This is a genomic window from Kitasatospora sp. NPDC022785, assembly GCF_055561295.1.
The window spans coordinates 230,687-285,950 of the sequence record NZ_JBVHHB010000006.1 but is presented as its reverse complement, the minus strand read 5'-3'; the positions used below and the strand labels follow the sequence as shown (position 1 = coordinate 285,950).

General features: G+C 73.4%; 51 protein-coding genes (2 of these 51 cut by a window edge). 29 read left to right on the top strand and 22 right to left on the bottom strand.

What is annotated here, in order from left to right:
* On the bottom strand, nt 1–159 hold the 5' end (the start) of the coding sequence (locus ACZ3YO_RS13010; RefSeq protein WP_465549668.1) for an anthrone oxygenase family protein. The gene continues 342 nt to the left of window position 1, outside the view; the window shows 159 of its 501 coding nt (coding positions 1–159); the start codon lies at nt 157–159; its stop codon lies beyond the left edge, outside the window.
* A 199-nt stretch (nt 160–358) separates the two neighbouring features.
* Here ACZ3YO_RS13010 and ACZ3YO_RS13005 point away from each other — a divergent pair, with 199 nt between their 5' ends.
* The 3 genes from ACZ3YO_RS13005 to ACZ3YO_RS12995 all read left to right on the top strand — a co-directional run bounded on the left by ACZ3YO_RS13005 (nt 359) and on the right by ACZ3YO_RS12995 (nt 5,705).
* A complete protein-coding gene (locus ACZ3YO_RS13005; RefSeq protein WP_465568662.1) occupies nt 359–1,366 on the top strand; it encodes an AraC family transcriptional regulator in 1,008 nt (335 codons plus the stop codon).
* A 399-nt stretch (nt 1,367–1,765) separates the two neighbouring features.
* On the top strand, nt 1,766–4,552 hold the full coding sequence (locus ACZ3YO_RS13000) for an MXAN_6230/SCO0854 family RING domain-containing protein (RefSeq protein ID WP_465568659.1): 2,787 nt from the start codon (nt 1,766–1,768) through the stop codon (nt 4,550–4,552).
* A 445-nt stretch (nt 4,553–4,997) separates the two neighbouring features.
* On the top strand, nt 4,998–5,705 hold the full coding sequence (locus tag ACZ3YO_RS12995; protein ID WP_465568656.1) for an MOSC domain-containing protein: 708 nt from the start codon (nt 4,998–5,000) through the stop codon (nt 5,703–5,705).
* Between the two features lie 87 nt (nt 5,706–5,792).
* Here the strand turns inward: ACZ3YO_RS12995 and ACZ3YO_RS12990 are convergent, their stop codons facing one another.
* Entirely contained in the window at nt 5,793–6,989 is a 1,197-nt protein-coding gene (locus ACZ3YO_RS12990; protein WP_465568653.1) for an MFS transporter, read from the bottom strand.
* A 451-nt stretch (nt 6,990–7,440) separates the two neighbouring features.
* Between ACZ3YO_RS12990 and ACZ3YO_RS12985 the strand changes: the two genes are divergently transcribed.
* The gene (locus ACZ3YO_RS12985; RefSeq protein WP_465568650.1) at nt 7,441–8,742 is read left to right on the top strand and encodes a hypothetical protein; all 1,302 of its coding nucleotides are present in this window, start codon (nt 7,441–7,443) and stop codon (nt 8,740–8,742) included.
* 119 nt (nt 8,743–8,861) lie between these two features.
* Here the strand turns inward: ACZ3YO_RS12985 and ACZ3YO_RS12980 are convergent, their stop codons facing one another.
* Nucleotides 8,862–10,148: an MFS transporter gene (locus tag ACZ3YO_RS12980; RefSeq protein WP_465568648.1), complete on the bottom strand. Its 1,287-nt coding sequence runs from the start codon at nt 10,146–10,148 to the stop codon at nt 8,862–8,864.
* Between the two features lie 133 nt (nt 10,149–10,281).
* On the opposite strand from ACZ3YO_RS12980, the gene ACZ3YO_RS12975 reads away from it, so the two are divergent.
* The 4 genes from ACZ3YO_RS12975 (at nt 10,282) to ACZ3YO_RS12960 (ending at nt 13,806) form a co-directional block, all read left to right on the top strand.
* On the top strand, nt 10,282–11,217 hold the full coding sequence (locus tag ACZ3YO_RS12975) for a LysR family transcriptional regulator (RefSeq protein ID WP_465568645.1): 936 nt from the start codon (nt 10,282–10,284) through the stop codon (nt 11,215–11,217).
* Nucleotides 11,218–11,488: 271 nt separating this feature from the next.
* Nucleotides 11,489–12,049 carry a carboxymuconolactone decarboxylase family protein gene (locus tag ACZ3YO_RS12970; protein WP_465568642.1) on the top strand — a complete coding sequence of 187 codons (561 nt, stop codon included), beginning with the start codon at nt 11,489–11,491 and terminating at the stop codon, nt 12,047–12,049.
* Nucleotides 12,046–12,897 carry an RNA polymerase sigma-70 factor gene (locus tag ACZ3YO_RS12965; RefSeq protein ID WP_465568640.1) on the top strand — a complete coding sequence of 284 codons (852 nt, stop codon included), beginning with the start codon at nt 12,046–12,048 and terminating at the stop codon, nt 12,895–12,897. The genes ACZ3YO_RS12970 and ACZ3YO_RS12965 overlap by 4 nt, the downstream gene beginning before the upstream one ends.
* 228 nt (nt 12,898–13,125) lie before the next feature.
* Nucleotides 13,126–13,806 (top strand): hypothetical protein, encoded by a 681-nt coding sequence (locus ACZ3YO_RS12960; protein ID WP_465568637.1) that lies wholly within the window; start codon nt 13,126–13,128, stop codon nt 13,804–13,806.
* Nucleotides 13,807–13,984: 178 nt separating this feature from the next.
* Here the strand turns inward: ACZ3YO_RS12960 and ACZ3YO_RS12955 are convergent, their stop codons facing one another.
* The gene (locus ACZ3YO_RS12955; RefSeq protein ID WP_465568634.1) at nt 13,985–14,257 is read right to left on the bottom strand and encodes a hypothetical protein; all 273 of its coding nucleotides are present in this window, start codon (nt 14,255–14,257) and stop codon (nt 13,985–13,987) included.
* Between the two features lie 121 nt (nt 14,258–14,378).
* Between ACZ3YO_RS12955 and ACZ3YO_RS12950 the strand changes: the two genes are divergently transcribed.
* The 3 genes from ACZ3YO_RS12950 to ACZ3YO_RS12940 all read left to right on the top strand — a co-directional run bounded on the left by ACZ3YO_RS12950 (nt 14,379) and on the right by ACZ3YO_RS12940 (nt 17,584).
* Nucleotides 14,379–15,293 (top strand): hypothetical protein, encoded by a 915-nt coding sequence (locus ACZ3YO_RS12950; RefSeq protein WP_465568631.1) that lies wholly within the window; start codon nt 14,379–14,381, stop codon nt 15,291–15,293.
* Between the two features lie 280 nt (nt 15,294–15,573).
* Nucleotides 15,574–16,494, top strand: coding sequence for a class A beta-lactamase (bla, locus tag ACZ3YO_RS12945; RefSeq protein ID WP_465568628.1), 921 nt, complete (start codon nt 15,574–15,576; stop codon nt 16,492–16,494).
* Between the two features lie 178 nt (nt 16,495–16,672).
* Nucleotides 16,673–17,584, top strand: a complete 912-nt coding sequence (locus tag ACZ3YO_RS12940) for a glutaminase (protein WP_465568847.1) — start codon at nt 16,673–16,675, stop codon at nt 17,582–17,584.
* Nucleotides 17,585–17,659: 75 nt separating this feature from the next.
* Here ACZ3YO_RS12940 and ACZ3YO_RS12935 read toward each other — a convergent pair whose 3' ends face one another.
* Nucleotides 17,660–18,616, bottom strand: coding sequence for a GlxA family transcriptional regulator (locus tag ACZ3YO_RS12935; RefSeq protein ID WP_465568625.1), 957 nt, complete (start codon nt 18,614–18,616; stop codon nt 17,660–17,662).
* 80 nt (nt 18,617–18,696) lie between these two features.
* Here ACZ3YO_RS12935 and ACZ3YO_RS12930 point away from each other — a divergent pair, with 80 nt between their 5' ends.
* On the top strand, nt 18,697–19,632 hold the full coding sequence (locus tag ACZ3YO_RS12930; RefSeq protein ID WP_465568845.1) for an NADP-dependent oxidoreductase: 936 nt from the start codon (nt 18,697–18,699) through the stop codon (nt 19,630–19,632).
* A 64-nt stretch (nt 19,633–19,696) separates the two neighbouring features.
* Here ACZ3YO_RS12930 and ACZ3YO_RS12925 read toward each other — a convergent pair whose 3' ends face one another.
* Nucleotides 19,697–19,876 carry a hypothetical protein gene (locus ACZ3YO_RS12925; RefSeq protein ID WP_465568622.1) on the bottom strand — a complete coding sequence of 60 codons (180 nt, stop codon included), beginning with the start codon at nt 19,874–19,876 and terminating at the stop codon, nt 19,697–19,699.
* Between the two features lie 151 nt (nt 19,877–20,027).
* Between ACZ3YO_RS12925 and ACZ3YO_RS12920 the strand changes: the two genes are divergently transcribed.
* From ACZ3YO_RS12920 to ACZ3YO_RS12910, 3 genes are all read left to right on the top strand, one after another.
* Nucleotides 20,028–20,405, top strand: a complete 378-nt coding sequence (locus ACZ3YO_RS12920) for a hypothetical protein (protein ID WP_465568620.1) — start codon at nt 20,028–20,030, stop codon at nt 20,403–20,405.
* 226 nt (nt 20,406–20,631) lie between these two features.
* The gene (locus tag ACZ3YO_RS12915) at nt 20,632–21,276 is read left to right on the top strand and encodes an FMN-dependent NADH-azoreductase (RefSeq protein WP_465568618.1); all 645 of its coding nucleotides are present in this window, start codon (nt 20,632–20,634) and stop codon (nt 21,274–21,276) included.
* 121 nt (nt 21,277–21,397) lie between these two features.
* Nucleotides 21,398–21,562: a hypothetical protein gene (locus tag ACZ3YO_RS12910; RefSeq protein ID WP_465568615.1), complete on the top strand. Its 165-nt coding sequence runs from the start codon at nt 21,398–21,400 to the stop codon at nt 21,560–21,562.
* 177 nt (nt 21,563–21,739) lie between these two features.
* Here ACZ3YO_RS12910 and ACZ3YO_RS12905 read toward each other — a convergent pair whose 3' ends face one another.
* The 4 genes from ACZ3YO_RS12905 to ACZ3YO_RS12890 all read right to left on the bottom strand — a co-directional run bounded on the left by ACZ3YO_RS12905 (nt 21,740) and on the right by ACZ3YO_RS12890 (nt 26,831).
* Nucleotides 21,740–23,203, bottom strand: a complete 1,464-nt coding sequence (locus ACZ3YO_RS12905; RefSeq protein WP_465568613.1) for a SufS family cysteine desulfurase — start codon at nt 23,201–23,203, stop codon at nt 21,740–21,742.
* Nucleotides 23,190–24,608: a family 2B encapsulin nanocompartment shell protein gene (locus ACZ3YO_RS12900; RefSeq protein WP_465568611.1), complete on the bottom strand. Its 1,419-nt coding sequence runs from the start codon at nt 24,606–24,608 to the stop codon at nt 23,190–23,192. The genes ACZ3YO_RS12905 and ACZ3YO_RS12900 overlap by 14 nt, the downstream gene beginning before the upstream one ends.
* Nucleotides 24,609–24,930: 322 nt before the next feature.
* Nucleotides 24,931–26,115, bottom strand: coding sequence for a CapA family protein (locus tag ACZ3YO_RS12895; protein ID WP_465568844.1), 1,185 nt, complete (start codon nt 26,113–26,115; stop codon nt 24,931–24,933).
* Nucleotides 26,116–26,258: 143 nt separating this feature from the next.
* Complete coding sequence (locus ACZ3YO_RS12890) at nt 26,259–26,831, bottom strand: histone deacetylase (protein ID WP_465568842.1); 573 nt, start codon at nt 26,829–26,831, stop codon at nt 26,259–26,261.
* A 236-nt stretch (nt 26,832–27,067) separates the two neighbouring features.
* Between ACZ3YO_RS12890 and ACZ3YO_RS12885 the strand changes: the two genes are divergently transcribed.
* Nucleotides 27,068–27,982 carry an aminoglycoside phosphotransferase family protein gene (locus ACZ3YO_RS12885; protein WP_465568609.1) on the top strand — a complete coding sequence of 305 codons (915 nt, stop codon included), beginning with the start codon at nt 27,068–27,070 and terminating at the stop codon, nt 27,980–27,982.
* 39 nt (nt 27,983–28,021) lie between these two features.
* Here ACZ3YO_RS12885 and ACZ3YO_RS12880 read toward each other — a convergent pair whose 3' ends face one another.
* Complete coding sequence (locus ACZ3YO_RS12880; RefSeq protein ID WP_465568607.1) at nt 28,022–29,275, bottom strand: alpha/beta hydrolase; 1,254 nt, start codon at nt 29,273–29,275, stop codon at nt 28,022–28,024.
* A 103-nt stretch (nt 29,276–29,378) separates the two neighbouring features.
* Between ACZ3YO_RS12880 and ACZ3YO_RS12875 the strand changes: the two genes are divergently transcribed.
* Entirely contained in the window at nt 29,379–29,954 is a 576-nt protein-coding gene (locus tag ACZ3YO_RS12875; protein ID WP_465568605.1) for a TetR/AcrR family transcriptional regulator, read from the top strand.
* A 22-nt stretch (nt 29,955–29,976) separates the two neighbouring features.
* On the opposite strand, the gene ACZ3YO_RS12870 is transcribed toward ACZ3YO_RS12875, so the two are convergent.
* From ACZ3YO_RS12870 to ACZ3YO_RS12850, 5 genes are read right to left on the bottom strand one after another with little or no spacing between them, the layout of a single operon-like run.
* A complete protein-coding gene (locus ACZ3YO_RS12870; RefSeq protein ID WP_465568602.1) occupies nt 29,977–31,407 on the bottom strand; it encodes a cytochrome P450 in 1,431 nt (476 codons plus the stop codon).
* A 57-nt stretch (nt 31,408–31,464) separates the two neighbouring features.
* The gene (locus tag ACZ3YO_RS12865) at nt 31,465–32,082 is read right to left on the bottom strand and encodes a GTP-binding protein (protein WP_465568600.1); all 618 of its coding nucleotides are present in this window, start codon (nt 32,080–32,082) and stop codon (nt 31,465–31,467) included.
* Nucleotides 32,063–32,428, bottom strand: coding sequence for a DUF742 domain-containing protein (locus ACZ3YO_RS12860; protein ID WP_465568598.1), 366 nt, complete (start codon nt 32,426–32,428; stop codon nt 32,063–32,065). Before ACZ3YO_RS12860 ends, ACZ3YO_RS12865 begins: the two co-directional genes overlap by 20 nt.
* The gene (locus tag ACZ3YO_RS12855; protein ID WP_465549615.1) at nt 32,425–32,829 is read right to left on the bottom strand and encodes a roadblock/LC7 domain-containing protein; all 405 of its coding nucleotides are present in this window, start codon (nt 32,827–32,829) and stop codon (nt 32,425–32,427) included. The genes ACZ3YO_RS12860 and ACZ3YO_RS12855 overlap by 4 nt, the downstream gene beginning before the upstream one ends.
* On the bottom strand, nt 32,829–34,457 hold the full coding sequence (locus ACZ3YO_RS12850; RefSeq protein WP_465568840.1) for an ATP-binding protein: 1,629 nt from the start codon (nt 34,455–34,457) through the stop codon (nt 32,829–32,831). Before ACZ3YO_RS12850 ends, ACZ3YO_RS12855 begins: the two co-directional genes overlap by 1 nt.
* A gap of 446 nt (nt 34,458–34,903) precedes the next feature.
* On the opposite strand from ACZ3YO_RS12850, the gene ACZ3YO_RS12845 reads away from it, so the two are divergent.
* A complete protein-coding gene (locus ACZ3YO_RS12845) occupies nt 34,904–35,299 on the top strand; it encodes a RidA family protein (RefSeq protein WP_465549613.1) in 396 nt (131 codons plus the stop codon).
* Nucleotides 35,300–35,510: 211 nt separating this feature from the next.
* On the opposite strand, the gene ACZ3YO_RS12840 is transcribed toward ACZ3YO_RS12845, so the two are convergent.
* Entirely contained in the window at nt 35,511–37,754 is a 2,244-nt protein-coding gene (locus ACZ3YO_RS12840; RefSeq protein WP_465568594.1) for an RICIN domain-containing protein, read from the bottom strand.
* Nucleotides 37,755–38,024: 270 nt separating this feature from the next.
* Between ACZ3YO_RS12840 and ACZ3YO_RS12835 the strand changes: the two genes are divergently transcribed.
* The 4 genes from ACZ3YO_RS12835 (at nt 38,025) to ACZ3YO_RS12820 (ending at nt 43,381) form a co-directional block, all read left to right on the top strand.
* Nucleotides 38,025–39,791 (top strand): glycoside hydrolase family 35 protein, encoded by a 1,767-nt coding sequence (locus ACZ3YO_RS12835; protein ID WP_465568592.1) that lies wholly within the window; start codon nt 38,025–38,027, stop codon nt 39,789–39,791.
* 201 nt (nt 39,792–39,992) lie between these two features.
* Nucleotides 39,993–41,321 carry an ABC transporter substrate-binding protein gene (locus ACZ3YO_RS12830; RefSeq protein ID WP_465568590.1) on the top strand — a complete coding sequence of 443 codons (1,329 nt, stop codon included), beginning with the start codon at nt 39,993–39,995 and terminating at the stop codon, nt 41,319–41,321.
* Nucleotides 41,322–41,507: 186 nt separating this feature from the next.
* Nucleotides 41,508–42,464 (top strand): carbohydrate ABC transporter permease, encoded by a 957-nt coding sequence (locus ACZ3YO_RS12825; protein WP_465549605.1) that lies wholly within the window; start codon nt 41,508–41,510, stop codon nt 42,462–42,464.
* Nucleotides 42,461–43,381, top strand: a complete 921-nt coding sequence (locus ACZ3YO_RS12820; RefSeq protein WP_465568587.1) for a carbohydrate ABC transporter permease — start codon at nt 42,461–42,463, stop codon at nt 43,379–43,381. The genes ACZ3YO_RS12825 and ACZ3YO_RS12820 overlap by 4 nt, the downstream gene beginning before the upstream one ends.
* A gap of 72 nt (nt 43,382–43,453) precedes the next feature.
* On the opposite strand, the gene ACZ3YO_RS12815 is transcribed toward ACZ3YO_RS12820, so the two are convergent.
* A complete protein-coding gene (locus tag ACZ3YO_RS12815; RefSeq protein WP_465568585.1) occupies nt 43,454–44,212 on the bottom strand; it encodes a DeoR/GlpR family DNA-binding transcription regulator in 759 nt (252 codons plus the stop codon).
* A gap of 210 nt (nt 44,213–44,422) precedes the next feature.
* On the opposite strand from ACZ3YO_RS12815, the gene ACZ3YO_RS12810 reads away from it, so the two are divergent.
* The 4 genes from ACZ3YO_RS12810 to ACZ3YO_RS12795 all read left to right on the top strand — a co-directional run bounded on the left by ACZ3YO_RS12810 (nt 44,423) and on the right by ACZ3YO_RS12795 (nt 47,069).
* A complete protein-coding gene (locus tag ACZ3YO_RS12810) occupies nt 44,423–44,722 on the top strand; it encodes a hypothetical protein (protein ID WP_465568582.1) in 300 nt (99 codons plus the stop codon).
* 264 nt (nt 44,723–44,986) lie between these two features.
* The gene (locus ACZ3YO_RS12805; RefSeq protein WP_465568579.1) at nt 44,987–45,571 is read left to right on the top strand and encodes a hypothetical protein; all 585 of its coding nucleotides are present in this window, start codon (nt 44,987–44,989) and stop codon (nt 45,569–45,571) included.
* 164 nt (nt 45,572–45,735) lie between these two features.
* Nucleotides 45,736–46,317 (top strand): sigma-70 family RNA polymerase sigma factor, encoded by a 582-nt coding sequence (locus ACZ3YO_RS12800; RefSeq protein WP_465568577.1) that lies wholly within the window; start codon nt 45,736–45,738, stop codon nt 46,315–46,317.
* On the top strand, nt 46,314–47,069 hold the full coding sequence (locus ACZ3YO_RS12795; protein ID WP_465568574.1) for an anti-sigma factor family protein: 756 nt from the start codon (nt 46,314–46,316) through the stop codon (nt 47,067–47,069). The genes ACZ3YO_RS12800 and ACZ3YO_RS12795 overlap by 4 nt, the downstream gene beginning before the upstream one ends.
* A gap of 105 nt (nt 47,070–47,174) precedes the next feature.
* Here ACZ3YO_RS12795 and ACZ3YO_RS12790 read toward each other — a convergent pair whose 3' ends face one another.
* The gene (locus ACZ3YO_RS12790) at nt 47,175–47,747 is read right to left on the bottom strand and encodes a TetR/AcrR family transcriptional regulator (protein WP_465568571.1); all 573 of its coding nucleotides are present in this window, start codon (nt 47,745–47,747) and stop codon (nt 47,175–47,177) included.
* A 120-nt stretch (nt 47,748–47,867) separates the two neighbouring features.
* On the opposite strand from ACZ3YO_RS12790, the gene ACZ3YO_RS12785 reads away from it, so the two are divergent.
* Nucleotides 47,868–48,308, top strand: coding sequence for a nuclear transport factor 2 family protein (locus ACZ3YO_RS12785; RefSeq protein ID WP_465568568.1), 441 nt, complete (start codon nt 47,868–47,870; stop codon nt 48,306–48,308).
* A 235-nt stretch (nt 48,309–48,543) separates the two neighbouring features.
* Here ACZ3YO_RS12785 and ACZ3YO_RS12780 read toward each other — a convergent pair whose 3' ends face one another.
* Both ACZ3YO_RS12780 and ACZ3YO_RS12775 read right to left on the bottom strand, forming a co-directional pair.
* Nucleotides 48,544–49,098 carry a GNAT family N-acetyltransferase gene (locus ACZ3YO_RS12780; protein WP_465568566.1) on the bottom strand — a complete coding sequence of 185 codons (555 nt, stop codon included), beginning with the start codon at nt 49,096–49,098 and terminating at the stop codon, nt 48,544–48,546.
* A gap of 155 nt (nt 49,099–49,253) precedes the next feature.
* Nucleotides 49,254–51,587: an Orn/Lys/Arg family decarboxylase gene (locus ACZ3YO_RS12775; RefSeq protein WP_465568563.1), complete on the bottom strand. Its 2,334-nt coding sequence runs from the start codon at nt 51,585–51,587 to the stop codon at nt 49,254–49,256.
* A 264-nt stretch (nt 51,588–51,851) separates the two neighbouring features.
* Here ACZ3YO_RS12775 and ACZ3YO_RS12770 point away from each other — a divergent pair, with 264 nt between their 5' ends.
* The gene (locus ACZ3YO_RS12770) at nt 51,852–52,418 is read left to right on the top strand and encodes a Uma2 family endonuclease (RefSeq protein ID WP_465568560.1); all 567 of its coding nucleotides are present in this window, start codon (nt 51,852–51,854) and stop codon (nt 52,416–52,418) included.
* Nucleotides 52,419–52,453: 35 nt separating this feature from the next.
* On the opposite strand, the gene ACZ3YO_RS12765 is transcribed toward ACZ3YO_RS12770, so the two are convergent.
* Nucleotides 52,454–53,161 carry a DUF4232 domain-containing protein gene (locus ACZ3YO_RS12765; protein ID WP_465568557.1) on the bottom strand — a complete coding sequence of 236 codons (708 nt, stop codon included), beginning with the start codon at nt 53,159–53,161 and terminating at the stop codon, nt 52,454–52,456.
* Nucleotides 53,162–53,494: 333 nt separating this feature from the next.
* On the opposite strand from ACZ3YO_RS12765, the gene ACZ3YO_RS12760 reads away from it, so the two are divergent.
* On the top strand, nt 53,495–55,264 hold the 5' portion of the coding sequence (locus ACZ3YO_RS12760; RefSeq protein ID WP_465568554.1) for a protein kinase domain-containing protein. Its footprint extends 531 nt past the window's final position; only the first 1,770 of its 2,301 coding nucleotides appear in the window; it begins with the start codon at nt 53,495–53,497; the stop codon falls past the right edge of the window.

Sequence of the window (55,264 nt, the reverse complement as noted above, 5' to 3'; positions counted from 1 at the left end):
AATCGCCACGTTGATGCGCTGCATCACGTCGATGAACGTCCGGTCCTCCGTCCCCCGCAGGCCCGGCATCACCGAGCACGCGTAGGCGTAGAACAGCCCCGCGCTCAGTCCGGTGGTGATCGTGGCGGCCACGAGCGCGATCACACGCGACAGTTCCATCGGGCTCATCCCTCTTTCCGGCCGGCGGCGTTGCGGCCGCGGCGTCGCTGCCGGCGGCCCTGCCGCGCACCCGCGTCGTCACCGACGGCAGTTGCTCTGCCGATCATCCACCGGACGGCCGGGCGCTGCCCGCCCGACTTCTCAAGACTCTCTCAAATGACGCCGCGTCAATCCATGTCCACGCGTCTAGGATTACCCCATGGACACGCTCACCGGCCTGCTCGACGGCCCCAAGGCCCGGGGCGCGTTCCTGCTCCGCTCGATCCTCAGCCCGCCGTGGTCCCTGCGGATCGAGGACGGCGCGCCGCTGGCGGTGGTCACCGCGGTCCGCGGGGACGCCTGGATCCTGCCGGAGGGCGGCGCCCCGGTGCTCCTACGTCCCGGCGACGTGGCGATCGTGCGCGGACCGGAGCCCTACACCGTCGCCGACACCCCGGAGACCCCGGTGCAGGTGGTGATCGGCCCGGGCCAGGCCTGCTCGCGCGACGGCGCGGACGTCTCCGCCTCGATGGCCCTCGGAGTCCGCACCTGGGGAGAGGTCCGGCCCGGCGACGAGAACCACTCCGTCCTGCTCTCCGGCACGTACCAGGCCGAACACGAGATCGGCCGGCGGCTGTTGGACCACCTGCCCACCCTGCTGATCCGCCCGGCCGGGGAGGACGCCGCCTCGACCGAGGACACCCTGGTCCGCCTTCTGACCACCGAACTGACCCGCGACGAGCCCGGCCAGGAGCTGGTCCTGGACCGCCTCCTCGACCTCCTCGTCGTCGGCGTGCTGCGCAGCTGGCTCGCCGCCCCGGACAGCGGCGCACCTGCCTGGTACCGGGCCCAGCACGACCCGGTCGTCGGCTCCGTCCTGCGGCTGATGCACGATGACCCGGCCCGTCCGTGGACGGTGGCCGCGCTGGCCGCCGAGGTCGGCGTCTCCCGTGCCGGACTGGCCCGCCGCTTCACGTCGCTGGTCGGCGAACCACCCATGGCCTACCTGGCCACCTGGCGGCTGGCCCTGGCCGCCGACCTGCTCCGCGACCCGGGACACACCGTCGCCTCGGTGGCCCGCCGGGTCGGCTACAGCAACGCCTTCGCCCTCAGCGCCGCCTTCAAACGGGTCCGCGGCCTCACCCCCCAGGAGCACCGCCGCCTCGCCGAGGAGGCGCCGCCCGCCGCACCGGCCCCCACCCCGGCCACGGTGGTCCTGGCCGGCTGATCCAACACGGTTGAGCACGCCGCCGCCCGGGCCGACGTGCCCTGACCCGCCGTGGTTCGAGCACGCCGCCGCCTGGGCCGACGTGCCCTGACCCGCCGTGGCCCGACCGGATCGCCGCCTGGGCGGCCTGGGCGGCCTGGCCGCCGGGCCAGCCGCGGGCCCGAGCACGCCGCCGCCTGATCCGGCGTGCCACCAGACTCGTGAACGGGCCCCGGAGGCGCGGCGGTTGCGCCGCCGCGAGGGCCGCGCATTAATCGGTGGGCACCACGGATCCGCTCGGCTATGGTGGCGCAGCGGGCGGCTCCGCGACGCGCTTCCTTCTCCACCACACCCTGACAATGTCAGCGCGTCCCCTTTCCGCCCCTCCTCTTCTTCCATCTCCCAGGGGGACCTTTTCGTATGCCCCGAGTCGCCTCGGCCATCGTCGACGTCGACCTCGACTGCTTCCTCCTCCGCCGGCGCGGCTCGGTCTGCGTACCGCCCGGCGACCAGCTCCCCGCCGCGGATCCGTGGAGCGTCCAGGGTCTGGTGGCCCTGGACGCCGACCTCGCCGGGCGCGGCTACCTGCTGACCGCCCGGCTGCGTTCCGCGCTGGCACGGCTCGCGCCCGTCCGGCTCGCCGAGGTGGGTGACGGGCTGCTCGCCCGGATCGACCACCTGCTCGGTGCGGACCGCCGCCACCTCGCGCTGTTCCGCCGGTTCCCCGACGCGGTGCCCGACCACGCGCACCTCGCCTACTCCCGCCAGATCCGGGCGTTCCTGCTCAACCAGCCCCGCCAGCCGTGCGCGCACTGCGGAAAGGCCGCCGAGGAGGCGGGCATCGGCGCCCTGGCCCTCTGCGCCCACCTGCTCTGCGCCGCCTGCCACGAAGGCCTGGCCGCCGACGGGCGCGGCGGCCAGTGCCCGGTCTGCGGCACGCCGCTGGGCGCCGAGCCCTTCCTCGGCGAGGACAACCGGGCGGGCCGCAAGGCCGCCGAGGACTTCGGCGGCGAGCAGGTCCTGCGCCCGCTGCGACTGATCGAGGACGACGGTCTCACCGCGGCCACGGCCGAGTTCGACCGGCTGCTGGCGCGCCGCACCCCGCTGTCCCCGCAGGACCGTGACGACCTCGCAGCCCTGCTCGCCAACGCTCCCGACGACCTGGCCGAGCGGCTCCCCGCGCAGATTCCGCTGCGCGAGTCCAAGGCCACCGTGCTGGCCGCCCTGCTGCGCCGGGACGGGCAACGCGCCCTGCCCGTCCTGGCCGAGCGGATCGACACCGCGACGGACGTCCTGCGGCTGCTCTGGGCCTGGTCGGGCGCCGAGCCCGACCTCCTGCCGGCCACCGCCCGCCGGCTGCGCCTGCGCAACCTGTCCCGGCCGCTGCGCCGCGAACTGCTGGCGATCCTGGACGCGATGGGCCCGGCCGCGCTGGCCGAGGACCTGCGCCGCCACCGGTCGGCCTGGCTGCGGGCCGGCGAGCTGCTGCACCCGTTCGAACACCGCGGCCGCTTCCCCGCGGTCGCGGCGGCCTTCTTCCTGCTGCGCGAGAACGATCTCCAACACCACCCGTTGGGCGCCGAGTTCACCGACCCACCGGCTCCGCTGCGCGCCGTCGAGACAGCCGGTCGCACCAGGCTGGCGTTCACCGGCTTCGCCGGGCAGGTCGAGGAACGGCTCGCGGCCGGCGACGTGACCGCCGCCGTGCGGGTGCTGGCCCGCAGGCCCGGCGAGCTGGTCCGGCGGCTCCACCACGTCCTGCGGGTGCACGCGGCCACCGCGCCCGGTGCCGCCCTCCCCGAGGAGCTGCTGCGCACCGTCGGGCCCGCGCTCGGCCGGGTCGCTCCGGGTCCGCTGCTCGGCGCGTACGGGCGGCTTCGCGGCCCGCGCACCCAGGGCGAGCGGCGGCTGTACTTCCCCCGTGGGACGGTGTCGCTGGCGCACGCCAAGGAGGACCACGGCACCGTGGTGCCGGCCGGACTGAGCGGCCAGGTCTGCGCGTTGATCGAGGCGGAGCTGCTGCGCCGGGCCGCAGGCGACCGGTACGACGTGGCCCTGCTGGACGAGGGCCTCGACGACCTGGTGGCCCCGTTCGCCGAGCGCGCCGCCGCCCGCACCCTGGTCAGCGTGCCGCGCGGTAGCCGCCAGCGACTGCCCCGGGGCGACCGGCTGCGGCTCTTCCTGCACTGGATGCAGCCCGAGCACCTGCGCGTCGACCTCGACCTGTCGCTCGCGCTGTACGACGCCGACTGGCGCTTCACGGGGCTCTGCGACTACACCCAACTGGTGCACGGCGACCGCGCCGCCGTCCACTCCGGGGACTACGTCAGCGCGCCCCCGCCGCACGGCGCCACCGAGTTCGTCGACCTTGACCTCGCGCGGCTCGCGGCGGACGGCTCCCGCTACGCGGTGATGATCGTGTTCAGCTACAACGACGTGGCGTTCGAGCAACTCACCGACGCGTTCGCCGGATTCCTCCAACTGGGGGAAGGCGCCGGGAGTGGCACCGGCCACTACGACCCCAAGGCCGTCAGACAGCGGCTCGACCTCGCCGGGGACGCCAAGGTCTGCGTCCCGATGATCATCGACTTGGCGGACCGCCGGTACACCTGGACCGACCTCAACACCGGTGCCGACGGCGGCTTCCACAGCGTCCGCCGCTACCACGAGGAGGTCGGCCGCCTCAGCGAGGACGTACTCACCCACTTCTCGCCGGGCAGCCGCGCCACCCTGTGGGACCTGGCCGGCGCGCTGGCCGCCGGGTCGACGGATGAGGTCGTGGTCCGCGACCGGGACGGCGGTGGCGCGGGAGGCGGCGGTGGCCGTGGGGTCCGAGTCTGGCGCCGCCGCTCGGCCGAGCCGGCCGCGGAGTTCGCGGCGCGCCTGCGCACGCTCCGCGACCCGGACGACGCGTATCCCGCCGCGCCCGCGCACCTCGCCCGACTGCTCGCCCGGCGGCGGGCGTTGGTCGCGCTGGTCGACGGCGACATCCCGGCACCGGAACAGCTCTCGGGCACCGCGTACCGGCTCTACCCCGGGCCGCTCGACGCCGCCCCCGAGTCGCTGGACCGCCTCACCGCCGGCGACCTGGTCGCCCGCTTCGCCCCGTCGGACGCCGACCGCAAGGACCGACCAGGCGTGTCTCAGAAGCAGATCGCGCGTGGTGGTCGGTGGGGCGCGGCGTCTCGTCCGTCCAGCCTCGCATGAGCCGGTCGCGCCGGACCTGGTCGGCGACGTCGATCGGGCATACGGCAATCCCGTCCAGCAACGGGGCTGAGGGGGCCAGGACTTCGCCCAGCGGCGAATTCCCGGACAGCAGCAGGTCCATTCCACGGGTCTGATACTCCAGCGCGCGGCGGCCCCACAGTCCGGTCATGCGATTTCACCAGTGGGGAGGAATCGGAGGGACCGGAACACCGACTTCGTCGAACTCATGCACCACGGTCCCGTCCAGTCGGTCGGCGACGGCGACGGCGAGCCTGGGATTGCCCGCGCACCCTGGATCCGGTCAGCTTGAGCAGCACAGGGCCAGGGGCGGCCGCCGGCCGTGGCCCTCTCGATCGGGTCTTCCTGGCGGCCCCCGTCGTCGGATGTGCCGCGTGGCCGGGAAATGAGTCGCGGCAGCGTTGACGGACCCGTACCGTCACCTCTCATGAAGCTGCTCTCCGTCAATGTCGGCAGGCCCCGGCCCAACCCGTGGAAGGGCCTGAACGCGACGGGAATCGACAAGCAGCCCGTCCACGGCCCGGTCCCCGTCACCGCGCCTGGCCCCAAGGGCAGCGGCGAGGTCGGCCTCCTTGGTGACCGGGTGTACGACGTGAAGCACCACGGCGGCGTCGACCAGGCCGTCTACGCCTACGCGCGCGAGGACCTCGACGCCTGGGAGGCCGAGTTGGGCAGGCCGCTTCGGAACGGCGTCTTCGGGGAGAACCTCACGAGCCTGGGCCTGGACGTCAACGGGGCCCTGATCGGTGAGCGTTGGCGGATCGGGCCGGACGTCGTCCTGGAGGTGTCGTGCGCGCGGATCCCGTGTGCCACCTTCCAGGGCTGGCTGGAGCGCGACGGCTGGATCAAGCGCTTCACGCAGGCGGCACGGCCCGGCGCGTACCTTCGCGTGATCGAACCCGGCGATATCCGCGCGGAGGACGCGGTCGAGATCGTGCACCGTCCCGACCACGACGTGACCGTCGCACTCGTCTTCCGTGCGATGACCTTGGAACCGGACCTACTGCCGCGACTGCTGGTCGCCGAGGCCCTGCCCTTGGAGGGCAAGGAACTGGCCCGCAAGCGCTCCACATGGACACCGGCCAGAGGGATCGCCTCCACGGACGAGGGGACGGAATCCAACGTCGGTGTGTGAGGACAGAGCCGGACTCCCTCGCGACCGCACACCGTGCGCTGACTGCCCATGACCACTGGACACCAGTGGACTCCCCGGAACCGCACATCAGTTGGCGTCGAGCAGCGGGGCCTCGCCTGACCGGCCCTGTGCAGCGCCGGCCGTGTCCTGGCTCGTGGGACGGGTCCGCTCCGCCCACGCGGCCACCGGCGGGCCTGCCGCCCCCAGAGCCGCGAAGAACGCGCCGAGCAGCAGCCAGCCCGCGTGTCCGAGTCCGAGGACTACTGCCGTCAGGACCACCGGGGCCAAGGCCTGTCCGGCGCCGAAGCCGATGCCGAAGAGGCCCTGGTACTGCCCCTGGGCGTGGTCGGGGGCGAGACCGAAGGCGAGCGTGTAGCCGCCCGACGACTCCCATACCTCTCCGAGACTGTGCACGCAGACGGCGAGGACGGCGAGCCCTGGCGCGACCCAGGCCGGAACGTCCGCGGTCAGGGCCATCAAGGGGCAACTGGCCAGGAAGAGCAGCCCGGCGAGGCGGAACGCCCGGCCGCCCTGGCGCGGTGTTTCCACCCGGGAGCCGATCCTGCTCTGGAGCAGCACGCACACCCCGCTGTTGACCGCGTAGACCGCCGCCACGGTCCAGCGGGGCGCGTCGGTGTGCGCGGAGAGCCAGATCGGCAGCAGCAGGGAGACGGTCTGGTACTGCAGGCCCATGGCGCCGTAGAGCGCGACGAAGGACACGTACGGCCGGTCGGCCAGGACCGCCCAGCCGTGGTGCTCCCGGGGCCGGGACAGGGGTTGGTAGTTCGGGACGCCGACCAGGGCGATCAGGCCGGCGCAGGCGAAGCTGGCGGCGTTGGCGAGGATGAGCGCGGTGTATGCCGCGCGGGTGTCGACCGAGACGGCGAAGGCGGAGCCGAGGGTGCCCAGGACCACACCGAGGTTGACGAACGTGCGGAGTCTCGCCCTGAACGCGGCCGGGCGTTCGCCGCCGACGCGGGCCATGAGCGCACCGCCCGCGGCGCCGCTCGCCGTTGCTGCCAGCCGGTCCAGGGTGGCGATGAGCGTGAACGTGACCCAGCTGTGGATGAAGACGAAAGCGGTCATCGTCGCGGCTTGCATCGCGAGGGTCGTCAGCCAGACCGTGCGCGGCCCGTACCGGTCGGCCAGATTCCCCGCCGGGATCCCGGCCAGGAGCCCGGTCAGCCCGGCGATCGTGAGGCCGAGACCGACCTGTGCGGCGGGAAGGTGCACGACCAGCGTGAAGTAGAGCACCGCAGCGCTGTTGAACAGTCCGTTGCCCACCCGACTGACGAAGCTCGAGATGATGAGAGCCCGCTGTGGACCGTTTGCCGCCGGCACGCTGGACATTCGCTCTCTGGGGCCCTTCCCGATCATGCAGAGCAGGCTAGCAGCACCCCTTCCGGGACCCTCCAGGTGGCCTGGGGCGTCTCCTGACTCGCTGGCTCGTCGTGCCTGACGTCTCACACTCGACGCCCGGGCCCGCTTCGGCCGCCGGTGGGCGTCCGTCGCGATTCATTTCGCCGGCGGCGCGGGAAAGCCATTCCGTGCTGCTGATGGGGCGGGAGTTTCCGCTGCGTCCGGCCGCGGGTCGGTTTCCGGACAATCCCCGGCAGGTGGGGGGAACCCGGAAGGATTACGGCGGTCGGCACGTTGGTTTTCCTGGCCGACGGGGCATTGGGAGCCCGTAGGCCAGGCCCGTTACCTCGGTGGTTGATGGCAGAAATGAGATGCCATGGACAATTTCGACGGTGAACTCCCCCAACGAAACCCGGTGTTCTGCTCCCGCATCGGCGCGGTTCTCGACCTCGACCGTGACGACCTCGGACACCCCGCACATCCCGGCCTGTGGCAGCAGCTGCTCGCCGACCGCAGGCCCGTCGAACAGCGCGGCCTGTACTGCCCGGACTGCCTGGAGAACCGGCCGGACCGGCCCGAATGGATGTACGTCTACGAACGCGGCGGGCTCCGGATCGCCGCCCACCACAATCCGGTCCGCCGCCACCACTACTTCGAGAGCGACGCGCACCAGGCGTACCGGGAGCGGTACGTGCGGGCCGCGGAGGCCGACGGCCACCGGGTCGAGGTCGCGGCGGCCGGCGGACCGGGCAGGCGCCGGCCCGAGGTGCTGGTCACCGGTGCGGGCGGTCGCCGGTACGGGTTCCGGCCCCAACTGTCCTACCTCGCCGCCGGAACGGCCCGCGAACGCGACGCAGCCGCCCGCGCGGCCGGGATCACCGCCGTCTGGCACACGGTCGACGCCGGTGCCCCGCTGATCGACGCCGTCCACTGGACACGCACCGACAACCTCCCGGCCGCCGCGATCCGCGACCGCCGCGACCTGCTCGTCCGCGGCGGCGTCCGCGCCCTCACACTGGAACGGTGCGACCGCACCTCGGCGTCCTGCCCGCCCCGGGGGAGCGGCAACTGCAGGCACCACCACCCGCGTTGGGACCCGAGGGGCCGCCAGTTCGACGACCTCGTCCGGGACATCGCCCGCGGCGCCTACGTCCCGCTCACCCTCAGGACCGGCCGCGGGCTGCACCGCTTCTGGGCCTCCACCACCGACCGGGACACCTTCCTCGCCAACGGCGGCGTCCTCGCCGACCACGCTGCCGGCCCTGACGACCCTGACGACCCTGACGCCGGACGTGCGACGGGCTCCCACCCGCCGCACGCCACCCCGCGCGGGCGGCGGGGCGTGCAGTGCGTCCTGGACCGGGCCGAGCGCCGGCACCGCCGGTACGACGCCCGCCCGCCACGCGACACGGGCGAGCCCCTCAGGCCGGCGCCGACCGCCGTGCCGCCGACCGCCGTGCCGCTCACCGCCGTGCCGCCCATCGCCGCACCCGCACCGGTGCGCCCCGAGCGGCCGCCCGTGGCCCCGCTGCGCCCGGGCGTCTGCTCGGCGGGCACGACGCCGTGCGGCGCCAAGGCCCGCCTCTACCCCGGCGGGTGGCTCTGCGAGAGGCACCGCCCGGGCGCCGACTTCGGACGACCGGGGGTGGTACGGGCCGACGCCGGCCCGGCAGGCTGACGCACACCCCGCCGCATCCGAGGTCGCCGGATCCGCTCCCGCCGCGGTCGCCGCGGCGGTGGCGGCGGCGACCACCCGGATCCGGGCCGGCGTTGGCCCGGGGCCGCGAATCCGGCCCGTCAGGCGCGGCTCGGTGCCGGCTCCGGCTCCGCCTCGGGCTCCGGCCCGGCGAGGAGCACCGCCGCGCGGCGGGGGAGCAGCAGGGGGGTCGCCAACAGGAGCACGCCGGCCAGTCCGATGGCCGTGCGGGGGCCGAGCAGGGCGCCCAGTACGCCCCAGAGGGCCGTCAGGAGCGCGGTCGAGGCCTTGGTCGTCACCGCCCAGGCGGACAGCGTGCGGGTGACCCGGTCGGTGGCGGTGCGTTGGAGGCGGTAGGTGGCGTGGACAGGGTTGAAGACCGCGCAGCAGAAGATGAGCCCGAACTCGACCCCCGTCACCAGCAGCAGTCCTGCGGTGCCCGGCCCCAGGAAGGCCAGGCCGACGGGCCAGAGGGCGCGCAGCGCGCCGAACACGACCAGGACCTGGTGCTGCCCGAACCGGGTGGCGAGCGGTCGGGCCAGCCGCGAGCCGAGCAGGCCGCCGATCGAGGGTGCGGCGAAGGCGAGGCCGTACTGCCACGGTGCGAATCCGAGTGGGCCGAGCATCAGGACGGCCAGCAGCGGCTCGGTGGCCATCACCAGGCCGTTGAACAGGGCGGTGTTGAGGAGCAGCGCGCGCAGCGTTGCGTCGGCGAGGATGTACCGCCAACCGTCGAGCAGCTCCCCGGGCCGCATGCGGGCGGCCTCCCGGCGCGCGGGCCGCGGCTCGTGCCCGCCCGTCGCGCGGATGCCCAGGGCGGAGAGCAGGTAGCTGACCGCGTCGGCCGCCACGGTCGCCACCGGGCCGAGGAGCCCGATGGCGGCGCCGCCGAGCGGCGGTCCGATGATGGTGCTCGTCCAGGCCGTGGACTCGAACCGGGCGTTTGCGACGAGCAGGTCCTCGGCCGGCAGCAGCGCCTTGAGATATGCCCCGGAGGCGGCACGGAAGGTGATGTCGGCCGCCGCGACGACGACCGAGACCAGGAGGAGCTGGAGGAAGGTGAGGACACCGAGGGCGAACGCGGCGGGGATCGTCAGCAGCGCCGCGAACCGCACCAGGTCCATCGCGATCAGCACCGGCCGCTTGCGGCGGAACTCCACCCACGGGCCGAGCGGCACCGCCACGACCGCGCCCACCGCCGCCCCCACGCAGGAGAGCGCGGCGACCTCGGCCGGCCCGGCGTGCAACACCCGGACGGCGATCAGCGGGAGGGCGCCGAAGGCGAGCCACGTGCCGAGCGCGCTGGTCCCGTAGGCTCCCCAGAGCCACCCGAACTGCCGCCCCAGGCGATGTCCGGGAGCACGTCCCGGCCCGTCCCCGCTCCTCATGCCCGACGCCCCTCGCCACTCACTCGCACAACCGATCCGCGATCGGAAGCATCAAAGCGAGCACCGTGCCCTGGGATCAAACAACCACAGGGCCGACAGCCACAACCTACGGTTGTACCCGTAGGGTGTCGACATGGACCTCGACACCGTCCGGACCTTCGTCGCCGCCGCCGACGCGGGGCAGTTCCAGGAGGCCGCCGCCGAGCTGGCGGTCACCCAGCAGGCCGTCTCCAAGCGAATCGCCGCGCTGGAGCGCAACCTCGGCGTGCGACTGTTCACCCGCACGGCCCGCGGCGCCGAGCTCACCATCGACGGGCAGGCGTTCCTGCCCCACGCGCGCGAGCTGCTGCGCGTCGCCGAGCGCGCGGCCGCGTCCGTACGCACCGGCCACCGGGCGCTGCGCGTCGACGTGATCACCTCGCGCAGCGCGCAGTCGGGCCTGATGCGCGGTTTCCACCGCGCGTACCCCGACATCGAGCTCGACGTGGTGATGCTGTTCGACATCGAGACGGCCGTCGCGGCCATCCGGTCCGGTGCGATCGACGCCTCCTTCCGCGCCGTCGCCGCACCCGGCCGGCCCCTCCCCGAGGACATCGAGTCCGTCCGGGTGCTCGACGAGCCGCTCCAACTCCTCACCGGCCCCGCCCACGCGCTGGCGGGCGCCCGGTCGGTGACCCTCGCCCAGCTCACCGGGCACCGGATCTGGATGCCCGGCATCGTCCCCGGTACCGAGTGGACCGCCTACTACGACGACCTCGTCGCCGAGTTCGGCCTCACCATCGAGGCGACCGGCCCCAACTTCGGCTCCGACGCACTCCTCGACACCATCGCCGACACCCCGGCCCTGGCCACCTTCATGGGCGAGCACACCCGCCTCATCTGGCCCGCCGACCACGGCCTGCGCCGCATCCCGGTGACCGACCCGACGCCCGTCTACCCCCACTCGCTGCTCTGGCACCGCGACAACCCCCACCCGGCGCTGACCACCCTGCGCACCCACCTCACCGCCACCGCGGCCGGCCACGACGCCGCCGGGACCTGGACACCCGGCTGGGTGGTTCCACGCTGAACAACGCCGCGTCCGCGACCATCCGGGTAGGGTCGGGTCACCGGCGCCCGGTGGCACTTGGCCGGTGGCCGGTGGCCGGCGACCGACCGACCTCGGTGCCCGTGACCTGGACCGGTGACCTTCGTGTCCGGCCCGGTCGTGGGGCCTGTCAGCCTGCGACCACCCGATGACGCCGCCGAGACCGTCCGGCGACAGGACGCCGATGTCACATCCTCGGCGGCTGTCCTGTCCTACCTCCAGAGACGTCCGTCCGGAAGCCTGGAGGCCCGACATGACCGCCCGCATCTCACTCACGCCGCCGCGTACCCTGCTGAACCGCATCGGGGCCTGGTACTCCCGGCGGATGTACGGAAAGGTGCTCGACCCCGGGCTCGCGGTCGGCCACAACCGGAAGGTCCTGCTCACGTACGTCAAGACGGAGCGCTCCGTCGCCAAGTGGAACGCGCTCGAATCGGCCCTGAGGCATCTCGCCGTGATGGCCGCCGCGGCCCGGATCAACTGCTCCTGGTGCATGGACTTCGGCCAGTGGGAGGCCGGCGAGCTCGGCCTGCCGCTCGACAAGGTCTCCCAGGTGCCGCAGTGGCGCGACCACCGCGAGGCCTTCACCGAGCTGGAACTCCAGGTCATGGAGTACGCCGAGGCGATGACGGAGACCGAGCCCCGCGTCACCGACGGGCTCGCTGAGGCGCTGCTCCAACAGCTGGGCGAGGCCGCCTTCGTGGAACTCACCGCCATGGTCGCCCTGGAGAACTGGCGCTCCCGGATGAACAGCGCCTTCGGCCTGACCAGCCAGGGATTCTCCGAGGCTTGTGCGGTACCGTCGCGTCCGTGATCGAGATCGCCGCCTTCGAACAGCACCGACCGATGCTCTTCGGCATCGCCTACCGGATGCTCGGCAGCGTCGCGGACGCCGAGGACCTGGTCCAGGACACCTGGCTGCGCTGCAGTCAGGTGTCCGGGCCGGTCGCCAACCAGGGCGGCTACCTGGCCCGTACGATCACCAACCTCGCGCTCAACCGGTTGAGTTCGGCTGCCGTCAAGCGTGAGCAGTACGTCGGCCCCTGGCTGCCCGAACCGCTGGTCACCGTGCCGGACGCCACCGGGGACGTGGAGTTGGCCGAGTCGGTCTCGCTCGCCATGCTGGTGGTTCTGGAGAGCCTCTCACCGCTGGAGCGGGCCGTCTTCGTGCTCAAGGAGGTCTTCGGCTTCTCGCATCGGGAGATCGCCGAGGCGCTCGACCGCACCGAGGCCTCGGTGCGCCAGGTCGGCTCCCGAGCCAAGGCGCACGTCCAGGCACGTCGGCCACGCTACGAGACCCCGGCCGAGGTGACGCGCCGGGTCACCGACGAGTTTCTCGCCGCGTGCCTCGGAGGCGACCTGAACCGCATGCTGGACCTGCTCGCCCCCGACGTCACCGCCTGGAACGACGGCGGCGGCAAGGTCAGAGCGGCCCTGCGCCCGCTGCACGGCGCCGAGAACGTGGCCCGCTTCCTCGCGGCCGTGCTCGCGCAGCCGATGGAGGCCCCGCGCTTCGTGGCCGTCGACGTCAACGGCCGGCCGGGCCTGCTGATCACCACGGCCGGACGGCCGGACAGCGTCTCCTGCGTGGAGGTCGAGAATGGCCGGATCACCGAGATCCGGGTCATCCGCAACCCCGACAAGCTCCGCCACCTGTCCTGACCCACCGCCACGGATGCTGTGCGGCGACGACCGAACGGGCACGGGATCCGCGCCGGCCGACCGCACCGCCCGGGTCACCCGCCTCCTCCCTGCCCGGCCGGCTGACGGCGATCTACCCACCTGGCGCCCGGGGGTCGCTCCCGGCGGTGACGCGGGCTGGCGGGCTGGCGGACGGGCTGGCGGAAGGGCTGGGGGCTGGGTGTCAGTGGCATCCGATTGGATGAGCAGGTGACTGTCTATGACGTGGCTCGCCGGCTCCCCTCCATCGCCGACCTGCGGGACCACTGCCGCTCGCTGGCGATGCTCGATGCGATCCTGAGCCCGGACTGGGAAGACCGGTACTACTCCTTCAACGCCGGCTGGGCCGAGGGCGAGGAGATGGCCTCGATGCGTAACGGGTCGGGGGACGAGTACTCCATCGTGTTCTCGGTGGCCGGGGCCCTTGTCCGTGGCTTCGACCACGAAGCGCCGATGAGCCCGTACGGCAACGGTGACGAGCCCTGGCCGGGAGTGATCGACGATGTCCCGGAGGTCTTCGGGCCCTTCGTCGAGGAGCCGGCGTTCACCGACGAGGATGACGTGCCGGCTGTGACGGTTTGCCTGTGGCGGGGGGCGACGGACGATCGGTGGCAGCACGGCGTGATCGACTTCCCTCCCGGCCACCCCGACCCCGACGGGGCGACGGCCCTGTTCGAGCTCCTGGTCGACCGCTCGCCGGAGGCGTTCCAGCGCTGGGCCGAGGACTACTACGAGGTTCCCGTGGACCTGGGAGCGGTGCGCGACGTGTACGCCCTGCGGCCGCCGAACGAGAAGCTCGTGTCCTCACTGAACGCGGAGGTCACCCTCGCGGACCTGGCCGAGGACATCGCAGAGATCGGCTACCCGTGGCCGGACCGGGACGCGATCTGAGCTCCGACCGCTGACGCGTCGGGGGAGTCCGGTTGGACGGAGCCGCAGCTGGTCGCCCGGTCACGTCGAGGCAGCCGCCGGACCGGTCGATGGCCGGGTCGGCGTCGTCCGGGGTGAGTCCACGCTGCGCGGCGACGGAGGGCAGGACGCCCGGACCGGCAGGAGGTGCGCGTGGACCTCAGGACGTGTGGAGGACACTGTCGCAGGCCGGACAGACCTGCCCTTGCCACGCGGGTGGGTACCAGGTCGTGCCGGGTCGATCAGCCCGGTACGGGTCCCTCCGCATCCGGCCGGTGGCCAGACCGCAGAACGTGAAGTCCTCGGGCTCCCCGGGCGCGGAGGGGTCGGCCGGTGCCGCATGTACGGCGCGCACGCGCTCGACGAATTCCGTGGTGTCACCCATGGTGGAGGCGCGGACGAGCTCGGGTTCGAGTAGGACGACGATGCTCATTGCTCCACCTTCACGCCGGAGGCGGCGGAGCGCACCCGCTGGTGGGCGACTGACGCATCCTCACGCACACACCCCGCCCCAGGTCACCGCCTGTCGGACGGTGCACATAGGGTCGGGTCACATGAAGTTCTTCCGTTCCAAGGCCACGCCCCAGCACGACCCGCACCTCCCCGCCCTGACGACCGACCAGGCCGAGTACCTGCGCGACCTCGTCCACCGGCACCACGCCGGCGATCCGCGGATCACCGTCGCCGGTGACGCCGTGCACGCGCCGCAGGGCACGCGTGCCCTCCACAACCTCGCCGAGCTGTGCCGGCGCGCCGATCCGCGCGAGTGGCCCCGGTTGGTGGAGCACCACTTCCGCGCCCTCGACGGCGCCGAGGCGGCGACCCCGCAGGGCTCCGAGCAGATCCTCCGCTCGGCCTACCTGCGCCTGCTGCCGGAGGACGCCTTCCCGCCGGAGGCTGCGCCCTCGTTCAGCTATGTGCGCCCCGTCGCGCCCGGGTTGCAGGAGGCGCTCGCGCTGGACCTGCCGGAGGCCGTGCGGCTGCTCGACGACCGGTCGGTGGCCGAGGTGGGTCTGGAGGCGCTGCGCGCGGCCGGGCGCGCCAACCTGGTCCGGGAGCCGGTCGAGTACGACGTGGCCCAGGGCCAGGGCGGCGCGGCACTGCACATCGTGTCCGGCGAGTCGATGTTCGTCGCCAGCAAGGCCCTCGTCCTGGATGACGTGGCCCGTGCGGTGACCGGGCGTGACCTGCCCGAGGACGGCGCGCTGTTCACCGTGCCGAGCCGGCACTACCTGGTCTTCCACCCGCTGGCCGGCCGCCAGGCGGTCGAGGCGGTCAACGACCTCGCCGCCTTCGGCCTCGGTGCCCACCAGGACAACCCGGGCCCGCTCTCGCCCCGGCTCTACTGGTGGCGCAAGGGCACCGTGACCTCGCTGACCCACATCGACGACGCGACCCGCTCGTTCTCGATCGCCCCGCCGGAGGAGCTGATGGCGATCCTGCGCCGTCTGCACGACACCGGCGCCTGACGGCCCGTCGCCCCGGGGGCCCGGTGGTCCTGGTGGACCCGCCGGCCCTGGCGTGCCGGTGTCCTCGGTGGACGGCACGCTCTCGTCTCCACGGCAGCACCGGCCGGGGCCGGGGCCGGGTCGCCCGGGGCGGACCGGCGGCCGGTCCGCCCGTGGTCTCGCGTCGGCGGAGCGGGCGCCTTCCTCACGCGTTCGTATGCAGGACGGGCCGGCGTGGAACCTCTTCGTCCCCCGTCGCGTGTTGATCATTGTTGCGACCGTTGGAGACAAGGAGACGACGATGGAGACCACCGTGGCACGTCCGTCCCGCCGCGCGGTGCTGGCCGCCGGCGCCGGGGCAGTTCTGGCCGGCGGCCTGCTTTCGGGCGGGCGGGCTCACGCCGCAACGCCGGCGAGCGGGGCGATCACCCGCGAGCTGGCCGCGCTGGAGCGTGAACACGCTGCCCGGCTCGGGGTGTTCGCCCGGAACACGGCCACGGGCGCGACGGTGCTGTACCGCGCGGACGAGTCGTTCCCGATGTGCTCGGTGTTCAAGACCCTCGCGGTTGCGGCGGTGCTGCGGGACCTCGACCGGGACGGCGAGTTCCTCGCCAAGCGGATCCGCTACACCGAGCAGGACGTGACGGATTCGGGCTACGGCCCGGAGACGGGAACGGAGGCGAACCTCGCCAACGGCATGACCGTCGAGGAGCTGTGCGCGGCCGCCGTCAGCCTGAGCGACAACGCCGCCGCCAACCTCCTCCTCCGTGAGCTGGGCGGCCCCACGGCCGTCACCCGGTTCTGCCGCTCGGTCGGGGACGGACGGACGCGGCTCGACCGCTGGGAGCCCGGGCTCAACTCGGCGGAGCCGTGGCGCACGACCGACACCACCAGCCCCCGCGCCATCGGGTCGACGTACGCGCGCCTCCTGGTCGGAGACGCGCTCCCGCCCCGGGACCGTGCGCGCCTGACCGGCTGGCTGACGGCCAACACGACCAACACCGCGCGGTTCCGGGCCGGTCTGCCGAAGGACTGGACGTTGGCGGACAAGACCGGCACCGCGAGTTCGTACGGCGTGGCGAACGACGTGGGTGTCGTCTGGCCCCCGGCCGGGCCGCCGATCGCGCTGGCGGTGCTGACCACCACCCACGCGGCCGCCGGTCCCAGTGACAACCTGCTCGTCGAGCAGACGGCCCGGCTGCTCGCGCCGGCGCTCACCTGACACCTGCGCTCGCCTGACGGCGGTGCCCGGCTGACGCCCGCGCTCACCTGACGGCCGGCCGGTACGGCGGGGCCGGTGCTCTGGTCGGCCGCCCCCTCCGGGCCGGTGCCCCCGGCCGGCCCGGACCCGGCTTTGACCCGGGCCACCGGGGGTGGACCACAATGGCGGCGTGAACGATGTGGACTACCAGGTGTTGTTGCAGGACGCGATGGAGGCTGCCCGGCAGGCGCCGGAGCGCGGACGGGTCGCCGACTACATCCCGGCGCTCGCGAAAGCCGACCCGACGGCCTTCGGGATGGCGATCGCCACCGTGGACGGCGAGGTGTACGGGGCGGGGGACTGGCAGCACCCGTTCTCGATCCAGTCGGTGTCGAAGCTCTTCACCCTCGCCCTGGCACTGGCGGAGGGCGGCGACGGCCTCTGGGCGGGTGTCGGCCGCGAGCCCTCCGGCAATCCCTTCAACTCGCTGGTGCAGCTGGAGTCCGAGCACGGGATCCCGCGCAACCCGTTCATCAACGCGGGGGCGCTGGTCGTGACGGACCGGCTGCTGAAGCTGACCGGCGACGCGGTGGGTTCGGTCCGCGAGTTCCTGCGTGCGGAGTCCGGCAACCCGGCGGTCGCGGTGGACGACTCGGTGGCCTCCTCCGAGGCCCAGCACGGCCACCGCAACGCCGCCATGGCCCACTTCATGGCCAGCTACGGCAACCTGCGCAACCCGGTGGACAGCGTCCTCGCGCACTACTACGCGCACTGCGCGGTCGAGGCGAGCTGCCGTGACCTCGCCCTGGCCGGGCTCTTCCTCGCCCGCCACGGCATAAGGGCCGACGGCTCCCGGCTGCTGTCGCGCAGCGAGGCCAAGCGGATCAACGCCGTGCTGCTCACCTGCGGGACGTACGACGCGGCCGGGGAGTTCGCCTACCGGGTGGGGCTGCCGGGCAAGAGCGGCGTGGGTGGGGGCGTGCTGGCGGTGCTGCCGGGCCGGGGCACGGTCTGCGTCTGGAGCCCGGGCCTGGACACCGCTGGGAACTCGGTGCTCGGCGTCGCGGCCCTGGACGCGCTCACCACGGCGACGGGCTGGTCGGTGTTCTGACGCCCGTCATGACTGGTCGGTGGTCTGACGCCGCCCGGGCCCGCGGCCTGCCCGAGCAGGGAGGAGGGTCCGGCGTCAGCTCCGGAAGGTCCGCCGGTACGCCCCCGGCGGGACGCCGATCGCAGTGTGGAGGTGTTGCCGGAGGGAGGCGCCGGTGCCGAAGCCGACGCGTTCGGCGATCCGGTCGACCGTCAGGTCGCTGGTCTCCAGAAGGTGCCGGGCCAGGTCGACGCGCTGCTGGGTCAGCCACTGCCCCGGGCTGAGCCCGACCTCGGCCCGGAAGCGCCGGGTGAAGGTGCGCCGGCTCATGCCCGCGTGGTCGGCGAGGTCGCCCAGTCGGAGCGGCTCGTGGAGCCGGTCGAGCGCCCAGGCACGGGTGGCGGAGGTCCCGGTGTCGGTGCCGGCCGGCACCGGCCGCTCCACGTACTGCGCCTGGCCGCCCTCGCGCTGCGGCGGGACGACGCAGCGCCGGGCGACCTGGTTGGCGGTGGCGCTGCCGTGGTCGGCCCGGATCAGGTGCAGGATCAGGTCGATGCCGGCGGCCGCGCCGGCCGAGGTCAGGATGCGCCCGGTGTCGACGAAGAGGACGTCGGGGGCGAGGTCGACCTGGGGGTAGTGCCGCCGGAAGTGGTCGGCGTGGTGCCAGTGGGTGGCCGCGGCGCGCCCGTCGAGCAGGCCGGCGGCGGCGAGTAGGAAGGTGGCGATGCAGATGCCCGCGATCCGGGTGTCCGGGCGCAGCAGCGCCAGCGCCTCGGCGGCGCCGCGGGGCAGGGACTTCCGGTCGGTGATTCCGGCGAACTCCTCGGACGCCGGCACGACCACGGTGTCGGCCTCGGCCAGGACGGAGCAGTCGCGCTCGACGGTGATGGAGAAGTCGGCGGCGGTGCGGACCGGCCGGCCGTCCAGCGAGCAGGTGACCACCTCGTAGAGGCGCTGCCCGGCGGAGTCCGTGGCGGTCCCGAAGAGCCGGGAGGCGAGGCTCAGCTCGAACGGGATGACCCCGTCGAGGGCCAGGACGACAACGCGATGCATGGCCCAATCCTTGCACATGGTGACCTCCGGGCCGCTATTCGCGCAGGTGGGGCCCGGGACATCCTTGATTCATGACAACGATGAAGGCCATTTCCCAGGACACCCTCGGCGGCACCGACGTACTGCGTGAGGTCGAGATCGCCCGCCCGGTGCCCGGCCCCTCCGAGGTGCTCGTCCGCGTCCACGCGGCGGGCATGAACCCGACCGACTGGAAGCACCGCCGGTTGACCGGCTTCCTCGGCACCTTCCCGCTGGTGCTCGGCTGGGACGTCTCCGGCGTGGTCGAGGCCGCCGGCCCCGGCGTCACGATCCACCGGCCCGGCGACGAGGTCTTCGGCATGTTGCCCTACCCGTACGGTGTCGGCTCGTTCGCCGAGTACGTGGTGGCGCCGGCCCGTGCCATGGTGCGCAAGCCGGCCGGGATCGACCACGTCCAGGCCGGCGCGATTCCGCTGGCCGCCCTCACCGCCTGGCAGGTCCTGACGGACGCGGCCGACGTCCGGCCCGGCCAGCGGGTTCTGATCCACGCCGCGGCGGGCGGCGTGGGCCACTTCGCCGTACAGATCGCCAAGGCGCGCGGCGCGTACGTGATCGGCACGGCCAGCGCCCCCAAGCACGCGCTGCTGCGCGAGCTGGGCGCGGACGAGGTGATCGACTACCGGACGGAGGACTTCACCACGATCGACCCGGTCGACCTGGTCTTCGACACCCTCGGCGGCGAGACCGTGAGCCGCTCCCTCGTCACCCTCAAGCCGGGCGGCCAGCTGGTGACGATCGCGATCTCCTCGATGCCCGCCGACCTCTCCGAGCAGGCCGCCGCCCGGGGCGTGCGGGCGTACCCGCTGCTGGTGGAGGCCGACCAGGCCGGCATGCAGGCGATCGCCGACCTGGTCACCGAAGGCCGGCTGCGGGCCGTGGTCGAGGCCGTCTTCCCGCTCGCCCAGGCCGCCAAGGGCCACGAGCTGGGCGACACCGGCCGGGTGACCGGCAAGGTCGTGCTGACCGTCGCCGAGTAGGCACGGGTGCGGCCGTCCCGCCCGCCGCGGGCAGGACGGCCGCCGTGCCGCGTCGTCCCCGGGGCTACCGCACGACGATGGCGAAGTGCGCGGTGTTGTCGGCCGGGGTCGGGTCGCCGGGGAGGTCGGCCTGCACCGTCCCGTCGAGCGTCATCGGGTCCGTCCCGGAGGCGATGCCGAGCCGGACGTCGGCGGTGGCTGTGCCGCCGGCAGTCCACCCGTACGAGGGGCCGCCGAGTGCCACGTCCCGAGGGCGCCCGACGAGAATGGCTCGCGACGAGAATGGCGCCGACGAAAATGGCTCGCGACGAGAAGGGCTCGTGCCGAGAAAGGCTCGCGCCGAGCCGCCAGGGCCGTGCTCCTCGCAGCGCGGCGGGAGCGAGGGGGAGCCGACCGTGGGATCCAGCTTTTACGTCTGCGTCGACCCGCGGGAGGCCGGCGGCGCCTGGTCGTTCACCCGCGCACAGCTGGAGGCGTCACTGACGGCGCGCTGGCCGGACGCGTCGGTGGCCGACTTCGCGGAGGACTGGGCCGAGATCCGGGTCGAGGTGGAGCCGGGCCGGTGGGCGGAGCTCTCCTACCACCTGCGGAGCCGGGTGTTCTCCTTCGAGGACCGCGAGCCCTGGTCGGCCCCGCTCACCGTCCTGCACACCGTGCTGCGCGAACTCGCGCCGGACGTCCCGGCGGTGTGGTGGCCGGACTTCGACGCGGTGCCGCAGCCCTTCGACCTCTCCGCCGACCTGCGGGCGATGATCGAGGGCTTCGGCGCGTAGCGGCCGTCGGCGGGTGAGGCCCGGAACGACGCCGGTCCGGGCTCAGGTCGACGTCCCGGGCCCGGGCCGGCGTCGCGGGCAAGGGTCGACGTCCCGGGCCTGCATCGACGTCCCGGGCTTGCGTTTACGTCGGCGTCAATCTCTACGGTCGTCCACACGGAACGCCGCCGCCGCTGTCGGCGGTACTGCTCCGATCCGATCCCGCCGGTACCCCGAGGACACCGCCATGCCATCACCGCTGCCTTCGCTCCTGCACCTCGACGCGAGCATCCGCCGGACCGGGTCCGCGTCCCGGGAGTTGTCCGCCCACTTCGCCGCGGAGTGGCGCCGGCACCACCCGGAGGGCGGCTACGTCTACCGTGACCTGGCCGCCGAGCCGGTCCCGCACATCACGCACGCCGTCCGCGAGGCCCTGCTCGACCCGAGCGGCGACCACGGCGAGCCCCCGCAGGAGCGGGCTCTGACCGAGGCCTTGACCGCCGAGGTGCGTGAGGCGACCGCACTGGTCATCGGCGTGCCGATGTACAACTACTCGATCCCGTCGACGGTCAAGGCCTGGTTGGACCGGCTCGTCACCCCGGCCCACATGGTGGCCCCCGGTGGCGCCCCCGGGCCGCTGGCCGGGAAGTCGGTGGTGGTGGTTTCGGCCCGCGGCGGCTCGTACGCGCCGGGTACGCCCCGGGAGGGGTGGGACCACCAGGAGCCCTACCTGCGGGCCGTCCTCGGCTCGATCGGCCTCGCGGACGATCTGAGCTTCGTGCACGCCGAGCTGACCATGGCTGCGGTCGTGCCGCAGATGGCGGCCCTCAGGCCGCTGGCCGAGAAGTCCCTGGCGGCGGCGTACGAGACCCTCGGGGGCCTGGCCCGCTGACCGGGCGGCCCGGCCGGGGCGCCTCAGCCCTGCGGGACGCAGTCGAGCACGGGCGGCGCACACGAGCCGAGCGCCGCCGCTGGGGGCTCGGGTGTTTGGGCGGGGCGGCGGCCCGGCACCGGTGCGGTACACGACCCTCTGGTCGGCCTGCGACGAGCAGATCACCCGACCGGAGAGCACCCGCCTGACCGGGGCCGTCAACGTCCGGCTCGGCTGCCTCAAGCACAACGACCTCCTGAGCGACGCGGCGGTCGCGTCCCGCGTGCGCGAGGCCCTGACGTCCTGACAGGCGCCGGCCGAGCGGTGTCGAACCCGCGGCGGCCCACAGTCCACGGCGAACCCGTCCGCCCCCGCGGCGAACCCGTCCGCCCCCGCGCTTCGCCTCCAAGCACGCAGGAAGGGGGTGTCCGGCACCGGTGGTGACGACCGCCGATGCCGGACACCCCCTTCCCGGCGCCCCGACCTACTCCGCCGGGGCCGCCTGGATGCCCTGGAGGGCGGACACCAGGGCATCGACGTCCTGCACGGTGTTGTAGAGGGCCAACGAGGCCCGTACCGCGCTCTGCAGGCCGAAGGCGGCCAGTGCCGGCTGCGCGCAGTGGTGCCCGGCGCGCACCGCGATGCCCTGCTGGTCGAGCGCCCCGGCGAGGGCGGTCGGGTCGGTGCCGGGGAGGAGGAAGGTCAGCACGCCGATCTTCCCCGGCGCGTCGCCGATCAGCCGGAGCCCGGGAACGGCCGCCAGCGCACCCATGGCGTACGCGGTGAGCTGCTCCTCGTACGCGGTGGCGGCCGGACGGTCCAGCCCGGCCAGGTACCGCAGGGCCGCCCGCAGCCCGGCGACCCCGGCGATGTGGCCGGTGCCCGCCTCCAGCCGGTGCGGGACGGGGGCGTAGGAGGTCTCCTCGAAGCTCACCGAGTCGATCATGTTGCCGCCGCCCTGCCACGGAGGCATGGCTTCCAGTAGCTCGCGCTTGCCGTAGAGCACACCGATGCCGGTCGGGGCGAAGATCTTGTGCCCCGAGAAGGCGTAGAAGTCGGCGTCCAGCGCGGTGACGTCCACCGGGAAGTGACTCACCGCCTGCGCGCCGTCCACCAGGACGCGGGCGCCGTACCGGTGTGCCAGTGCGGTCATCTCGGCCACCGGTGGGACCGTCCCCAGCACGTTCGAGGCGTGGGTGAGCGCGACGAGCTTCGTCCGCGAGCCGAGCAGGTCCCGGTAGGCGTCCTGGTCCAGCTGCCCGTCGGGGAGCAGCGGGATGGGCCGGATCCGGGCCCGGCGCTCCTTGGCGATCAGCTGCCAGGGCACCAGGTTGGAGTGGTGCTCGGCCGCCGAGACCAGGATCTCGTCACCCACACCCAGGTTGGCCCGGCCCCAGGACTGCGCCACCAGGTTGACGGCCTCGGTGGTGCCCCGGACGAACACGATCTCGCCGGCGTCCTGCGTGCCGAGCAGCCTGGCGGCCTCCTCGCGGCCCTCCTCGTAGACCTGGGTGGCCTGCTGGGCGAGGGTGTGCGCGCCGCGGTGGACGTTGGAGGTGCCCATCGAGTAGTGCTCGGCGACCGCCTCGGTCACCTGGCGCGGCTTGAGTGTGGTGGCCCCGTTGTCGAGCCAGACCAGCGGGCGGCCGTTCACCTCCCGGTGCAGCTGGGGGAAGTCCCGCCGGACGGCCTCGACGTCGAACCCGCCCGGTGTCACGGCCGGCGGCGCGGGGAGCGGGGTGGCGGGAGCGGCAGGGGCCGCCGGACCGGGCTGGGGAGGCAGCCAGTACCGGGGACCGCCCGCCGCGTGGGCGAGGGCCGCGGGCAGCGGGACCTGGCCCGGTACCAGGCCACCCGGTACCAGGCCGGTCGGGCGGTCGGTGCCGGCCGGAGGCCGGCTCACCCCGGCGAGCCCGGTGCCGCGGCCGTATCCGTCAGGAGTAGTCATGGTAGTTCGACACCTCGACGTTCTGGAGCACGGCGATGGCGTCGTCCACCAGCGGGGCGGCCGAGAAGTAGCTGGTCACCAGGTACGAGGTGATGGCCCGCCGGTCGACGCCCATCGCCCGCACCGAGAGGCCCGGTTCGACCTCGTCCGGGACCTTCGACGGGCGCAGGCCCACCACGCCCTGGCGGTCCTCGCCGACCCGCATCAGCAGGATGTTGGTGGTGCCGGGCGCCGAGCTGGCCGAGCCCTTCAGATCGAGCTTGTCGGAGGGCAGCAGCGGCACGCCGCGCCAGGTCAGGAACGGGCTGCCGAAGAGCTCCACGATCTGCGGCGGCACCCCGCGCCGGGTGCACTCACGCCCGAACGCGGCGATCGCCCGCGGGTTGGCGAGGAAGAACGCCGGCTGCTTCCAGACCCGGGCGAGCAGCTCGTCCATGTCGTCCGGGGTCGGCGCGCCCGTGCGGGTGCGCACGCGCTGGTTCGGCACGACGTTGTTGAGCAGCCCGTACTCGGGGTGGTTGAGCATCTCCCACTCCTGGCGCTCGCGGAGCGCCTCGGTGGTGAGCCGCAGCTGCGCCTGGACCTGGTCGATCGTGGAGTTGTAGACGTCCGAGACCCGGGTGTGCACCTTGAGGACGGTCTGCGCGATGCTCAGCTCGTACTCGCGGGGGGCCTCCTCGTAGTCCACGAAGGTCTCCGGCAGGTACGGCTCGCCGGAGTGGCCCGAGGTGAGGTCGATCGGGTGCTCGCGGTCGGCGGGCTCCCGGCCGTCGGCGCTGAAGGCGTCCAGCTGGGCGCGCAACGAGGGCTCGCGGTCGGCGAGTTCGATGAGCATCCGGCGGTCGAGGGAGAGGACGGTGCACGCGCTGACCGCCTTGACCCGGTAGGGCATCGGCGTGCCCTCGGCCCAGGCGGTGGCGTCGAAGAAGTCGCCGTCGCCGAGGACGGTCAGCAGGGCGTCCGAGCCGTACTCCCCGGTGGCGCGCTTCTCGGCGCGCCCGAACGCGATGATGTGCAACTGCTCGCCGGGGGTGCCGGTCTCGACGATCATCTCGCCGGGTGCGACCTCGCGCTCCACGAACCCGTTGGCGAGGGCGGCGAGCAGGGGGCTGTCCACCTGGCTGAGGAAGGGCAGCTCGCGCAGGTCCTCGGCGATCACCCGGGAGGCGCCGTCGCCGTCGACGTAGGTGCTGATCATCCCGTTGCCGAGGATGAAGCCCCGGCGGCGGTTGACCCGGTAGACGCCCGCCTCCAGGTCCACCCAGGGCATGGCGCGCAGCAGGTAGCGGGGGGTGATCCCGAGCATCTGCGGCGCGGTCTTGGTGGTGGTGGCCAGGTTCCTGGCGGAGGAGGTGCTGAGACTCTGCCGGCTCGGCTGACTCTGCTGAACGGTCTCGGTCGTCATCGCTGTTCCCTGTTCTGGTTCGGGAGAACTGAATGGGCGTCAGACCCATTGCGGGACACGGCAGATCGGGCCTTCGCCGACCGCCGCGACGATTGTTCCGGCCGCGCCGAGGTGGCGTGAGCGTGTTCGATGAGGGCCAGATGGTTCCGGTGCAGAACATCGGCTGTGGGCCGTCGGCAAACTCACTCGAACGGATGAACCTATCCATAAGTCGGTGTGAGATGTTCGAAAGTCGGACTTTGAGGTCGCCGTGTGCAGGGGGAGCGACACGGGAGCCGGTGGCGTCGTCGGGCCCCCGGCGACCGCGAGGCGACCGGGCCGCTCAGGGCGCCATGGTCAGCCCGGCGGAGGCGCCGCCTCGGCTGAGCACGACCGAGCGGATGTGGTCCAGGGCCTGCGCGAAGTCGGGGCGGCCGGGGTTCCGGCGGACCGCCTCGGCGAGGTCGAGCACCCGGTACGGCGGGCCGAGGTCCGTCAACTGCGGGATGAACTCGGCCTTGCTGACGGTCCATCGCTGTCCCGGCAGGGCCGGCGGGGAGAAGGTGAACCGCGCGATCGAGCTCCAGTTGCCGCGCGGATCCTCCGCCCCGGAGTGGTTGAACATGTGTCCGGCGAGCTGGTCGCCCATGCCGTAGACCGTCCAGGTGCCGTTGATCTTCTCGTACGCCTGCGGGATGTGCGCGTGGGTGCCGAGGACCAGGTCGACCTGGGGACCGCCGTCACCCTGCTCGGCGGCCAGCTCACGGGCGAGCGTGAGCTGCTGCGCGTCCGGCTCGTCCTGCCACTCGGTGCCCCAGTGGACGCTGACCACGACGATGTCGGCGCCGGCGGCCCGGGCGGCCCGCGCGTCCGCGAGGATCCGGTCCCGGTCGATGAGGTTGACCGCCCACGGACGCCCCTTCGGCAGCGCGATGCCGTTGGTGCCGTACGTGTAGGCGAGCTGGGCCACCGTCGCCCCGCCCGCCGTGAGCAGCGCGGGCCTGCCGGCCTCGTCCTCGCTGCGCGCGGACCCGGTGTGCTTCAGCCCCACGGCGTCCATCGCGTCGAGCGTCCGCCGGATGCCGTCGGGGCCGTCGTCCAGCGTGTGGTTGGAGGCGGTGTCGCAGGACGTGTAGCCGACGTCCTTGAGGGCCCGCGCGACCTGCGGGGGCGACTTGAACGACGGGTAGCCGGTGAAGGGGCCGCCCTCGGCGCCGTACACGGTCTCCATGTGGCAGATGGCCAGGTCCGCCGTACCGACGACGGCCTTGACGCCGGCGAGCATCCGGCCGAAGTCGTACCCGTCACCCCCGGCGTCCTCCTCGGCCTGCCGGATGATCTCGCTGTGCGGCAGGACGTCCCCGCTGGCGACCAGCGTGAACGCCCGCGGCCCGGCCGGGGAGCCCGCGTCCACCGGCGATGACGACGGCGGCGCGGTCGGCCGCACGGCCGGGCCGCTGCACCCGGCGACGGTCAGGAGCAGCGCGACCGCTGCGGCGAAGGTCTCACGGCGAGGCAGGCGGCGCATCATCGGCTCGTCTCACGATCGGAGGAGTTGGCGGCACCTCCGACTATGCGAGTGCCCGCCCGGCCGGCCCGGAGCCCACACCCCGACGTCACCCGATGGGGCACCCCGCACGCGCCTCGGCGGGCATTCGGCCCTGCCTGCCACTACAGCTCCCGCAGGAGCTCCGCGGAACTCCAGTGCCCGGCCGCCCCGGGGCGGCTGCTCAGGTAGTCGGCCGCCCGCCCGAGGCCCCAGCCGTGGGCCTCGGCCAGGCCGGCGGCGAGGTTGCGCAGATAGGCGGCGCGCGGAACGTTCAGCTCGGCGTCCGGAAGGCCCCACGGAGCGGTGAACGTCAGGACCGGCACACCGTCCAGGGCACCGGGACACACCAGCGTCTCGTACCGGCCCGGCCCGAGCCGCTCCCGCCCCGCGCCGAGCACTCCGTCCAGCGCGAGATCCGCCCCCGGCTCCCGGTACATCTCCTGCGCCGCGATGTCACTGAACTGCCCCACGGTGAGCAGATAGGCGCGCGCGGGAATCTCGCCCGCCTGGGCGGGATCGTAGAAGCCCATGCCGCCGCCCCAGACCGCTGACTCCAGCGCGAAGTACAGCGCCCCGGGCAGCATCACCGGCACGGCCCGCTCCGGCGGCCCGCCGTCCCGGCACCCCGGATAGGTGCGGGCCCCACCCGGCGGCCGACCGCCCCGCAGGTAGCAGTCCAGCCGCCCGGCATGCATGTTCGAGCCGTACGCCGCGTACCAGACCTGCTCCGCAGTCCTGCTGACACCCCGTCGGATCTCCTCCACAACCAGCGACGGTACCCAACGGGCCGCCGCCCCGCCCGCAGTCCGTGCCCGGTCCTCGGCCGTCGGTCTCCGCGGCCACGCCGACCGGTACCGGCCCCGCCGGGGCCGGGTACCCCGGCCACGGCCGCACCGCTGCGGGGCGGTCGGCGGCGCTATCGTCTCCTCTCATGACCCATACCGAGACCGAGGTCACCGCCCAGTTGGTCCGGGAGCTGCTGCGCGACCAGCACCCCGACCTGGCCGACCGCCCCCTGAGGTTCGGTGCGCGCGGCTGGGACAGCCAGATGTGGCGGCTCGGCGACGACCTCGCCGTCCGGCTGCCCTGGGCGACGCGGTCCGCGGACGCGCTGCTGCGCAAGGAACACGCCTGGCTGCCCGTCCTCGCCCCGCACCTTCCTCTCCAGGTCCCCGTCCCGCAGCGCCTCGGCGAGCCCTCCGAGCGGTTCCCGCGCCCCTGGATCGTCACCACCTGGGTGCCGGGGGAACCCGCCGACCGTGCCCCCGCCACGCGCGCCGAGGAATCCGCCGACACCCTGGCCGCCTTCCTGACGGCCCTCCACCGGCCGGCCCCCGAAGGGGCGCCCGCGGGCCGTGGCCGCGGAGGGCCGCTGTCCGACTGCGCCGAAGGGTTCGCCGAGCAGCTCACCTCGGCCACCGAGCTGGGGCTGATCCCCGACCCGGACGCCGTCCGCGCGGTCTGGGAGGACGCCGCCGCCGCGCCCGACTGGGCGGGCCCGGCGCTGTGGCTCCACGGCGATCTGCACCCGGCCAACGTCCTCACCGCGGGCGGCACCCTCTGCGGCGTGATCGACTTCGGCGACCTCTGTGCGGGCGATCCGGCCTGCGACCTCGCCGCCCCTTGGACACTGCTGCCGGACGGCGCCGCCGACCGGTTCCACGACGCCTACCGGCCGGTCGCCGACGCCGCCACCCTGCGCCGCGCCCGCGGCTGGGCGGTGCAGCGCGCCCTCGGCGGCATCCTCATCGGAGAGGCCGGCGTCCGCGGCCGCCCCGGCGGCAAGCCCACCTGGGGCCCGCCCGCCCACGCCGCGCTGCGACGCCTCGTCGCCACGGCCGGCTGAACGAGCGGGAGCGGCAGGCACCGTGCCCGCCGGGGCCGGTCACGGGGACGGCCGGGTCGAGGCTGCAGGGGAACCGCTCCCAGGCGCGCGCCTCCCCCGGGCGACCGCCGGGCAGGGCGGTTCCGCCGCCCGCCCGGTCGAGAGCACCCACGCGGCGAAGGCCTCGACGCCGTCCACCACCGCCTCGTAGCGCAGTGAGTGGAAGCGGTCGAAGGCGTGCTGGGCGCCGGGGAGTTCGGCGTACACCACGGGGCCCTCGGAGGCGGCCCGCAGGTCGGCGGTGAAGCGGCGGGCGACGGTGACGGGGACGACGGTGTCGAGGTCGCCGTGCACCAGCAGGAACGGCGGTGCGTCGGCGCGGACGTGAGCGGAGGGGGATGACTCGGGGCCCTGGCCGTAGTAGGGGCCGTAGTAGCCGTTGAGGCCGATGACGGCGGTGACGGAGGTGTCGGCGGTCTCGAAGCCGGGCTGGAGGGCCGGGTCGCCGGGGGTGAGGGCGGCCAGCGCCGCCATGTGCGCGCCCGCCGAGCTGCCCGCGACGAACAGGGTGGCCGGGGCGGCGCCGTACTCGTGGGCGTGGTCGCGGGTCCAGGCGATCACCCGCTTGAGGTCGATCAGGTGCTCGGGGTGCCGGACGTCGGGCCGCAGGCGGTAGTCGGCGCTCACACAGACCCAGCCGCGGCTCGCGAGACGGTGCAGCAGGGCCATGCTCTGGCTGCTCTTGCGGCCGCCGTGGTAGCCGCCGCCGTGCAGGTGGATCAGGACGGGAGCGCCGGCGGGCCGGGTGCGGTGGTGGTAGACGTCGAGCCGGTGCCGGCGGCCGGCGGGGCCGTACGGCAGGTTCGCGGCCCGGGCGACGCTGCGCGGGCGGCCGGGGAACGGGCGGAGCAGGATGCGCGCGAGCGGCCGGCCGTGGCCCAGGCCGGTGGCGGTGCCGGAGGCGATGTCGGGGGCGATGTCGGCCCGCCAGTCGTCGCCCAGGCCTTCGGTGAGGGCGTGTCCGATGACGGACCGGGCGCGCAGTCCGCGCCTGACGACGACCGCGAGGCCGGCGAGGGTGGCCGCGGCGACCGCCACGGCCGTCCACCCGGCGGGCTCGTGGATGTCGCCCTGGGCGAATGCGGTGGCGGTCCAGAGGATGATCCAGGCGAGGGCGACGATCGGCAACTCGCTGACGACGAGGCCGAGACGGAAGCTCAGGTAGGCGAGCGGCCGGGGCCGCCGCGCCGGCGCGAGGGCGAACAACGTGCCCGCGGCGACGGACGCCACGGTCACCAGGTAGCCGATGGGCACGGGACCACCCTCCGATCGGACCGGTCCACGGTTTCACCCCAGCGGCTCTACCTCACCCGTGGTACCACATCTGTAGTACCACGGATGGGGTAGTATCGGCAAGGTGAACACGGACCGACGTGACCGGCTGCGGGATGCGGCCATCGAGGTGCTGGCGGCGGCCGGCGGGCGGGGCCTGACCCATCGGGCTGTCGACGCCGCCGCGGGCGTCCCCGCGGGCACCACCAAGAACTACTTCCCCACCCGGGACGCGTTGCTCGCAGCCGTGGCCGAGCGGTGCGCGGAGCTGTACGGGGAGGTGCCCAGGCCCGCGCCCACGGACCGCGCGGCCCTGGCGGCGATGCTGCGCGCGCTGCTGGAGAACGTCGCCGGCCCGGGCCGCGCCCGCATGCTCGCCTACCTCGAACTGCGCGCCGAGGCCGCGCGCCGGCCCGGGCTGACGGCCGTTCTGGACGCGGTGTCCGCCGCGGACTTCACCGCCTTCGAGCACGCCCAGCGTGCCGCCGGCCTGCCGGTCACCCCGCAGCGGGCGGCCGCCGTCACGCTCTCCCTGCACGCGGCCGTCCCCCACCTGCTGGCGGGCGGGCCCGCGACGCTCGCCGCCGCGGGCCTGGACGACCTCGATCGCTTCACCCGGAGCCTGCTGGACACCGTCTACGGTCCGCCGCCCGCCGGTTGACCATGGCGGGCGGCGGCCGGCGTCAGCGGCGGAACACCCGGGTGAGCAGGTCCCACCAACTGCGCCGCTGCCGGGGGACGGTGGCGCCGACGACGGGCGGCGCAGCCGGCGGGGCGACGGGCGCCTCGGGCGGTGTCGTCCGGCGCACGGGTGCGGTGAGCTCCGGGTCCTCCGGGGCGATGGTCCGGGGGCTGAAGCTCACCGGCAGCTCGACCAGGTGGCGGGAGATCCACGCCGACGTCCACGTCAGCTCCTCCTCGGGGACGGCGAGTCCGAGGTCCGGCAGGCGGGTGAGGAGGATGTCGATGCTGCTCTCGGCGATGGCCCGGCCGATGTCCTGGCCGGGGCACTCGTGCGGGCCGGCGCCGAACGCGAGGTGGGAGCGGTTGCCGTGGAGGGGCGCGGCGAGGTCGGGGCGGACGACCGGGTCGACGTTGCCGGCGGCGAGGCCGAGCAGGAGCATGTCGCCCGTCCTGATCTGCTGGCCGCCGAGTTCGGTGTCGCCGGTGGCCCAGCGGCCCGCGACGAGGGACATCGGCGCGGAGTCCCAGAGGACCTGGTCCAGGGCGTCGGCCAGGGTCATGTGGCCGCCGGACAGGTGGGCGCGGAAGCGGCGGTCGGTGAGGACCATCTTGAGCGTGTCGGCGATCAGGTTGACGGTGGTCTCGTTGGCGGCCAGCAGGACGACCCGCAGGTGTTCCATCACCTCGTCGTCGGTGAGCCCGGCGCTGTGCTGGAGGAGGTAGGACACCAGGTCGGGCCCGGGGGAGAGCCGCTTGCGCTCCATGGTGCGGCGCAGCGTCGCCACGACGTAGTCGTTGCTGGCGATGGCCGTCTCGGTGCCCTTCATCAGGTCGCGGGCGGCGTCGACCAGGCGGGGGCCGTACTCGTCGGGCATGCCGAGCAGTTGGGTCATCACCAGCATCGGGAGGTGCTCGGCGAACTGGGAGATGAGCTCCGCCCGGCCGGTGGGCCCGAACTCGCGGATGAGCCGGTCGGCGGCGCGGGTGACGTGACGGCGGGTGCCGCGCCGGTCGAAGCGGTTGAGGCCGTCGGTGACGGCGCCCCGGAGGCGCTTGTGCTCGGCGCCGTCGGCGAAGACGCAGAGCGGCTGCCAGGCGATGACCGGCATCAGCGGGGAGTCGGGGGCGACGAGGCCCTCCCGGAACGCCGTCCAGCGGCGGGAGTCCCGGGAGAAGCGCGACGGGGTGCGCATGGCGATGAGGTTGGCGGAGTGGCCGAGGACCAGCCAGGCGGGGAGGTCGCCGTGCAGGAGGACGGGGGCCACTTCGCCGTGCTCGGCGCGTAGCTTCTCGTACAGGCCGGCCGGGTCGGCCTCGGCCTCCGGCCCGTAGATCCGCCGGAGTCCGTCGGCGCCGAGGCCGCCGGACTGGTGGGCGGGGCAGCCGGGCGGCGGCGTGGGGGAGGCGTCGTCGGTGAACGGGGAGGTCACGGTTTCTCCGGGGTGAGCGGGTGGCGGTGGTCGGGTGGGTGCCTGGGCGGAGCGGCCTCAGCGGCCGGGCGGGGCCGAGAGGTTGTACAGGTAGTGCATCAGGGCCAGCAGGACGTCCCGGCTGGATTCGCGGGCCCGGGCGTCGCAGTGGACGATCGGCACCTCGGGCGGCAGGTCGAGGGCGGCCCGCAGCTCCTCGGTGGGGTACGTCGGCGACTCCGGGAAGGTGTTGGCGGCGACGACGAACGGCACGCCGCGGTCCTCCAGCCGTCCGATCACGTCGAAGCTGACTTCGAGCCGGCGGGTGTCGACCAGGACGACCGCGCCGAGCGCCCCTTCGAACAGGCCGTTCCAGAGGAACCAGAACCGCTCCTGCCCGGGGGTGCCGAAGACGTACAGCACCAGCTCCTCGTTGATGCTGATGCGGCCGAAGTCCATGGCGACGGTGGTGGAGGTCTTGCGTTCGATCCCGGCGGTGTCGTCGACGTCGGCCCCGGCCTGGGTCATCGTCTCCTCGGTGGTCAGCGGGCGGATCTCGCTGACGGAGCCGACCATGGTGGTCTTGCCGACACCGAAACCGCCCACGATCACGATCTTGACGGCCATGGTGGCCGTGTCCGGGAGCAGGTCCGCGCTGGGCGGACCCGTCACGGTGTCAGAGCTTCTGGAGTCCATGCATCACCGCCTCCAAGAGGGCGCGGTCGGGGAGGATCGCCTGCGGGACGCAGGCGCGGGCTTCGATCCGTTCCTCGTTGAGGAGGTCGGAGAGCAGCACGGTGACGGCGCTCATCGGCAGCTCCAGGTAGGCGGAGATCTCGGCGACGGACAGCGGCGAGCCGCAGATCCGCAGGATCGCCGCATGCTCGGGCTGCATGGCGGGCGTCGGCTCCGCACGGGAGACGATGAGGGTGACCAGGTCGAAGGTGGTCTGCTCGGTGACGCCGCTGCGGCCGCGCGTGATCACGTAGAGGCGTTCGGGGTCGTCTTCGTCCCAGCCCTGGCCCTGGTCGGCTGCGCTCATGCGACCTGCTCGCCGTTGCGCGGGGGCGTGGTGAGATGCTCGCCGATCCGGGCGACGAGGTCGCGCATCCGCTGCCCCATCAGCCCCGCGTCGACGCCCTCGTCCGCGAGCACGGCCAGGAAGGCGCGGGCGCCGGCGGCCATCAGGTAGAAGAAGCCGCCGCCCATCTCGATGACGACCAGCCGCATCCGGCCGTCGCCGTACGGGAACTCGTGGCCGACCGCGGCGGCCAGGCTCTGCAGCCCGGCACAGGCGGCGGCGAGGCGGTCGGCGGTGTCGGTGTCGGCGCCGTGCTGGGCGATCCGCAGACCGTCGGCGGAGAGGACGATGACGTGACGGGTGTACGGGACGCTCTCCGCCAGGTCCTTGAGCATCCAGTCCATGTTGCTGCGCTGCTGCATTACTGCTCGCCCTTTTCTGCCGACTCTTCACCGGTGCGGACGGCCGCATCGGTTGACGGTGCTTGTCCGTTGACCCCTTCGGTGAACGCGGCCAGCCACAGACCGGGCTGGACCGGCGCCTGTGCCGGCTCGGGGACGGCGGCCGGCCGGGGGGTGACGGTGCGGGAGGAGGGGGCGGCGTGACGGCGGCGCTGCGGCAGGCCGTTCGCGGTCCGCCCGTTGATCACCGGGATGTCGTCCTCGGCCGGGTACCGCCCCGAGCCGCCCCCCGAGGTGGAGCCGGGCGACGACCCGAGGGAGGACCCACGGGACGATCCGGGCGGCGCGCCCGTCCCGGAGACGGAGACCGTCCGCGCCCCCCACGGCTGCGGTCCGCCCGCGGCCCGGGAGATCCCGGCCGTACGGGGCGTCGCCGCGGGCCGGGGCGCACCGGCCGCCCGGGACTTGGCGGCGGCGCCGATGCCGTGGGCACGGCCGGTGGCGGGGGCCGTGGTGATGCACTCCTGCGGCACGATCAGCACGGCGCGCACCCCGCCGTAGGCGGAGGGCCGCAGCGAGACCTGGAAGCCGTAGGCCCGCGCGAGGCGGCCGACGACGGCCAGGCCGAGCCGGGGGGTCTCGCCGAGGTCGTTCAGGTCGATGCCGGCCTGCGCCTCCCGGAGCATCCGCTCGGCGCGGGCCCGGCCCTCCTCGCTGAGGCTGAGGCCGCCGTCCTCGATCTCGATCGCGATGCCGGTCTGCACCTCGACGGCGGTCAGGTGCACGCTGGTCTGCGGCGGGGAGTAGCGGGTGGCGTTGTCGAGGAGTTCGGCGACGGCGTGGATGAGCGGTTCGACGGCCGGTCCGACCACGGCGACCTCGGACACCGGGTGCAGCTCGACGCGCCGGTAGTCCAGGATCCGCGAGATGCCGCCGCGCAGCACGCTGTAGAGCGGCACCGCCCGGCCCCACTGGCGGCCGGGGCGGGCACCGCCCAGGACGGCGATGCTGTCGGCGAGGCGGCCGATCAGCGCGTTGCCGTGGTCCAGGCGCAGCAGGTCGTCGAAGACGGCCGGGTTGGTGCCGTGCCGGTTCTCCATCTCGCGCAGGTCCTGGGCCTGCCGGTGGACGATGGCCTGGACGCGGCGGGCGATGTTGACGAAGGCGCGCTGGGCGGACTCGCGCAGCGCCTCCTCGTTGTCGACCGCCTCCAGGACGGTGCGCAGCACGGCGTGCCGGGAGGCCTCGAACTGCGGGCCGGCGATGGCGTCGTGGGACTCGTACGCCATCAGCACGTCCGTGACGGAGGTGCCGCCGTGGAGCCGGGCGACCGCCGCGGGCAGGTCCTCCCGGGCCAGGCGCGCCGTCTCGCTCTCCTGTCGGGCCAGCCGGGCGAGCAACTCGCGCTCCTGCCGCGCGCACTGCGCCCGCAGGGCGTCCAGCGCACGCCCCCTGCGCGCGGCCTCGCCGGCCACCACGGCGGCCGCCGCCGTCCCCACCACCCCGCACCAGGCGACCCCCGCCCGGGCACCGGCGGATACCACCACCGTCGCGACGACAGCGGCCGCCGCCGTCACCACCACGGGCAGGAGCCACACCAGCACGGGAGCGGAGCGCCGACCTCTGGGTGACGATCCAGCACCAAGCATCAGCATCCTCAAACGATCGGAAGAGTAGTGAACGACGAGCGGGCACCGGCTCGTGCGGGCAGCGTGCGGCGGGCGGGCCGCCGGCCGGGCCGTGAGGAGGACGGCCGGCTGCCGGCGGTCCTCCGGTCTGGCCTCAACGGCCTTGCTCTGCAGCTGATTTCGGTGCCTCCCCGGTCGGATGTCCCACGCGTCGCGCACACCGCCGGGACGTACCGGGGCAGGGTTCCTGTCCCGTCGTCCGGGTTGTGCGGGAACCAGGTTTACCGCGCCCCGGGCTCGCCGGACCGCTGCCCGCGCCCAGTTCGCCCATGCGAGGGGTGTCACGGGAAAACCGCCCCGCGCCGCAGGGGTCCGTGCTACGCGCTCCGGTTCCGAACTCGTGGGCGACGGCGGGCCGGTGAGGGCCCGGGTGGAAGACGGCGAGCGCGGTCTGGCAGCATGGCCGGATGGCAGGAATTCGACAGGCCGTCAGCTCCGGGTCGCCACTGGAACCGCAGATCGGCTTCTCGCGGGCGGTCCGGGTGGGTGATCACGTGGCGGTGGCCGGCACGGCCCCGATCGCGGACGACGGTTCCACGGCGGCGCCCGGTGACGTCTATGCGCAGACCGTGCGGTGCCTGGACATCGCCGAGCGGGCGCTGGAGGCGGCCGGCGCCTCGATGGCGGACGTCATCCGGACGCGCGTCATGCTGGTCGACGTGACCACGTGGAAGGAGGCGGCGCGGGCGCACGGCGAGCGGTTCGCCGACGTCCGGCCCGTGTGCACGTTCGTCGAGGTCTCCCGCTTCATCGACGCCGACTGGCTGGTCGAGGTGGAGATCGACGCGGTTCTGCCGGGCTGAGGGCGTCGCCCTGCCCGGAGCCGGCAGCGGGAAGCGGGAAGCAGGGAACCGGAAGCAGGCGCCGGGAGCGGTCCAGGTCGCCGTCGTGCGGGCGTTCACCCCGGGCCGGGGGCGCTGTCGCTGTGGCCGATGACGGCACCGGGGGAGCCGGCCCGGCGCGTCGTGCGCCGGGCCGGCTCCCCCGTACGTGCTGCGGACCGGGGCCGCAGCGTCAGCCGATCGTCCAGAGCTGCAACGCCGACCCGGTGTCGGCCTGCTGGGTGACCTTGGCCCCGTCGCTGGCCGAGGCGGTGGTGAGCAACAGACCGCTCTTGCGTGAGGCGATCCGGTAGCCGCCGGGGGTCGGCGTGACCAGCCAGCGCTGGTTGCCGCCTCCGGTGCAGGCCCACTGGACCACCTTGGCGCCGGCGGCCGTCGAGCCGTCGCTGACGTCCAGGCAGAGCTTGGACTCGCCGTTGGCGATCTGGTAGCTGCCGTCGCCCTGTCGGGTGAGGACCCAGTCCTGGTTGGCGCCGCCGTTGGGTGCCCAGGTGACCAGCTGGGTGCCCTGGGCGGTGGAGTGGCCGGGGTCGTCGAGGGCCTTGCCGGAGACGGTCAGGGTGTGGGTGCCGTCCAGCGGCGGGGTGGGCACGGTGCCGGTGGCGGTGAGGGTGAGGGCCTGCTCGGCGGCGGTCCGGGCGCCGCCGACGGGGTTGCCGCTGGTGTCGCTCCAGCTCCGGACGGGGGTGGTCTCGGCGGACCGGCCGCCGGCCGCGGAGAGGCCGAGGACGAGGCCGCTGTAGCGGTTGACCAGCTTGAAGGAGCCGGTGGCCGCCCCGGCGGAGGAGTTCTGGGGGACGACGAACCACTGCTGGCCGACGCCGGGTCCGCCGGCGCCGGCGGTGGTCGCGGTGGGCAGGGCGCCCCAGGCCCGGCCGGCGACGGCCGTGGAGTCGACGCCGAGCAGCCGGCCGGTGGAGGCGTTGGCGATGCGGTAGGAGCCGTCGCCGTTGGAGGCGAAGCTCCAGGACTCCAGGGCCGATCCGGTGGCTGCGGCCACCGACGTCGTCGCGGAGCCGCCGGAGACCTGGGCGAGCACCCGGCCGTCGGCGTTGGCGATCCGGTAGGTCTTGCCGAGGTCGACCGGGGGAGCGGCCGGCGCGGAGCTGCCGATGGTCACGTTCACGTACTCGCCGGAGGCGCCGCCCGAGCAGCCGAAGGCGCAGTACGAGCGGAAGGACTTGCCGACGATCGTGGAGCTCGTCCGGTTCGCGCCGTCGAGGAACCACCGGTACCAGGACGCGGTGTGGTAACCGCCGGTGTCGCCGATCGGGACCCACTTCTGACTGGAGAGGTCGGCGGTGGCGTAGTACTGCTGGGGCGCCGAGCCGCTCTGGTCGACCGCCTGGGGTTCGCCGATGTAGAGGCCCAGGTAGGCGTTGTAGGTGACGTCCATGACGAACAGGGGCGAGGTCGCGGGCATCGTGCCGGCCGCGACCTGCTGGGCGACGGTGCCGGGGTTCGCCGGGTCGTACTCGCCGGCGGCCGGGGTGTAGCCGGTGGGGTGGGCCTGGTCGGCGGGCACCATGTTGCTCTCCCGGCCACCCACGCCGGGCTGGGACCAGGCGCCGTCGTACCACTTCTGCCACGAGTCGGGCGCCATCTTCGCGGAGATCGGGGCCCGGGCCACGTGCTCGTGGAAGGCCTTCCAGCCGCCGCCCTTCTCGACGATCCGCGAGCCGTAGAAGACGTAGAAGTAGCCCGAGGCGGTGTCGACGAAGAGGCGCTGGTCGCCGTCGCCGTAGTGGAAGGTCTGGTTGGGGAAGGCCGCGGTGTCGCCCCGCTTGGTGCTGTACGGCGAGGTGATGACGTGGTCCTTGATGGTCCAGGTCCGGCCCTGGTCGGTGGAGACCGCGTAGTCGATGGCGTCGAAGTGCAGTCCGTCTCCGAAGGGCTGCGGGGTGAACTCGTTGTGCACCAGCCCGTACCAGTGGCCGGTGTCCGGGTCGACCCAGACGCCGGAAAGGTCGCAGAAGTTCTTCTGGGCGTAGGACGACCCGGCGGGCGCGTAGCTCGCCTCGCGGCCGGTGGGGCTGTTGTTGCAGCGCCAGGTGGTGTCGTTGTTCCGGTCGTTGGCGTTGGCGGGGTCGACCGCGTTGCTGACCGCGCTCGACCGGGTGGCGGAGTCGAAGTCCCGGCCGGTGAAGAAGTCCCAGTAGCGGGGGTCGTTCGCGCCGTAGAGGGCGGCGGACTGCTGGAACCAGAACGTGCCGTCCTTGTCGGTGTACGGGACGGCGGGGGTGTCCGTGGGGTGCTGGTAGGTGACGGGCGTTCCGACGCTCACCGTGTACGTGGCGGCGGCGGTCGTGGCGGGCGCCGGTGGTGCGGCCGAGGCCGGCGCGGCGGTGCCCGCGCCGAACGCCAGGAGGGCGGGGGCGAGGACGGCGGCGAGTGCTCTGCGGGGTGGGGCGGACACGGGGGTCTCCTTCGCGGCGGGGGCGAGGGCGAGCGGCGGGTGGGGCCGGTCGCGGTGTCAGGTCCAGCGGCTGCAGTATCCGATCCGGGAACACACAGATGTCAACACCTTCGATCAGAAATCTGCACTTCTGGTTCCATAATCTGTTCAAAGATGCTTGAATCAACCCCCAACGCGCCAGGTATCGGCAAGCGGCACCGCGCCGAGGCCCCGTCGGACCCGCCTCGCCCGCCTCACCCACCGCACGCACCGACCCCCCCCGAGGACCGCATGCTCCAGATCTCCCCGACCGGCTTCACCCTCGACGGACGCCCGCTGCGCCTGCTGTCCGGCGCCCTGCACTACTTCCGCAGCCTGCCCGCGCAGTGGCCCCGCCACCTGCGCATGCTGCGGGCGATGGGCCTGAACACCGTGGAGACGTACGTCCCCTGGAACCTTCACGAGCCGCGGCCCGGCAGCTACGACTTCACCGGGCGGGCCGACCTCGGGGCCTTCCTCCGCGCCGCCGCGGACGCCGGACTGCACGCGATCGTCCGCCCGAGCCCCTACATCTGCGCGGAATGGGAGAACGGCGGCCTGCCCTGGTGGCTCCAGGCCGAGGGGAACCTGCCGCTGCGTACCGGCGACCCGCGCTACCTGGCCCACGTCGACCGCTGGTACGACGCGCTGATCCCGCTCCTCGCCGAGCACCAGAGCACCCGCGGCGGCAACGTCCTGATGGTCCAGATCGAGAACGAGTACGGCTCCTACGGCACCGACCGCGGCTATCTCGCCCACCTCGCCGACGGCCTGCGCGCCCGCGGGATCGACGTCCCGCTCTGCACCTCCGACGGGCCGGAGGACTTCTTCCTCACCGGCGGCACCCTCCCCGGCCACCTGGCCACCGTCAACTTCGGCAGCCGCGCCGGCGAGGCCTTCGCCGAACTGCGCCGCCACCGCCCCCAGGACCCGCCGATGTGCATGGAGTTCTGGAACGGCTGGTTCGACCACTGGGGCGAGCGGCACACCACCCGCGGGGCGGAGGACGCCACCGGGGCCCTGCGGGAGATCCTGGCGGCCGGGGCCTCCGTCAACCTCTACATGGCCCACGGTGGCACCAACTTCGGCACCTGGGCGGGCGCCAACACCGCCGACCCCCGCACCGGCCGCGGCTACCAGCCGACCGTCACCTCCTACGACTACGACGCCCCGCTGGACGAACGCGGAGCCCCCACCGCGAAGTTCTGGGCCTTCCGCGAAGTCCTCTCGGCGTACGCGGACGGCGCCGTGCCGGAGCCCGAGGAGCTCCCGCCCGTGCTGGCGCCGTGCCGGGTGGAGCTCGACCGGTCGCTTCCGCTCGCGGACGTCGTGGACCACCTCTCCATCGGGGCGGTTCGGTCGGCCGTCCCGCTCTCGTTCGAGGAACTCGGCCTCCCGCACGGCCTCGTCCGCTACCGGAGCACCATCCCCGGCCCGCGTGCGGACTACCCGCTGACGGTCGAGGGGCTGGCCGACCGGGCCCGGATCCACGTCGACGGCGTCCACCTCGCCACCCTGGAGCGGGACGTGGAGCACGAACCCCTCAAGGTCGCGGTGCCCGGGGCGGAGGCCCGGCTGGAGGTCCTGGTCGAGTCGATGGGCCGGGTCAACTACGGCGCCGGGATCGGCGACCGCAAGGGCATCACCGGAGCCCTGCACACCCAGCAGTACCTGCACGGCTGGACCATCGACCCGATGCCGCTGGCCGACGGCACGCCCGACCGCCTCCCCTGGGACGCGGCCGCAGCGCCGGCCGGTGGTCCCGGTCCGGTCTTCCACCGCGGCAGCTTCGAGGTGGCGGAGCCCGCCGACGGGTACCTGGCGCTGCCCGGCTGGACCAAGGGCTACGTCTGGGTCAACGGCTTCCTGCTCGGCCGGTACTGGGACCGCGGCCCCCAGCGCACGCTCTACCTGCCGTGGCCCGTCCTGCGCAGCGGGCCGAACGAGATCACCGTCCTCGAACTGGACCACTGCGCCGACCCCGCCGTGGATCTCGGGCCCCGGCCCGACCTCGGCTGACCCCACCGTGACCGGCCGTCCGTCCGCCCCTGCCGCGGGCCGCGCGGCCGTGTCGAAACCGAGACCGCTTCGTGCTCCGCTCTCTCTAGGCAGATGCTCGATTCTGAACAATACTCCTCGGAAATAAACACCTAAGAGCACAGCTTCGGGCACACCCAATCAAGATCCCCCAGCACCTCCCGTACCCAAAGGACCAGATCCATGGCGAAGACACGAATCCGCACCCGACTGCTGGCCGCCGCCGTGGCGCTTCCGCTGCTCTCCGGCGTCGCGGCCTGCAGCTCCGGCGGTGACGGCGGATCGGGCGACAGCGGCCCGAAGGCCGGCGGAACCACCGAAGTCACCTTCTGGGGCTGGGCGCCGGGCTACGAGGAGGCGGCGGCCCAGTTCAACGCGACGCACCAGGACGTCCGGGTCAAGTTCGAGAAGATCGTCTCGGGCAGCAAGGGCGGCTACGCGAAGATCTTCGCGGCGGTCAAGGCCGGCAACGCCCCCTGCCTCGCCCAGGTCGGCTACGAGTCGCTGCCCAGCTTCGTCGTCGAGGGCGCGGTCCAGGACGTCGGGAAGGAGGCCGCCCAGTACCAGCCGCAGTACGGCGAGGCCGCCTGGAACTCCGTCAAGGTCGGCGGCCAGGTGTACGGCATCCCGGTCGACATGGGCCCGATGGCGCTCTACTACCGCAGCGACCTGTACGCGCGGTACGGCCTGAAGCCACAGGCCACCTGGGAGGAGTTCGCCGCCGACGCCGACAAGCTGCACGCCGCGAACCCGAACGGCTACCTCAGCGTCTTCAACCCGGACGACCCCTGGTGGTTCGCCGGCATGTCCGCCCAGGCCGGCGGCAGCTGGTTCGGCACCGACACCAAGGGCTGGAAGGTCTCGCTCGGGAGCGACCCGGGGACCGCGAAGGTGGCGAACTACTGGCAGGGCCTGGTCGACAAGGGACTGGTCAAGTCCGAGCAGAGCGGCACCCCCGACCTCTACAAGGAGTTGCAGGACGGCACGCTCGCCGCGTACCCCGGCCCGGTCTGGTTCTCCTCCATCCTCGAACAGAACGCCGCGCAGGCCTCCGGCAAGTGGGCGGTGGCCCCGATGCCGCAGTGGCAGGACGGCGCCAAGTCGGTTGGCAACGACGGCGGTTCCTCCACCGCGGTGGTCAAGGGCTGCAAGAACACCGCGGCGGCGCTGCAGTTCGCCAACTGGATGAGCACCGACGCGGCGGCCGTCGCCACGCTCGTCGAGAAGGCCGGCATCTACCCCGCCTCCACCAGCGGCACCTCCGCCCCGGCGCTGGCGAAGCCGAGCGCGTACTTCGGCAACCAGCCGGTCTTCGACGTCTTCAAGCAGGCGTCGGCGCAGGCCGCCCCGTTCAGCTGGGGCCCGACGATGACGCAGACGTCCAGCGACCTCACCGACGCCTTCGGTGCGGCCGTCGCGTCCAAGGGCCGGCTGACCGGGGCCCTGGGCACCGTCCAGGGCAAGACGGTCGACGCGATGAAGTCGAAGGGGCTGACGGTCACCGCCGGTTGACCCCCGCCGGTTGACCGACACCGCCGGTCGACCCGCACTGCCGGCGGACCGCGCGCACCTGACGGGCCGCGGCCCGCCGGCCCCGGCACTGACCAGCGGACCTTCTGACGGCCCTTCTGACGGACCGAGCAGCGGCCCTACCGACCGACTGACGGACCGACCGCCAGCACGAGAGAGAAACCCCAGATGAGCGCAGCAACCCCGGTGGTGACGGGCCGCACCGGCCCGAAGGCCGCCACCGCACGACGCGGCCCGGCCCGCAACCGCGCGGCCCTCGGCTTCCTGCTCCCCTTCGGCCTGCTCTTCACCGCCCTGTTCCTGCTGCCCATCGGGTACGCGGTCTGGCAGAGCCTCTTCCGGATCGAGCGCTCCGGCCTGGGCTTCGGCCCGGCCAGAACGGTCTTCGCCGGCCTCGACAACTACACCGCCGCCCTCGGCGACGGGTCGTTCGTCGCGGGCATCGGGCGGGTCCTGCTGTTCGGCGCCGTCCAGGTGCCGGTGATGCTCGGCCTGGCCCTCGGCCTCGCCCTGCTGATCGACGCCAAGGGCACCCGGCTGCGGAAGTTCTTCCGGCTCGCCTACTTCCTCCCGTACGCGATCCCCGGCGTGGTGGCCACCATCCTCTGGGCGTTCCTCTACCTGCCCGGGACCAGCCCGCTGGTCTCCGGTCTCAAGGACCTCGGCATCGAAGCCGACTTCCTCTCCTCCGGCACCGTCCTGTGGTCGATGGCCAACATCGTCACCTGGACCTGGACCGGTTACAACATGCTGGTCATCCTCTCCGCCCTGCAGGCCATCCCCAGCGAGCTGTACGAGGCCGCCGACCTCGACGGCGCCGGCCCCTGGCGGATCGCCTGGCACATCAAGATCCCCCTGGTGGCCCCCGCCCTGGTGCTGACCGGCATCTTCTCCATCATCGGCACCCTGCAGCTCTTCACCGAGCCGATGGTCCTGCACTCGCTGGCCTCGACCGTCTCCGCCGACTACACCCCCAACATGGCGGCGTACAACGCGGCCTTCGGCAACAACGACTACGGCAAGGCGGCGGCGATCGCCGTCCTGCTGGCCCTCGCCACCTGCGTCCTGTCCTTCACCTTCCTGCGCCTCTCGGTGCGCCTCACCGGAAACCGGGTGACCGCATGAGCACCGTCGACCTCGACCGCCGCCCCGAGGCCGCCGGCCCGGCCGCCGGCCGCACCGCCGGACCCGCCCGCCCGTCCGCTCCCGGCCGCCGGCCGCGGCCCAACGTCCTCGGCACGGCCGTCCTGTTCGTGCTCTCCGCCTACTTCCTGCTGCCCGCCTGGTGGCTGCTGGTGGCCTCCACCAAGAGCAGCAGCGACCTCTTCGGCAGTGACGGCTTCCGGTTCTCCGCCTTCCACCTCGGCGACAACCTCCACGACCTGGCCACCGCCAATGACGGCCTCTACTTCCGCTGGCTGCTCAACACCGTCCTGTACGCCGGGGTCGGCGCCGCGGCCGCCACGCTGCTCGCGGCGATGGCCGGCTACGCCCTCACCAAGTACCGGTTCCGGGGCCGGGAGGCGGTGTTCAACACGATCCTCGCCGCCGTGCTCGTCCCGGCGCCGCTGCTCGCCCTGCCGGTCTACCTGCTGCTCTCCAAGGCCCACCTGGTCAACACCGTCTGGGCGGTACTCCTGCCCAGCATGGTCAGCCCGTTCGGTGTCTACCTCTGCCGGATCTACGCCGCCGCGTCCGTCCCGGACGAGATCCTGGAGGCGGCCCGGATGGACGGCGCGGGGGAGTTCCGGATCTTCTTCACGGTGGTCCTGCGGATCTTCTCGCCGGCGCTGGTGACCGTCTTCCTGTTCCAGTTCACCACCATCTGGAACAACTTCTTCCTGCCACTGGTCACGCTCTCCGACCAGAAGCTCTGGCCGGTCAACCTGGGCCTCTACTACTGGAACGGCCTCAAGGACCACACCCCGTACAACCTGGTCGTCACCGGCTCGCTGGTCTCCGTCGTCCCGCTGGTCGTCGCCTTCCTGCTACTGCAGCGGTTCTGGCGCACCGACCTGACGGCGGGCGGCGTCAAGGCCTGAGCCCCGGCGCCGCCGCGGGCCGGAGCGCGCGGTCGTGCGCGGTCGTGCGCAGGCGGGTGCCGCCGGGCCTGGTCAGGCCCGGCGGACCCGCACGCCGCAGTTGGTGAACGCCGTCTGCTGCTCGTCCGAGAGGCCGTCGTCCGTCACCAGGTCGTGGACGTCGGAGAGCGGGCAGATGCGCGCGAACGTGACCTTGCCGGCCTTCGTGCTGTCCGCGAGCACGACCGAGCGCGCGCTGCTGCGCAGGAACGCCCGGTCGGTCTGGGCCTCCATCTCGTCGTGCGTGGTGCAGCCCTCCTCCGCGGTCAGGCCGTCCACCCCGATGAAGGCGATGTCCAGGTGGTACTGCGACAGCATCCGGTCGGCGGCCGGGCCGACCAGCTCGTAGCTGGCCGTGCGGGCGATCCCGCCGATCACCACCAGCCGCACCTCGGGGCGGACGATCAGGTCCGCCGCGATGTTCACCGCATTGGTCACGACGGTGAGGCCGCTGCGCTCGGCGAGCACCCGGGCCAGCTCGCTGGTGGTCGTACCGCCGCTGAGGCCCACCACCGCGCCGTCCGGCACGAGTTCGGCCGCCGACTGGGCGATCCTGCGCTTCTCCTCCCGCTGCTTCTCGCTCCGGTGGCGCAGCGGCAGTTCGAGGTTGACCGAGCCGGTCACCGCGCCGCCGCGCGTGCGGTGCAGCAGCCCCTGTTCGTGGAGCTCCTGGAGATCGCGGCGCACGGTCGCGGTCGAGACGCCCAGCAACTCCGCGAGGGCGTGCACATCGGCGCTCCCCGCTTCGGTGACGTGCGAGAGGATGCGGGCGGCGCGATCAGCTTTGAGCATGCCCCGAGTCTAGCCCGGTCGGACGTGCGCCGAGCCGGGTAGATGAACGAAGATGACCATGACAGGCGCCGAGCAATCAGTTCCGCTCACGGCTCAGGAAGCGGCCGTACGGCGCAACTCCGCTCGGAACCGTTTCCGCGCGCATGAACCCGGCGGGCCGCTGGGAACACTCGCGGGAGACGAGGGATCGATCCACGATCGGGGGCCGGTATGGACGACGGGCTGAAGGCGATCACCGACGCGGTGCGCGAGGTCGAGGAGGCGCTGCGCGAAACCGTCGTCGCGCCGGGCCGGCGCGGCCGGGACCGCGTCGTCCTGGCCGACGAACCACCCCTCCTGGCCGCGGCCGCCGTCCTCCTGGAAGCCGTGAGGGACTTCACCGCCACCTACCCCATCCGCATGACCACCCCCGACTCCCGCACCGCCTTCGACCGGGCCACCAAGGAACTGGACGGCCTCGTCCGCCAGTTCCGCGAGGCCGAACGCGGCGCCGCGAAGGAACGGGGCTGACCCGGACGCGCCTGCCGTGTCCGGCCAGGTGGACCGCCCACCGTCCAGGTGCCGAGGGTCCGCCGGCCCGGGTGGCCGGTGAAGTGGACGGGGCCGGCGGCGGCTCCGGCGGCTCCCCCCGGACAGGCCCGGAAAAGAAATCTGCCGGGTCGTTGAGTACATCGGCCACGCCCTCCGTACTGACGGTCAACGGGCGGGGCCGCAGCCGACGAGGCGGGCGAACGCCGTAGCCGACCGGACCTCACACCCTCGGGGGAGAACACCATGTACGCGTTCCGCCGCACCGCCGTCCTCGCCGCAGCCGCCACGGCCGTCGCCCTGCTCGCCACGGCGTGCGGCCCCGACGGGGACCCTGCCCCGGCGGCCCAGGCCCCGACCACGCCGAAGGCGCCGGCCACGTCGGCCGCACCCACCGGGGCCGCGCCCGCCGCGCCGGGCACGTCCGACCCGGGCAACGCGGCGTCGAAGGGCTCGCTGGCCACCGTCACCTCGCCGCAGTTCGGGCCGATCGTCGTCGACGGCCTCAACTACACGCTGTACCGCTTCGACAAGGACACCGCCAAGCTCTCCGCCTCCAACTGCAACGACGCCTGCGCCGTGAAGTGGCCGCCGGTGCCGGTGAGCGAGCAGGCCACGGTCAAGGGCGTGGACGCCAAGCTGGTCGGCTCGGTGACCCGCGCCGACGGCACCAAGCAGCTCACCCTGAACGGCTGGCCCCTGTACCGCTTCGCCGAAGACAAGGCGCCCGGCGAGACCAAGGGCCAGGGCGTCGGCGGCACCTGGTTCATCAGCACCCCGGACGGCAAGAAGGCCCAGGCGGCCCAGCCCGCCGGCGGCTCCTCCTACTGACGCACCCTCGGACCGCTGGCGGCGGCCGGCCCCGCCCCGGGGGCACCCACCGCCCGCAACCGTGCCCCGCCCGGCAGGACGACGGCCCATCGGCCGCCTCCCCGGGCGGGGCGCCGCCTCCCCGGCCCCGCCCGGCCTCGCCCGGCCTCGACGAGGAGAGACCCATGCGGCACGATACGGCCGTGAGCGACTACCCTCCGGCGGCCACCGGGCAAGCGCCCGGTGCCGGCACCGACACCGACGCGGGAGCGGAGCTGATCCGCGCCCTGCACCGGGAGCACGCCGCCCCGCTGCTGCGCTTCGTCCTCCACCTGGTCGGCGGGGACCGGCAGCGGGCCGACGACGTGGTCGAGGAAACCCTCCTCCGCGCCTGGCGCAACATCCACCGGCTCGACGGCCGCCAGGGCTCGCTGCGCCCCTGGCTGGTCGCGGTCGCCCGGCGGATCGTCCTCCACGGGCCCCGCAGCGGCCTCCCGAAACCCCGCGAAGCCGACGACACCGCCCTGGAGTCGATGCCCGCTGAGGAGGAACTCGCCAAGGCGCTGCGGCTGATGGCGATGGCCGACGCCATGGACGCGCTGACCCCCGCCCATCGCGAGGTGCTGGCCGAGACCTGCCTCAAGGGCCGGACCGTGAACGAAGCCGCCGTGGTGCTCGACCTCCCGGCCGACACCGTCCGGGCCAGGGTCGTCTACGCGCTGCGCTCACTCAAGATCGCACTCGAGGAACGAGGAGTGACATCGTGACCACCCCGGAGGGAATGCACCTGGACGTGGGTGCCTACGCCCTCGGGCTGCTCGAACCCGGGGAGACGGCGCGGTTCGCGGAACACCTCGAAGGCTGCGCGCGGTGCGCCGCCGAGCTGGCCGAGCTCTCCGGCCTGGAGCCGCTGCTGGCCGAGTTCGCCGAGGCCACCCGGCCGGCCGGCGCCGGGCAGGGCGCGGCCGCGTTCGACCCGCTGCCGCAGCCGGGCCCGCAGCTGCTCGACCGCCTGGTCGCCCGGACCACCGCCGCCCGCCGCACGGCCCGCACCCGCCGGCTGTTCCTGGTGGCCGCCGTCGTCGCCCTGCTGATCGGCGGCCCCCTGCTCGGCGCGGCCGTACGCGGCGCCGACACCGTCGCCTCGGCGGACCACCACCCGACCAGCCCGGCCTCCTGGCTGATGGACACCGGCGAGCTCCACAGCGCCACCGACCCGGGGACGGGCGCGGCGGCGACCGTCTCGCTGGAGGACAAGAAGTGGGGCACCCATGTCGCCCTGCAGCTCGGCAACGTCCAGGGTCCGCTGAACTGCTCCCTGATCGCGGTCTCCCGCTCCGGCAGGGAACAGCCCGTCACCAGCTGGGCCGTCCCGCCGGCCGGCTACGGCGTGCCGGGGGCCACCGACCCGCTCGTCACCCACGGCGGGGTCGGTTTCCCGGCCGCCGAGATCGACCACTTCGAGGTGCGCACCGACGACGGCCGCCGGCTCGTCTCGATCCCCCTCCGGGCGTCCTGACGTTCGGCCGGCGGAGGTGGCTCCCGTCTGTGGGCCCCGGGAGCCGCTTCCCTGACGGGTCGTAGCCGGGGCCCGCCCCTGGTCGAACGGCCGTCCCACCGGCCGTCAGCGTGGCCGGAGTCCGTCGAAGACCACCTCGAAGATCCGCTCCCGGGCGGCCGGGTCGGCCCCGAGCTGCTCCATCGACGCGCCGGTGCCGACCAGGAGGGCCATGAGTTCCGGCAGGCCCAGCTGCGCGCGGACCACCCCGGCCCGCTGAGCCCCGGACAGCAGCTCGGCCAGCCGGGCCTGGATCTGGGCGGTCGACTCCCGTAGGGACGCGTGCACGTCCACCCCGGCCGCGGCGAGCGCCTGGGTGAACTCGTTCTTGCCCGCGGACTGTTCGATCACCAGGCGGAAGCAGCCGAAGAAGGCCTCGGCCGGATCGGCCGCGGCCGCCAGCTGCGCGGTCAGGGCCGCCAGCTCCTCCAGTCTGCGCACCATCACCGCCTCCAGCAGCGCCTCCTTGGTGGGGAAGTGGCGGAAGAGCGTGCCGACCCCGACCCCGGCGGCCCGGGCGACCTCCTCGGTGGGCACGCCGACACCGCGGGTGGTGAAGATCTCGGTGGCCGCATCGAGCAGCCTGGCCCGGTTGCGGGCCGCATCGGCCCGCAGCGGGCGATCCTGAGCGTCGTTCATCCCACTCTCCCTCCCGCACCGAAGGCGGTACCACTGTGGACAACCGGAGTCGCCAGTCCGTATCGTCGAAAACGGAGTCGCTAGTCCGATTCTAGCGGCAGAGACTGCTGGGGGTTGATCATGTCCAAGGCGCTGTCACCGCGTGAGGTCTTCCAGAAGCTGATCGAGGGTATCGGTGCAGGGCGGTTCTCGGAACTGGCCGAGCTCTACGCCGAAGATGCGCTGGTGGAGACCGTTTTCGAGCCGGTCGGGCCGCGCCGGTTCGAGGGGCGGGCCGTGCTCAGGGAGCGGTTCGCGGAGGTCTCCGCGAGTTCGCCGGTGGAGCTGACCCCGGTGAACGTGGTGGTCCGGGAGACCGACGACCCGGAGGTGGTCGTCGCCGAGTTCGACTACGAGGTGCACCACCGGGTGACCGGACGGACCTTCCGGAGCGCCAACATCCAGGTACTGCGGGTCCGCGACGGCCTGATCGTCGCCAGCCGGGACTTTCACGACCATCTCGCCCTCATCGTGGCCGGCGGCGCCCTGCCTCAGCTGGTGGAGGCTTTGGAGGGCAAGTAGCGGGTAGGGGAGGCACGCTCGCCGCGGCCGGCGGGCCGGGCTGGTCGGCGGCCTGACCGGGCCTTCGCCCCGGGCTCCTCCCGGTCACAGCCGGGCCAGGTCGTCTGCCCGGGTCGTCTGCCCGGGCGCGTCGAGCCGGGGCGTGCGCACCCCGGCGGCGATGGCCGCACGGTCGGGCCCGCCGGTGGCGCGTGACGTCGGGCCCGACGCCGAGGTGCGGCGTCGGGCCGGCGGATCAGGCCGGGGTGGCCGCCCCCGCCGGCCGGGCCCACTCCTCGGCGAGCAGGCCGAGGACGACCTCGTCGCTGTAGGTGCCGTACGTCCAGGCGGAGCGCCGGAAGGTGCCTTCGAGGACGAAGCCCGCGCCGGTCGCGGCGGCGATCATCGCCGCGTTGTCCGCGAGGGTGTCGACCTGGAGCCGGTGCAGCCCGCGCACGGTGAAGCCGTACAGACAGAGGACGTCGACCACCTCGTGCGCCAGGCCGCGGCCCCGGAAGGTAGGACGCAGCGCGATGCCGAGGTGGGCGCCGCGGTTGTGGGTGTCGATGCCCCAGAGCAGCGCCTCGCCGGCCAGCTCGCCCGACGCGAGCTCGACGACCGAGAAGCAGGCCGCCTCCTCGGACGGCGCCGCCACGGCGTACGGGGACTCGACGGCGCCGGGTGATATGGGCTGCCAGGGGCGGGAGTCGGCGCGGGAGCGGGTCGCGACGTCGTCGTACAGCTCCGCCTGCAGAACGGGGACGTCGCTTTCGTGCCGGGCCCGGAGGGCGATCTTCGCGTTCAGTAGCATGTCACATGGTTTACAGATACGAGGGCGCCGCCGCAAGCGAATTAAGCAGGCCCCGCCGCTACGGCGAGGCCTGCCTGGATCGGACAGCACCGGTCACGGCGACGGATCCCCTGCCGGCCCGGGCGCTGGTGCCCGGGCCGGCTCCGCGCAGCCGGTCACGACTGCCGGACGCACTCGATCAGGTAGTCGCCGGTCGCCGGGTCGATCGTGACGCCGTGCGTCTCGCTGCGGAACCCGGGGAACTGCCGGTCGAACTCCTCCAACGCTCCCAGGTAGCGCAGCAGCGGACCGCCGACCTCGCCGACGGCCTCGCCCGGCATCAGCACCGGGATCCCCGGCGGCGTGACCGTGACCATCGCGGCGGCCACCCGCCCGGCGGCCCGCGCCAATGGCAGCCGCTCGGTACCGCCCCGGATCAGCTGCTGGTAGCAGTGCTGCGGCGGCGCCACCGGTTCGGGCAGCTCGCGGAACGCAGTGTCAAGGGCGTCGATCAGCTCGGCCCCGGTCAGGTGCTCGTGCATCTGCCGGCAGAGCTGCTTGAGCGTGAGGCCGGCGTAGCGGAGGGGATACTGCTCGACGAGGCCGGGCAGGACGCGGTCGAGCGGCGTGTCACCGTCGTGTAGCGCCTTGAAGTCCATCAGGGCGTCCATCAGGGTGCCCCACTTCCCCTTGGTGATGCCCATGGAGAACAGGACGAGGGTGCTGTAACTGTCGGTCTTCTCGACGACGATGCCGCGGGCGGCCAGGTAAGCGGTCAGGATCCTGGCCGGAACGCCCCAGTCGGCCGTCTCTCCGGTGGCAGTGACGCCCGGACAGGTGATGGTCACCTTGATCGGGTCGAGCAGGCAGTACCCCTCGCTGAGATCGGGGAAGCCGTGCCAGTCGGCCCCCGGCTCCAGATGCCAGCACCGAGGCTCACGGCTCAGTAGCGCGGACGGCGCGTCGGCGAAGTCGAAGCGCTCTCCGGTGGCGGGATCGGTGACGGTGGGCGGCTGCCACACCCCGAAGAACCACGAGGGCCGGTCGCCGGCGCCGGTGATCCGCCGCGCCGTCCGCACCACGGCCTGGCGGAACCGGATGGCCTCGGTGACCGCCTCGTCGATCAGCCACTGCCCCTGCGGGCCGTCCATCATGGCCGTGGCGACGTCCAGCGAGGCGATCCCGGGGTAGAACGGCGAGGTGGTGCCGTGCATCATGAAGGCCTCGTTGAACCGCTCGTGCTCGACCGGCGCCCGGGGAGCCGACCGCACGTGGACCATCGCGCTCTGCGAGATGGCGGCGAGGAGCTTGTGCGTCGACTGCGTGGAGAAGACGGTGGGCCGCAGCGGGTCGTCGAAGGTCTCCGGGCCGACCGCCATACCGTAGCGGCCCGCGTACAGCGGGTGGAAGCGGGCGTAGGCGAACCAGGCCTCGTCGAAGTGCAGCCGAGGCGTGCTGGGCGCGAACGCGCGGGCGGTCCGGACGGTGTCGTAACACAAACCGTCGTAGGTCGAGTTGGTGATCACGGCGTACTGCGCGTCTGGAGAGACCGCCCCGGCCGTCAGGGGGTTGGCCGCGATCCGGGCGCGCACCGCCGCGGGATCCGTCCGCGTCGGCGGCAGCGGCCCGGCGAGCCCGTAGCCGTTCCGGGTCGGTACGAGGTAGACCGGGCGGGCGCCGGAGATCACCAGCCCGTGCAGCACCGACTTGTGGCAGTTGCGGTCCACCAGGGCGATCTCGTCGCGAGTGACGCTGTAGTGGCCCACCATCCGGTCGGCCGTGGAGTCACCGTGCAGGACGAAGTACGTGCGGTCGGCCCCGAAGACCCTGGCGGCGTTGCGCTCTGCCTCGCCGATCGGGCCGCTGTGCTCGAAGAGGGAGCCGAGCTCGCCGACCGAGATCGACAGGTCCGTGCGGAACAGGCGCTCGCCGTAGTAGTCGAAGAACGCCCGTCCGGCCGGGGACTTGAGGAAGGCGACACCGCCCGAATGGGCCGGGGTGTGCCACGAGTACTCGTGCGCGTCGTCGAACCGGCACAGCGCCTTGAAGAACGGCGGCAGGATGTCGCTGTGGTACGTCCGCGCGGCGGCTGCGACCCGGCCGGCGACAAAGGCCGGAGTGTCCTCCAGGGGCCAGATGTAGCCGGTCACCACCTCCGAGACCCAGAGCGGCAGCGCCTCGAACTCCCGCTCCGCGTCGGACAGGACGAGGAACGACGGGAGGCCCTTGAAACGCCGCCCGATCGTCCGCAGCACGGCGGCACCGCCGCCCTCCGCGCCGTCCGGCCCGGCACCGGGCTCGCCACCGGGTGCGAGATCCCAGGCGACGACGGCCGCGGCGAGCCCCGCCTCCGTCTGCAGCACGGCCTGCGCGTCCCTGGCGGTGGCGGCCCACCGGAGTTCGAATCCCCGGTTCTCCAACTCCTTGCCGACCCGCCGGAGCTGCTCACCGGCGGCACCCGTCCGCACCGGACCCTCGTGCAATGCCAGCAGGACCGCGCTCTTCCCCATCGGCCACCACACTCTTTCCCTGATCAGGAAGCTTTGATATCGCCTCAGTGTCAGCGTCGGAGGGCACGTGCCAGAGACTTTTGCCACCTCGTTCGCCCGATCGAGTGGCGGGCGGCGTACCGTGCGTGACGCCGGCGGGCCCGTACGCGCGTAACGTTACGAGGTGCCCCCGGCCGTGCGGTTGGTAGCGGTTGGGGTGCGGCAGGCACGCCCGACTGTCACCGGTCCGTCCGAGGGCTGAAGTCCGGATCAGGAGAGCAGCACGTGAGTACAGCGCAGGCCGGCCCGGGGGACTACAGCCGGGTGCCGAACCCGGAGCAGGCCCTGAAATACGCGATTCGGCACATCGCGGGTGACCGCGTCGAGATCGTCGAGGGAGTCATCACCCCCGTGTCGCCGTCCTGGGCCCATGAGACAACCGTCGACCTGATCCGCGAACAGATCGGGCCCCGCATGCGCGAACTCGGTCTCCGCGCCGGGTCCGGGAACCTCGACCTGCCCGGCACGGAGAACTTCTATGTACCGGATCTGGCGGTGGTACCCGCCGCACTGGCCAGGACCGAAGGCGCGCTGCTGCCGGACCAGACCGTGCTGGTCGTCGAGGTGACGTCCCCGTCGAACTGCGACACCGACCGGACGGCCAAGCGACGCCGCTACTCGCAGTTCGGCGCTCCGGTCTACCTGCTGGTGGACCGCCGGGAACGCACGTGCACACTGTTCTCGCAGCCGGGACAGCTCGGCTACACCCGCGTGGAAGGTCCGCATCCGTTCGGCACCCCGCTGCAACTGTCGGCCCCGCTGGCGCTCGAACTCGACACCACGGGGTTCTGACCCCGGCCCCGCAGTGCAGCCCCGGCCCGCGCGGGTCAGAACTCGTCGGCTCCGTTGCGCAGCTCGGGCGTCCAGTAGCCGGTGGCCCAGGCGGCCGGGTCGACGGCGATGCCTCCGGCGCCGGGTGCCTTGACGGTGGTCTGGCCGTTGCCGCCGCTCAGGGTGACGGAGAACGCGGTCACGGGCTCGTTGTTCTCGTGGACGCCGCCGTTGGAGAGCTTCACGAGGGCGTAGGCGGGGGCGCCCGGGGCGAGGACGACGGGGGCGGCGGGCTTGCTCTTGGCGACGGCGGGGACGTTCTCGCGGTGGCTTTCGAGGAACTGGATCTGCGGGTAGTCATTGAGCCTGCAGCTGTGGCCGCCGGTGTTCTTGGCGGTCAGGACGATGTGGGTGTAGGGCGGCCCGTCCTGGTGGGCGGCGCTGATGGCCACGTCCTTGACGGCGCACAGGGGTGTGGAGGCGGCGGTCGTCGGGGCGGGGGCCTTGGTGGCCGCGGGCTGCGCGGCCCCGGCGCTGCTCCCGGTCCCTGTGCCGCTCCCGGTCCCTGCGCCCTGTGAAGCCCCGCCGCCCTGGGCCGGCTGCGTCTGCGAGGCGGCCGGTGCGGCCGGTGCGGCGGCCTTGGTCCCCGCACCGCCTCCGCCTCCGGCAGCGCCGCCGTCGCCGTTGCAGGCGCTGAGGGTCAGCACGAGTGCGGCGGTGCTCACGGTGGCCAGGGCGGTGGTGCGGCTGCGGAAGGTGGTCATCGGAACTCCCCGTTGTCATTCGTACGGTGTGACGCAGCGTCCGGTGCGTCGGGGCACCACCCTGGCCCGGAGGCCGTCCCACTCGCCAGGCCCGGCCGCCGATCCGGGACGCCGGGACGTTTCATGCCTGCTGACCTGCGGAAACGAGCGAGCCTGGAACGCCGGTACGGGACGGTGCCACCGTTTTGCCGCCCCGGCGACGGCTGTCCGCACCGGCCGCCGGTGACCGGTCCCGCCGTCGCCCCCGAGGGCATCTTGTGGGAAAGCGGATGATCGCCTGTCATGCCCGCCGCGTTCCCCCTAGCCTGTGAGGGCTCACGGGAGGGGGAGACGTTGGAGCAACTCGGCGCCGCGGACCCGCAACAGGTCGGGCCGTACACGCTCATGGGGCGGCTCGGGGCCGGCGGCATGGGCGCGGTGTATCTGGGGCGGTCGGCCGGTGGGCGGACCGTCGCGGTCAAGGTGGTGCGGCCGGAGCTGGCCGAGGACGGGTCCTTCCGGGCGCGCTTCCGGCAGGAGGTCGCGGCGGCCCGCCGGGTGGCCGGAGCGTTCACCGCGCCGGTGGTGGACGCCGACACCGAGGCCGCGACGCCCTGGATGGCGACCGCGTTCGTGGTCGGCGTCTCCCTCCAGCAGGCGGTGGCCCGGCACGGTCCGCTGCCCGAGGAGACCGTGCGGACGCTGGCGGCCGGGCTGGCGGAGGCGCTGGCCGAGGTGCACCGCGCCGGGCTGATCCACCGTGACCTGAAGCCCGGCAACGTGCTGCTGGCGCTGGACGGGCCGCACGTCATCGACTTCGGCATCTCCCGGGCGGCCGACGGCACCGGGCTGACCACGACCGGCGCGGTCATCGGCTCGGCGCCGTACATGTCGCCGGAGCAGGCGCTGGGGGAGCCGCTCACCCCGGCGAGCGACGTGTTCGCGCTCGGCTCGACGGTCGCCTACGCGGCGCTCGGCACCCGCCTGTTCGGCGACGGCGTCGGGGCGGCGGTGCTCTTCCGCGTGGTGAACACCGAACCGGACCTGGGCGGGCTGCCGGACGGGATCCGGCACCTGGTCGCCGCGTGTCTGGCCAAGAATCCGAACCACCGCCCTGCGCCGGGCCAGCTCGTCGAGCTGGTGGAGCGGATCGGCCGCCCGGATCCGGCGGGCGGCTGGCTCCCGCAGGCCGTCGCGGCGGACGTCCTCGGCGTCCGGGGTGTCCTGACAGCGCTGCCCGGGCCGATGCCGGCCCCTCCCGCCGGTCCACCGGACGGCCCGCCACACGCCACGCCGCAGGGCCCGCCCGGGGCCACGCCGCCGTTCCCTGCGGACCTGGTGCCCCAGGACGCGGTGCCCCAGGACGCGTTACCGGGCAGCCGCCCGAGCCGCCGGGCCGTGCTGTTGGGCCTCGGCGGCGGTGTGCTCGCGGCGGCCGGGACCGCCACCACGATCGCCCTGCTGGACCGCCGCGGAGGCAGTACCGGTGCCGGCGGCACGGCCACGGCCGGCGGTTCGAGCGGTACGCCGACCGCCCTGGTGCGGCCGTCCGGCCTCGACGTTCCCGAGGCCAGTCCGAGCTGGCAGGTGACGCAGCCGAATCCCTGCCCCCAGGTGCTCTCCGCCGAAGGCGTGGTGGTCTGCGTCTCCATCCTGAAGATCTGGGGCGTGGACGATGCCGGGAAGACCAAGTGGACGGTGGACGGCACCACCACCGGCGGCGTCTTCGCGATCGACCCGACCACCCCGCGGCCCGTCGCCGGGCTGGACGGCGGCCGGCTCTACGTCCCCGGCCAGAGGGCGCTGGCGCCCGAACTCCTGAGCTTCACGCTGGCCGACGGGAAGCTCGACTGGAGGCTGGCGCAGGACCAGAAGAACCTGACGGGCGTCGTCGCCTTCGCCGGGATCCGCGCCGGCAAGGCCTACCTGCTCGGCACGGGCGACGGCAAGGACCGTGGAGCCGCCCCGAGTGGCACCCACGTCTGGGCGGTGGACCTCGCCGCCCGCCGGAGCCTCTGGGTGTACGGCGAGGACACGATGCTGGTCCAGACGGCGATGCCGCAAGGCGACCGGATCGTGGTCTCCAACTTCGACCAGCTGAAGGCCCTGGACGCGAAGGGCGGG

Excerpts from the sequence above, each read along its gene's own strand:
- ACZ3YO_RS13005 (WP_465568662.1), top strand. The coding sequence starts at position 359 with ATGGACACGCTCACCGGCCTGCTCGACGGCCCCAAGGCCCGGGGCGCG.
- ACZ3YO_RS13000 (WP_465568659.1), top strand. The coding sequence starts at position 1,766 with ATGCCCCGAGTCGCCTCGGCCATCGTCGACGTCGACCTCGACTGCTTC.
- ACZ3YO_RS12995 (WP_465568656.1), top strand. The coding sequence starts at position 4,998 with ATGAAGCTGCTCTCCGTCAATGTCGGCAGGCCCCGGCCCAACCCGTGG.
- ACZ3YO_RS12985 (WP_465568650.1), top strand. The coding sequence starts at position 7,441 with ATGGACAATTTCGACGGTGAACTCCCCCAACGAAACCCGGTGTTCTGC.
- ACZ3YO_RS12980 (WP_465568648.1), bottom strand. The coding sequence starts at position 10,148 with ATGAGGAGCGGGGACGGGCCGGGACGTGCTCCCGGACATCGCCTGGGG.
- ACZ3YO_RS12975 (WP_465568645.1), top strand. The coding sequence starts at position 10,282 with ATGGACCTCGACACCGTCCGGACCTTCGTCGCCGCCGCCGACGCGGGG.
- ACZ3YO_RS12970 (WP_465568642.1), top strand. The coding sequence starts at position 11,489 with ATGACCGCCCGCATCTCACTCACGCCGCCGCGTACCCTGCTGAACCGC.
- ACZ3YO_RS12955 (WP_465568634.1), bottom strand. The coding sequence starts at position 14,257 with ATGAGCATCGTCGTCCTACTCGAACCCGAGCTCGTCCGCGCCTCCACC.
- ACZ3YO_RS12950 (WP_465568631.1), top strand. The coding sequence starts at position 14,379 with ATGAAGTTCTTCCGTTCCAAGGCCACGCCCCAGCACGACCCGCACCTC.
- bla (WP_465568628.1), top strand. The coding sequence starts at position 15,574 with ATGGAGACCACCGTGGCACGTCCGTCCCGCCGCGCGGTGCTGGCCGCC.
- ACZ3YO_RS12935 (WP_465568625.1), bottom strand. The coding sequence starts at position 18,616 with ATGCATCGCGTTGTCGTCCTGGCCCTCGACGGGGTCATCCCGTTCGAG.
- ACZ3YO_RS12930 (WP_465568845.1), top strand. The coding sequence starts at position 18,697 with ATGAAGGCCATTTCCCAGGACACCCTCGGCGGCACCGACGTACTGCGT.
- ACZ3YO_RS12915 (WP_465568618.1), top strand. The coding sequence starts at position 20,632 with ATGCCATCACCGCTGCCTTCGCTCCTGCACCTCGACGCGAGCATCCGC.
- ACZ3YO_RS12905 (WP_465568613.1), bottom strand. The coding sequence starts at position 23,203 with ATGACTACTCCTGACGGATACGGCCGCGGCACCGGGCTCGCCGGGGTG.
- ACZ3YO_RS12900 (WP_465568611.1), bottom strand. The coding sequence starts at position 24,608 with ATGACGACCGAGACCGTTCAGCAGAGTCAGCCGAGCCGGCAGAGTCTC.
- ACZ3YO_RS12895 (WP_465568844.1), bottom strand. The coding sequence starts at position 26,115 with ATGCGCCGCCTGCCTCGCCGTGAGACCTTCGCCGCAGCGGTCGCGCTG.
- ACZ3YO_RS12890 (WP_465568842.1), bottom strand. The coding sequence starts at position 26,831 with ATGCATGCCGGGCGGCTGGACTGCTACCTGCGGGGCGGTCGGCCGCCG.
- ACZ3YO_RS12885 (WP_465568609.1), top strand. The coding sequence starts at position 27,068 with ATGACCCATACCGAGACCGAGGTCACCGCCCAGTTGGTCCGGGAGCTG.
- ACZ3YO_RS12865 (WP_465568600.1), bottom strand. The coding sequence starts at position 32,082 with ATGGACTCCAGAAGCTCTGACACCGTGACGGGTCCGCCCAGCGCGGAC.
- ACZ3YO_RS12860 (WP_465568598.1), bottom strand. The coding sequence starts at position 32,428 with ATGAGCGCAGCCGACCAGGGCCAGGGCTGGGACGAAGACGACCCCGAA.
- ACZ3YO_RS12855 (WP_465549615.1), bottom strand. The coding sequence starts at position 32,829 with ATGCAGCAGCGCAGCAACATGGACTGGATGCTCAAGGACCTGGCGGAG.
- ACZ3YO_RS12850 (WP_465568840.1), bottom strand. The coding sequence starts at position 34,457 with ATGCTTGGTGCTGGATCGTCACCCAGAGGTCGGCGCTCCGCTCCCGTG.
- ACZ3YO_RS12845 (WP_465549613.1), top strand. The coding sequence starts at position 34,904 with ATGGCAGGAATTCGACAGGCCGTCAGCTCCGGGTCGCCACTGGAACCG.
- ACZ3YO_RS12835 (WP_465568592.1), top strand. The coding sequence starts at position 38,025 with ATGCTCCAGATCTCCCCGACCGGCTTCACCCTCGACGGACGCCCGCTG.
- ACZ3YO_RS12830 (WP_465568590.1), top strand. The coding sequence starts at position 39,993 with ATGGCGAAGACACGAATCCGCACCCGACTGCTGGCCGCCGCCGTGGCG.
- ACZ3YO_RS12825 (WP_465549605.1), top strand. The coding sequence starts at position 41,508 with ATGAGCGCAGCAACCCCGGTGGTGACGGGCCGCACCGGCCCGAAGGCC.
- ACZ3YO_RS12820 (WP_465568587.1), top strand. The coding sequence starts at position 42,461 with ATGAGCACCGTCGACCTCGACCGCCGCCCCGAGGCCGCCGGCCCGGCC.
- ACZ3YO_RS12815 (WP_465568585.1), bottom strand. The coding sequence starts at position 44,212 with ATGCTCAAAGCTGATCGCGCCGCCCGCATCCTCTCGCACGTCACCGAA.
- ACZ3YO_RS12810 (WP_465568582.1), top strand. The coding sequence starts at position 44,423 with ATGGACGACGGGCTGAAGGCGATCACCGACGCGGTGCGCGAGGTCGAG.
- ACZ3YO_RS12805 (WP_465568579.1), top strand. The coding sequence starts at position 44,987 with ATGTACGCGTTCCGCCGCACCGCCGTCCTCGCCGCAGCCGCCACGGCC.
- ACZ3YO_RS12800 (WP_465568577.1), top strand. The coding sequence starts at position 45,736 with ATGCGGCACGATACGGCCGTGAGCGACTACCCTCCGGCGGCCACCGGG.
- ACZ3YO_RS12790 (WP_465568571.1), bottom strand. The coding sequence starts at position 47,747 with ATGAACGACGCTCAGGATCGCCCGCTGCGGGCCGATGCGGCCCGCAAC.
- ACZ3YO_RS12785 (WP_465568568.1), top strand. The coding sequence starts at position 47,868 with ATGTCCAAGGCGCTGTCACCGCGTGAGGTCTTCCAGAAGCTGATCGAG.
- ACZ3YO_RS12780 (WP_465568566.1), bottom strand. The coding sequence starts at position 49,098 with ATGCTACTGAACGCGAAGATCGCCCTCCGGGCCCGGCACGAAAGCGAC.
- ACZ3YO_RS12775 (WP_465568563.1), bottom strand. The coding sequence starts at position 51,587 with ATGGGGAAGAGCGCGGTCCTGCTGGCATTGCACGAGGGTCCGGTGCGG.
- ACZ3YO_RS12765 (WP_465568557.1), bottom strand. The coding sequence starts at position 53,161 with ATGACCACCTTCCGCAGCCGCACCACCGCCCTGGCCACCGTGAGCACC.